Here is a 48336-nt window from a genome sequence, read left to right as displayed (position 1 = left end):
AACCCACGGCGAAGACACTAACCTATCGAAACCCCATCGAAAACCCGTGTGGCGTCACGCCGCGAGCTAAATCCGCACCCGTAAGTCCATACTCCGCGCCCACCTCAAGCCTGCGAAACGATAGAGTAAGACTATGGCTGATTCCCTCTTTGATCTTGAGCTGCCCGATGACGGGGACCGCGTGAGCCTGATTGGCGCGCCCGCCGAGGAGCCCACCTCCTCGCGCGCCTCTGCGCCGCGTGCGCGCTCGGCCCGTTCGGCGTCCCGCGCACCCCTGGCTGTGCGTATGCGTCCGCGCACTATTGATGAGGTTCTCGGCCAGGAGCATCTGCTGACTCCGGGTGCGCCTTTGCGCGTGTTGGCGGGGGAAAACGCCGGCCCGGCTGGTCCCTCCTCGGTGATTCTGTACGGCCCGCCGGGTACGGGTAAGACCACCCTGGCGCATGTGATTGCGCGCGCGCCGGGTCGCAAGTTCGTGGAACTTTCGGCGATTACCGCGGGCGTGAAGGACGTTCGCGCGGTCATGGATCAGGCGCTGCTCGACCGCGACATGTACGGCACGACCACCGTGCTATTCCTGGATGAGATTCACCGTTTCACGAAGGCTCAGCAGGATGCGCTCCTGCCCGGCGTGGAGAACCGCTGGGTGATTCTGGTGGCGGCTACGACGGAGAACCCGTCGTTCAGCATTATTTCGCCGCTGCTCTCGCGCTCGCTGCTGTTGCGGGTTCATTCGCTGGAGCAGTCCGATATTGAGCATCTGATTGATCGTGCGCTGGCTGATCCGCGCGGTTTTGGTGGTGCGGCGGTCATTGATGCGGATGCGCGCGCCCACCTCGCGGCGGTTTCCGGAGGCGACGCTCGCCGCTCCCTGACCTCCCTGGAGGCGGCGGCTGCGATTGCGTTTAGTGAGGCTGAAGCTGCGGGAAATACCACAGCAGAAACCAGCCCCGCAGAAACTGATGTAGCAGAACCCACCTCTGAAGAGGCTGACCTCGCTGACCCCGATACCGCCAACTCGTCCGAGGATTCAGTGCGCTCAGCAGACCCGGCGGGGGAGAAGTCCCTGGAACCCGCCGCCCCTGTCCGCATCACCTTGGCGCATGCTACGGAGGCGGTGGACCGCGCCGCGATTCGTTACGACCGTTCGGGTGACCAGCATTATGACGTGGTGAGCGCGTTCATTAAGTCCATGCGCGGCTCTGACGCGGACGCCGCGGTGCACTATCTGGCGCGCATGTTGGAGGGCGGCGAGGATCCGCGTTTCGTGGCTCGCCGCATCATGATTTTGGCGAGCGAGGACATTGGTTTGGCTGATCCGCAGGCGTTGCAGGTGGCGACGGCTGCGGCGCAGTCGGTGGCGCTGGTGGGCATGCCGGAGGCTCGTATTATCCTGTCGCAGGCGGTGATTTATTGTGCGCTCGCGCCGAAGTCGAATGCCGCATATAACGCGATTAACCGCGCGATTGCGGATGTGCGTGCGGGCGCGTCGGGTCAGGTTCCGGTGCATCTGCGTGACGCCCACTATGCGGGGGCTAAGCAGTGTGGTCACGGCGACGGCTACATTTATGCGCATGATGCGCCGGGTCATGTGGCGGCTCAACAGTACCTGCCGAATACCCTGCGCGGCACGGTCTACTATGAGCCGACTCAGCATGGTTTTGAGCGTACGTTGACGGAGCGTCGTGAGCGTATCCGCAGGATTCTTGACGGCGGCAACTAGCCGCGCTGGCTCATCCCCCAAACCAGCCGCGCAGATTCATCGCCCAAACCAGCCCGCGCGCGGATTCATCATGCAAGCTAGCCACCAAACTAGCCGCGCGTGAGGGCTCGCCGGGCAGTTTACCCGCCCCGCCTAAAAGAGGGTAAACAGAAAGCGGTGCGTAGTACCTCGGTAGTACTGCGCACCGCGTCAGAGTTTTGAGTTGTGATAGACGTCTTGGCTGTCGGCCTTCCCGGAAGGGCGGACGCCAAGCTTGTTATGGTTTCTAGTCTAGGCGATATGGGGGTCTGATTCAAGCTATTCCCATAAAGACACAGGTTAAAAATAACGAAATGATTACAATCCAACATCTTAGCGCCGCAATTTTTCGGGGAAGTCGCACCTAAATAGCTCTGACGGGCATAAATGATTCCTGTGGGGTCGTGTGGGTAAGTATTAAAAACCCACACGCACAGTGATTTAAACCAAAGATTTCCCAAAAGGCTGGTAAAGCCCGGGCGCATCCGGTAAGCTTGACGGGTCTGGCAATTACTATGCCCGCATTTGTGCGGGCGTCAGTAATGTAGCTGCGGGGTACTCTGCCCCGAGCTCTCCGCCCCACCGCCGTACAGCAACGACCGAACCGGTCGCGTACGGACTCCGGCGGGGTCAACCGAGGAGGCCAGTATTCAACAGACCGAGGCCCCACCCGCAAGGGTGCAGGAGCCTCACATAGAAAGGTAGATTGTGGCTAAGCACAACCGCACCCGCCGTACCGTGCGTCAGTCCCGTGCCCTGGGCATTGCACTGACCCCGAAGGCAGAAAAGTACCTCGAGCGTCGTCCTTACGGCCCCGGCCAGCACGGCCGTGCCCGCAAGAAGGCTGACTCCAACTACGCTACCCAGCTGAAGGAAAAGCAGCGTCTGCGCGCTCAGTACAACATCCGCGAGGCACAGATGCGCCGCGCATACCTCGAGGCAAAGCGTACCGAGGGCCAGACCGGTAAGAACATGGTCGAGCTGCTCGAGACCCGCCTCGACGCTCTGGTTCTGCGTGCAGGCTTCGCCCGCACCATTGCACAGGCACGTCAGATGGTTGTTCACCGTCACATCATGGTTGACGGCGTTCGCGTGGACCGCCCCTCGTTCCACGTCAAGCCCGGCCAGCTGATCCACGTTCACCCCAAGGCTGAGAAGACCACCCCCTTCCAGGCTGCGGCTGCAGGTGAGAACCAGGCAGTTCTGCCCGAGGTTCCCGCATACCTGAACGTTGAGATCGAGAAGCTGCACGCAAAGCTTGAGCGCAAGCCCAAGCGCGAAGAGATCCCCGTGATCTGCGACGAGCAGCTGGTCGTTGAGTACTACTCGCGTCTGGCATAATCTCGATTTTTCGAGAAGCAACCCGTCCTGCACCGTTCGGTGGGGGCGGGTTGTTCCCGTTTAACGCGCGGGTTTTTGGGGCTTATACACTACAGGGCTGTGGCGCTGCGGAACCTGTGAATCTTCCGTCGCTGGGAGTTTCATGAGAGTTTAGGGGGCGCTTGAAGGATTTTTCGACTAAAATAGGGGATTGAGCTGTGTATACAGTCCTGAACTGTACGCACAATCCGGCTGCGCGCCACGGTGGCGTTCAGCCTTGTACGACTATTGATAAGCATCATGCATTGAGCGGAATGGGGTTATAGATGACCGGCGGAGATATTGCGGGCCTGATTGCAGCAGGAGTTTTTGCGATTCTGGTGGCTCTGCTTGCGCTACCCATTATTCGCCTGACCAAGGTGTTTGATGAGCTTATCGTGACGATTCGTTCGCTGAACCAGAGCACCGGTCCCCTCATCGAAGAGGTGACCCGCACTGTGGTGACCACCAATGAGCAGCTGGAGAAGGTTGACGACATCACCTCGAACGTTTCGGATGCGTCCGCTAACGTTTCTGCACTGTCCTCGCTGGTGACCTCGACTGTGGGTCAGCCGCTGATTAAGGTTGCCTCCTTCTCGTACGGTGTGCGTCAGGCATTCCGCGGCGGTAAGTCCGGCGATGCACACGGCACCGCCAACACTGGTAGCACTGGCGGCCAGTACGGTTCGGCACAGTCCTCTTACTCTGCAGGCGGTGAGAACTAATGGGTCTGCTTCGTTCAGCTCTTCTGCTCGGCGCCGGCGCGGCGGTTGGTTACTTCGCTTCCAGGCGTTCCGCCTCTGAACCTGCTCAGCGTACCCCCGGCAGCGCCCTGCTCATGCGTGAGCACGGTGAGCTTGCCCTCAACCCGGAGTCTCAGATGGGAAAGTTCTTCGATTCGCCGATTGGCAAGCCCCTGCAGCCGTATGCGTTGCGTGCTGTTGAGTTCGCCGCCCGCGTGCGTGAGGGCATGCAGGAGAAGGAGATGGAGCTCAATGCTAAGGTGGAGCGCCAGAAGCAGGATCTGCGTCCTGGCTCCCTGGATACGTGGGACCGTCAGATGAGCTCGGCTGAGATTGAGTCCACGAACCGCCGTCTGGCTGAGCGTGAACTCATTGAGGTGGAGGCTGAGATCGCCTCCTTGGAAGAGGCTCAGAAGCGAGCGCGTGAGCAGCGTATTGCGCGTGACCGTCAGCTCGGTGACGGCTTCTTCAACTAGGTTTTAAAAGATGGTGTTTTCGCCCGTAAACCACGGTACGAGGGTGGCTCGATTAGCCATTTTGCTCTCGGGCAGGCACCATAGGTCAGTAGACTAATTTAGAATTTCGCACAGATTACTCTAAGGAACGAGATGCTCTCACAGGAGATTTCTAAGCGTTGGATCGATTTCTTCGCTTCCCGCGGCCATACTGTGGTGCCTTCGGCATCGCTGATTTCGAACGAGCCCGGCGCTATGTTCACCATCGCCGGTATGGTGCCGTTCATTCCCTACTTCCTGGGCCGTGAGACCCCTCCGTTCTCCCGCGCGACCAGCGTGCAGAAGTGCATCCGCACCCTGGACATTGAAGAGGTCGGTAAGACTGCGCGTCACGGTACCTTCTTCCAGATGGCTGGTAACTTCTCGTTCGGTGATTACTTCAAGGAGCAGGCGATTCCGTTTGCTTACGAGCTGCTGACCACCCCTCAGGATAAGGGTGGTTTCGGCCTGGATCCGGAGCGCCTGTGGGTCACCATTTATGAGGGTGACGATGAGGCCTTCGACATTTGGCACAACAAGGTGGGCTTCCCGGCTGAGCGTATTCAGCGTATGGGCATGAAGGAAAACTACTGGTCCACCGGTCAGCCCGGCCCCGCAGGCCCCGACTCGGAGATCTTCTACGACCGTGGCCCCGCGTACGGTAAGGAAGGCGGCCCGGCGGCTGACGACGACCGTTACATTGAGATTTGGAACCTCGTGTTCATGCAGTACCAGCGTGGCGAGGGCATCGGTAAGGATGACTTCGAGATTCTGGGTGATCTGCCGAAGAAGAACATCGATACCGGTCTGGGCGTTGAGCGTCTTGCCATGCTGCTGCAGGGTGTTGAGAACTTCTACGAGACCGACCAGGTCCGCCCGGTTCTGGATGCTGCTTCTGAGCTGTCCGGTAAGAAGTACCACGGCTCTGAGTCTGCTGAGGATGAGGGCTACGAGGATGACGTGCGTATGCGCGTGGTGGCTGACCACATCCGTTCCTCGCTGATGCTGATTGCTGACGGCGTGACCCCCTCGAACGAGGGTCGCGGCTACATTCTGCGCCGTCTGATGCGCCGTGCGATTCGTGCGATGCGTCTGCTGGGTGTGACTGAGCCCTGCCTGCCCGTGCTGTTCCCGGCTTCGCGTGATGCGATGAAGGGTGCTTTCCCATACGTTGCTGACGACTTCGAGCGTATTTCCCGTATTGCGTACGCTGAGGAGAAGGCGTTCCTACACACCATTGAGACCGGTACTGAGCGTCTGGAAGAGGCTGTTGCTGCCGCTAAGAAGGACGGCTCTAACGCTGTTTCTGGTGCTGAGGCGTTTGCTCTGCACGACACCTACGGCTTCCCGATTGACCTTACCCTGGAGATGGCTGCTGAGGCTGGCGTGAAGGTGGATGAAAAGTCCTTCCGCGAGTTGATGGCTGAGCAGCGTCACCGTGCGCAGGCTGACGCTAAGGCGAAGAAGGGTGCGTTTGCTGACCTGTCCGAGCTGCGTAAGCTCGTGGATGAGCGTGGCTCCATCTTCACCGGTTACACCGAGCTGCGTACTGAGACTAAGCTGCGCGCAATCCTGGTGGACGGCGTGTCGGTTCCCGCCGCTAAGGCTGGCGACAAGATTGAGGTTGTCCTGGATGAGACTCCGTTCTACGCGGAGGCTGGTGGCCAGGCAGCTGATACCGGTGTCATTACCGGCAACGGCTTCGTCATTGACGTTCAGGACGTTCAGCAGCCCGTGAAGGGCCTGAGCGTTCACCGCGCCGTTGTGCGTGAGGGCGAGGTTCACACCGGTGCCGATGTTGTGGCACAGGTTGATGTTCAGCGCCGCCGCGACGGTGAGAAGGCACACTCCGGTACCCACATCATTCACGCTGCCCTGCACCAGGTGCTCGGCAACGAGGCTACTCAGCGTGGCTCCTTCAACAAGGAAGGCTACCTGCGCTTCGACTTCGCGTGGGGCGAGGGCCTGTCTGAGTCCGCTAAGCGTGAGGTGGAAGAGGTCGCTAACCTCGCAATCCGCGATAACCACGAGGTGATTACCCGTGAGATGCCGCTGGCTGAGGCTAAGGCTCTGGGCGCTATGAGCCTCTTCGGTGAGAAGTACGGCGACGTGGTGCGTGTTGTTGAAATCGGCGGCGAGTTCTCCCGCGAGCTGTGCGGTGGTACCCACGTTGGTTCGTCCGCTGAGATTGGTTCGCTGACCCTGCTGACCGAGAGCTCTGTTGGCTCCGGTAACCGCCGTGTTGAGGCTCTGGTGGGTCTGGACTCCTTCAACCACCTGGCTGCTGAGCGTACCCTGGTGAACCAGCTGACCGGCCTGATGAAGGTTCAGTCTTCCGCCGATCTGCCGGAGAAGATTAACCAGACTCTGGCCAAGCTGAAGGCTGCTGAGAAGGAACTGGCTCAGCTGCGACGCGAGAAGCTGCAGGCTGAGGCGGGCAAGCTGCTGGAGAACGCACAGACCATCGGTTCTGTTCGCGTTCTGGCGCATGACGCTGGCGAACTGGACGCTAACGGCGTTCGTGACCTGGCTCTGGATCTGCGTTCGCGCTTCGGCTCCGAGGCCGCTGTTGTCGCCGTGGTGGGTGTGGCTAATGGCCGCCCCGTCGTCCTGGTGGCAACCAATGAGGGTGCTCGCGAGGCTGGCGTGAAGGCTGGCGCTCTGGTCCGCGTCGCTGCCGGTGTTCTCGGCGGCGGTGGCGGCGGTAAGGACGACGTCGCTCAGGGTGGTGGCCAGGACGCATCCAAGATTGGTGCTGCACTGGACGCTGTCCGCGACGCTATCGCACAGGCTCAGGCCTAAACATGGCAGAATTCCAGCGCGGAGTGCGGATGGGTGTCGATGTGGGTAATGCCCGCGTCGGCACCGCCCTCAGCGACCCCGACGGTATTCTCGCCACCCCGCTCAAGACGCTGCGCCGCGACGCGAAGAAGAACTCTGACCGCCGTGTTTTGCGCAAGCTGATTGAGGTGAACGAGGTGGTGGAGGTTTTCGTCGGGCTTCCGAAGACCATGCGTGGTGGGGATTCTCCCTCCACGGAAATGGCTCGGGAGTACGCTCAGGCTCTGCGCTCCGAGCTGGATGCCGAAGACAAAACACACATTAACATTTGGCTGGTGGATGAGCGACTCACCACCGTGAGCGCTCACCGTGCACTGCACGAGGCTGGGGTTTCCAGCCGAGATTTCAAGACTATGGTTGACCAGGTGGCGGCTGTGAACATTTTGCAGTACAGCCTGGATGCCCTCAAGGCGGGGCAGTCCGTAGCCGGGTACAAGGTGAGCGATCCGGCCCACGAAGAAAACCGACCGTCCGAGTCAGAAGGGACTACGGTCGGTGCCGTCAACGAAACGGAGAACCTTCAGTGACCGAACAGAATAAACAGCCCGAAGAGAGCGGGCTCGACCTCTTTAGGCCGACAGCCGAGGATGAACGTAAGGGCATCACCGGCATCACGATGGAACAGGAAATCGTGTCGGTGGCTACGTTGCGTGCGCGTAAGCGCCGCCGCCGCGCCATCATGCTGAGCGCTATTTCCTTGTTTGTCGTGGCTCTGGTCATCATTTCGGGTGCCCTGATTACTCGCTACGACCCGTTCAAGACTCGTGACTACTCGGGTGGCGGCAATGGTACGACCGTGACCTTCACGATTCGTTCCGGCCAGTCCACCGCGCAGGTGGCGCAGGAGCTTGAGGCGGCGGGCGTTATTGCTGATGCTGATAAGTTCATTGAGGTGTACACCAAGGAGAGCAAGGGTAAGTACTTGCAGCCTGGCACCTATGAACTGCAGCAGCACATGAGCAGCTCGAGCGCGATTACGACCATTATTGATGCGAACAGCAACGTACTGTACCTGGCGATTCCGCAGGGTAAGCGCGTGAGCGAGACCATCGATCTGATTGTTTCTGGCTCCGATGGTGCGTTCACCCGTAAGCAGGTTGAGGACGCGGTCAGCAACTACACCCAGTACGGTGTGCCGAGCAACTTCCCCTCGATTGAGGGTTGGCTGCACCCGGGTGAGTACCGCTTCCCGAAGGGCACCGACATCAAGAAGGTCATCCAGACCATGGTTGATAAGACCAAGGCTGACCTGAAGGAAGCCGGCGTGAGCGGCGACCAGAAGATCTTTGAGGTTCTGACCATCGCCTCCATCGTGGAGCTTGAGGCTCAGCCGAAGGACTACGTGGCGGTTGCAGGCATCATTGAGAACCGCCTGAACAACCCCGATGGTGAGACCTCGGGTCTGATTCAGTCGGATGCGACCGTGACCTACGGTCTGGGTGTCCGCTCGTACCACCTGACTGAAGAGCAGAAGGCCGATAAGAGCAATAAGTACAACACTTATGCGAATAAGGGTCTTCCGAAGGGTCCGATTGGTTCCCCGCAGCTGGCTTCGATTAAGGCTGCCGCGGCTCCTGAGAAAAACCCGTACTACTACTGGGTGACTGTGGACCTGGACTCCGGTGAGACTAAGTACTCCCGTACTTACGCTGAGCACCAGCGTTATGTTGAAGAGTACAACCAGTGGTGTTCTAAGCACCCGAACCGTTGTAGCTAATCGGTTTAGCCGGTAGCTATGATTCGGTAGCTTTGGACTGAAGGTTCCTTGCTGAGGCGGGTACCGCCTCCACGAGAGTGGGGGAGGTGCCCGCCTTTGCTGTACCCGCTAAAATGGGAGGTGGCCCCCGCGGCCGTCCCTGTACCCAACGTTGAGAACGACCCCCAGCGTGAGAGCGAAAGAGAGCCGATGAAGACTGAACCGTACCGCGAGGCCCCGTATCATCGCCGTGCCTACGTGCTGGGGCACCCTATTGCGCATTCGCTCTCGCCTGCGTTGCATCGTGCGGCGTATGACTTTTTGGGTGAGGCGAATCTTGAGTATGATCGCCGCGATACTCTGCCCGATGATTTGCCGGAGATTATGCGCGGCGTGCGTCACCCGAAGGGTACGGAGGACGCCCCGTATATTGCGGGTCTGTCGGTGACGATGCCGTTGAAGACCGCGGTCATTCAATATTGCGATGAGCTGAGTGAGACTGCCCGCGTGACCGGTGCGGTGAATACGGTGTATCCGCGCGGTGAGAAGGTGCTGGGCGATAACACGGACGTGATCGGCATTGTGAACGCGCTGCGCCACGCCGGTTTGGAGCCGGAACCGCTTAAGGATTCTGCCGCGATTGTGGGTGGGGGAGCGACCGCTATTTCCGCCCTGACCGCACTGCATCAGCTGGGGTATTCCCGTGTGAGCGTGTACGCCCGTTCGCTGCATAAGCTCGGTAGCGTGCAGGAGGCGGCGGACCGCCTGGGCGTTCAGCTGGAGCAGGTTTCCCTGGCTGATTTGCCGCAGAATCTTGCGGAGCGCGGTCATCACCCGGTGGTGTCTACTCTTCCAGCGCATGCGGCGGATGAGTGGGCGAGCCAGCTGAGCGGGCTGAAGGGCGCCTCCGCGACGCACCGGCCGGTACTGCTCGATGTTGCGTATAACCCGTGGCCTTCGGTGCTGGCGAGCGCTTGGGAGGCTAACGGCGGCACGGTGGTTTCTGGCCTGGAGATGCTGCTGTATCAGGCGGTGGAGCAGGTGCTGCTGTTTACCGGCCGTGAACTGCAGCCCGCCGAACTGCTGGGTCTAATCAATGCGATGTGCGCGGCGGTTGATCTTGCGCCTCGTGCTTCCGTTTCGTGAAAAAAGCGTGCTTTCACTCGCTCAGTAAACGGGCATTTTATACACTATTTATACACGTGAAGAATTATTATTCCTTCCTCCTGCGCTGCGGTGCGGGTGCGATGAAAAGAGGTTAACCTATGGCTCTGCGTTGGCTCACTGCCGGAGAATCCCACGGCGAGGCGCTCGTCGGCATTATTGAGGGCGTACCCGCCGGTGTGGAACTCACCAGCGACATGGTGCGTGACGCCCTGGCTCGTCGCCGCCTTGGCTACGGCCGCGGTGCCCGCATGAAGTTCGAGGAGGACCGCGTGCGCATCCTGGGCGGTGTGCGTCACGGCCTGACTCAGGGCGGCCCGGTCGCGATTGAGATTGCGAACACCGAGTGGCCCAAGTGGACTGACGTGATGAGCTCCGATCCGGTGGATCCGAAGCTGATTGAGGGTCGTGCGCGTAATGCTGCGCTGACCCGTCCGCGCCCCGGTCACGCCGATTTTGCGGGTATGCAGAAGTACAACTTCTCTGAGGCTCGCCCGGTGCTGGAGCGCGCCTCCGCACGTGAGACTGCGACCCGCGTGGCTCTTGGCGTGGTTGCCGCACAGATTTTGAAGGCTCTGGGTGTTGAGCTGGTTTCTCACACCGTGGCTGTGGGTGGCGTGCACGCTCCCGAGGGCGCCCCGGTGCCTTCGCCTCGCAACGTTGATCAGCTGGACGCTGACCCGCTGCGCTGCTTCGACAAGGCGACCTCCGACGCGATGGTTCAGCGCGTGGATGAGGCGCACAAGGACGGCGAGACTCTCGGCGGCGTGGTTGAGGTGCTCGCGTACGGTATGCCTCCCGGACTGGGTTCGTACGTGCACTGGGACCGCCGCCTGGACGCGCGCCTTGCCGCAGCGCTGATGGGTATTCAGGCGATTAAGGGCGTTGAGGTTGGCGACGGTTTCGCGACCGCTGACCGCCCGGGCACTGCCGCTCACGACGAGATTTCCATTGGCGAGCACGGCGTTACCCGCGATACCAACCGTGCAGGTGGTATTGAGGGCGGCATGAGCATTGGTGACCTGCTGCGTGTGCGCGCGGCAATGAAGCCCATTGCGACCGTGCCGAAGGCTCTGAAGACCATTGACACTTCCACCGGTGAAGAGGCTCGCGCCCACCACCAGCGTTCGGACGTGTGTGCTGTTCCCGCCGCCGGCGTGGTGGCGGAGGCTATGGTCGCCCTGGTGCTCGCTGAGGCTGCACTGGAGAAGTTTGGTGGCGACTCGATTGGTGAGACTCGCCGCAACATGGATTCCTACCTGGACGCTATTCCGGCGTCTCTGGCGTGGGAGTCTAACGTGGCTGGTTGGGACGCGTAGTGCCCCTTCCGGCGGAGTCTGAGGGCCGCGACACGAAGGGTCACGGTTCCGGGGAGGTTTCTGTGGAGCAGGGTGTTCGCCCGGTCGCTTCGAGCCCCCTTGCGCGTATTGCTGCGGCAACGCAGCGTGCGCGAGGGGGCGCTTCGCCGCGCCCGGAACCCGGCGCAGAATCCAGCGCGGAACCCGGTGTACCTGCTGCGGCTGAGCAGAGTGTTGAGGCTGCGGGCGCTGAGGCTGTTGAGGCTACGGGCGCTGAGGTTCGTGAGACTGTTGCACGTGAGGCTACCGCATCGGTTTCTTCCGCGTCAGTTTCTTCTGCGCGCCCGGCTTCTCGCGTTCCCACCCCCGCTGACCTGATGCGTTCTGGCGCCCGCCCCCTGCCCGCCGCCGCTACGGCGAGCACGCAGGGTGTGCGCCTGTACGCCTCCTCGGTGTCTGAGGACGCCGACCCGGCGCTCGGCCTGGACGAGGACCTGCGCCTGAAGCTACTCAGCGCCCTGCAGGGTATGGGCACCGCTGAAGAGGAACCCCGCAAGGAACCCGCGAAGGCGGAAGCGCCCAAGCCAGCAGCTCCAAAACCGGCCGCGCCGTCGGTAGTCGCTGCGCCCAAGCCGACTGCGCCTAAGCCTGCCGCGCCCAAGCCGGCACCTCCGAAGCAGGCTCAGCCTGCAGAGGCGGCGGGGGAGAGCGCTTCTGCTCCCGTGCAGAAGGCTGAACCCAAGCCTGTACCGGTCACGCCCGCAGCCCCCGTAGCTGTGCCCGAAACTTCCGTAGGTGTGCCCGCGGCTGAACCCGCCAAGCCGGTCCGTCCGACCCCGGCGCTGTTTGGCAAGGTCCAGGTTGCCGCGCCCGCAGTACCCGCTGCGCCCCCCGCGGAAGAAGAGAACCAGGCGGGGGAGAAGCCCCTCGAAGCTTCCGAGCTACCCGCAACCCCGGCTGAATCTGTGGCACCCGCAGAGCTCACTGTCCCCACAGAGCTTGCTGTCCCCGCAGAGGCGCTCGCAGAAGACGAGTCCGCCTGCGGCGCTCGCATCCACCCGCAGCAGGTGCGTGAAATGCACGAGAACTTCGCGGAACGCTCCCGACCCATCGTGCTCATCGGCCCCATGGCGGCAGGTAAGACCTACATTGGTACGCACCTGGCGCGTTTCTACGGCTACGAGTTCCTCGACGCCGACCAGCTCATCGTGGAACGCTACGGCGAAGTCTCCGAAATCTTCGAAATTTTCGGTGAGGCGTACTTCCGCGAGCTCGAACGCAAAACCATCGAAGAGGTCCTCACCTCGCCCGTGTACCGCAACACGGTGTTCTCCCTGGGCGGCGGCGCGCCCATGACCGACTCGGTCGCGGAGCTGCTCAAGGACGAATGCGTGGTGTACATCCTCGTTGATGCTGACACCGTCACCCCGCGCATTACCGGCAACAAGACCCGCCCGCTGCTGCAGCCGAACCCGGTCGAGCGGTGGACCGAAATTTTTGAGCGCCGCCGCAGCCGATACGAAGAGCTGGCACACTTCACCCTGGACGCACGAGGCGGCCGCCCCATCACCGAGATGACCGCCGAGATTCAGGCGTACGTGACCGCAACCCGCGCCTCCCGCGCGCAGCGTCCCCAAGCTTAACCCCTCACCTGTGAAAGGACACATGATGAGCACTCAGCCTACCCCCACTTTCGGTGCCTCCGGCGTGGAAGATATTACCCGCATCCCGGTGACCGGCAGCTCCCCGCGTGAGAACTATGAGGTTCTCATCGGCCACAACCTGCTCGGTAAAATCCCCGAAATTCTGGGCAACCGCACCAAGAAGGTGCTCGTGATTCACCCGCGTGCCCTGCGTTCCACCGGTGAGCTGGTCATGGAAGACCTGCGCGCCATGGGCTACGAATCGTTCAGCGCCGAAATTCCGGACGCTGAAGAGGCAAAGCACTACCAGGTGGCGGCGTTCTGCTGGCAGGTACTCGGTCAGAACGACTTCACCCGCACCGACGCGGTCATCTCCGTTGGCGGCGGCGCCATTACCGACGTTGCCGGCTTTGTCGCGGCAACTTGGTTGCGCGGCGTGCGCGTTATTCACATCCCGACCACCCTGCTCGGCATGGTGGACGCTGCCGTGGGCGGTAAGACCGGCATCAACACCGCCGAAGGTAAGAACCTGGTCGGCGCGTTCTGGCCGCCCGCCGCGGTGCTCTGCGAGATCGGCACCCTGCGCACCCTGCCTGAACATGAGCTGCTGACCGGCATGGGTGAGGTCGTCAAGTGCGGCTTCATCGCAGACCCCGAAATCCTTGACCTGATCGAGGCGAACCCGAACGCCGTACGCGACTCGCAGTCCGCCGTGATGCGTGAGCTCATTGAACGCAGCGTGCGCGTGAAGGCGGAGGTTGTCTCCGAGGACCTGCGCGAGTCCGGCCGCCGCGAAATCCTGAACTACGGCCACACCCTCGCACACGCCATCGAGCGTAACGAGCGTTACCAGTGGCGTCACGGCGCGGCAGTGTCCGTCGGCATGGTCTACGCCGCCGAACTGGCGCTAGCAACCGGCCACGCCGACGAAGAACTCGTGGCACGCACCCGCCGCATCCTCGAATCCCTGGGCCTGCCCACCTCCTACAAGGCAGACGCATGGCCCCAGCTGCTCGAAGCAATGCGCCGCGACAAGAAGGCACGCGGCAACCTGCTGCGCTTCATCATTCTTGACGGTTTGGCTCGCCCGCGCGTCTACGAGGTGCCGGACGATTCGATCCTGTACATGACCTACCAGGAGATTATCTCCGAGTAGGTGATGAGTCCCGTACATTCACCGGAAGCACACGCCACGCGACCGCCAGCATACGGCAGCCAGCATGCGCCAGCCGGGTGGGGTGCCACAGAAACTGTGGCGCACCTGCTAGGCAAATTCGTGCACATCCTGTAGAATGTACGGGACATAATTTTGCTCATTGAAAACTTAGCGCCGCGCCGGGTACCACTACGGCGTGGGCGTCGATGACACGAAGGAGAGCCCCATGGCATCCACTACCGATATTAAGAACGGCGCCGTCCTGAAGATTGACGGCAACCTCTGGTCCGTTGTAGAGTTCCAGCACGTTAAGCCCGGTAAGGGTGGCGCGTTCGTCCGCACCAAGCTGCGCAACGTTACCTCCGGCAAGGTCGTCGACCGTACCTTCAACGCTGGCGCTAAGATCGAAACCGCAACCGTTGACCGCTCCGACTACCAGTACCTGTACCAGGACGGCGACGACTACGTCTTCATGGACATGAAGACCTACGACCAGATCAACGTTCCCGCAACCGTTGTCGGCGACGCAGCAAACTACATGCTCGAGTCCCAGACCGCAACCATCGCAATGCACGAGGGTAGCCCCCTGTACATCGAGCTGCCCGCATCCGTGGTCCTCGAAATCACCTACACCGAGCCCGGCCTGCAGGGTGACCGCTCCACCGGCGGCACCAAGCCCGCAACCGTTGAGACCGGCTACGAGATCCAGGTTCCCCTGTTCCTGGAGACCGGCACCAAGGTCAAGGTTGACACCCGCACCGGTGAGTACCTCGGTCGTGTGAACGACTAATGAATTCGCGTACGAAAGCCCGATTGCGCGCCCTCGAAGTGCTCTTCGAGGCGGATCAGCGCAACGAAGATTATATTGAGGTACTCCGCCGCCGCCGACTGTACACGGTAGCGCAGATTTCTGCTTACTCTGAGGAAATCATTCGTGGTGTTCGCGACCACGACGAAGAGATCCGCGAGTTTGTGGAGACTTACGCCCGTGACTGGTCCTTCGAGCGTATGCCCGCCGTGGACCGTGCCGTGCTGCGTATTGGCACTTGGGAGCTTCTGTACAATGACGAAGTTCCGGATGCTGTCGCAATTTCTGAGGCTGTCGGTCTGGCGCGTGTGCTGTCCACGAATGAATCTCCGAAGTTTGTGAACGGTCTGCTGGATAAGCTCCGTCAGGTGAAGCCGACCCTGCTCGCGTAACACGTCTCGCCGCGGCCTGCTCGCCAGCTTTTATGACTGGTTGGTTTGCCGCCGTTGAGGATGCACCCGCAGGGGAGCGTACGTGAAACCCCCGCCGTACTGTAGTTCGCTACAGGACGGCGGGGGTTTTCTGTGTCTAGGTTGCGTTTGGTTGGTGCAGTTCTGCATGGGGTTCCGTATTGGGTGCGGATGCGCTCGCAGGGTTTGTTGGTAGCAGCGGTGGAGGCTTCACCGGAGCCCGTGGGTAGGGGTAACGTTCGAGGCTTCACCGGACAACGGGGGCGGGGGAGTGCCCCCTCTGCGGCGCTGAGCGCCTTGAGGACGGAGCCCCCGCCCCGCGTGCCCGGTATGCGCCTCGTGCAGTATCAGCTACTCGCTTTGAGCGGATGCGGTCGCCTCGCTCGTAGCGTCTGCTTCGCCTCCGCAACCCTCATGAAGGGTCTCAGACTTGATAACAACGAACGCGTTATCTTCAGAACGGCGAACAACAAAGACCCGTCGCGTTAGCTGCGGGTCCTTAAATTTCTTACCCTCAGCAGAGCGAACGTTGCTCCAGTCTTCACAGAACGTGATGGTTGCGCCGGTGTTGTATGAGACAGAACCATCGTCGTTCATGGTTCCATAGGTGACTGGATCGATGTTATTGAAGGCAATTTCGCCCTTGATAGGACCGTGGTTTTCTTCTGTGAACTTTTGAATATTCTCCACTTCTTCCTTTGTGTCTTCCAGGAAGTTTTTATGCACGTATCGGAGCAGCTCTTCATCGCTCGTGTGCTCCAGGCTCCCATGCATCCATGCATTCCAAACGCGTCGGTACTGTTCCAACGCATCGTATGAAGCCTTGAGGGTCGCATCTGCTGCTTCCTTCGACGGGTTATCCAGATCAACGTTCGCACGAATCAGCACAGGCTCATAACCCGTCGGTGTGGGCGAAGGAGTGGGGGTTGCAGAAGCTTCAGTGCTTGCCGATTCAGCGCTCGCGGAGGTGGAAGCGCTCGATTCTGCGCTGACCTGCGCGCCGCCGGAACATGCGGACAGGGTGAGCATCATTGCCGCAGAAAGTGCGGCAATAGAAGTACGGTTAAACATCATTGTTAATTCTTTTCTGGTGTGTGGTTGTGTAAACCGCAGAATTATCCACGCAACAACGTGTGGAATTCAGCGGAATGTTATCGGTTGATGTCATTACCCTAACATACATCTGCAGAGCGCACACCCCGGTTTAGTTTTTGTCCATGTTGTCGAGATCCTGCTTATTGCAGCGCAGATAAGGGATGCGGTACGTGCCTCATCGCTGTCTCCCTCTCACCGTGAGCGGTCTCTCGCCGAACCTGAACGTAGCCTGTGAACTGTGGTACCCTACTAGAAGCACAAAACCTTTAAATCCGTCCCGTGAGGCGGGGAAGGAGACGGCTATGCCTGGGTCAGCTGTACCCACATCCGGCGCGAATCAGGGGCGAAATCTAACCGCAGCCCCCCATTCGGCAACCCCTCAAAGCACCTCCGAGGACGCGACCACCGTCGGCCGCACCATCCTCAGCGAGGACGAAATCCGCCGCGCCCTCACCCGCATCGCCTACGAAATCATCGAAACCAATAAAGGCGTAGAAAACCTCGTACTCATCGGCATCCGCTCCCGCGGCGTGCCCCTTGCCGTACGACTCGCAGCCCGCATCCAAGCCATCGAGCCGAACTTCAACGCAGAAACACGAATCGGCGCCCTGGACATCACCGCCTACCGCGACGACCAGCGAACCGGCACCACCACCTCCCCAGACACCGCAGGGGAAAGCATCATGCCCACCATCGGCATTGAAGGCAAAACCGTAGTCCTCGTTGACGACGTCCTCTACTCCGGCCGCACCGTACGCGCCGCCCTCGACGCGCTCAACGCCCACGGACGGCCCGCCCTCGTACGCCTGGCGGTCCTCGTAGACCGCGGACACCGGCAACTACCCATCCGCGCCGACCACGTGGGCAAAAACCTGCCCACCAGCGCCAGCGAAACCGTGCGCGTCGTACTGACTGAAACCGACAACGCAACAGACCGAGTTGACATTATCCAGCTGGGAGGGCTCTCATGAAGCATCTGCTCGACACCCGCGAACTAACCCGCGAAGAAGCCATCGAAATCCTTGACGTCGCCGACTACATGGCGCAGGTCAAAGCCGAAAACCGCACCCTCAACGTGCTCAACGGCAAGACCGTCGTCAACCTCTTCTTCGAGGACTCCACCCGAACCCGCCTCTCCTTCGAAGCCGCGGAGAAGCGCCTGGGCGCCGCCGTCACCAACTTCTCCGCATCTGGCTCCTCCCTGTCTAAGGGCGAGTCGCTCAAGGACACCGCGCAGACCCTCAAGGCGATTGCCGCGGATGCGTTCGTGATCCGCCACTCGGCATCCGGCGCACCGCAGCGCCTCGCCGAGGCAGGATGGACCGACATCCCCGTACTCAACGCGGGCGACGGCACCCACGCACACCCCACCCAGGCACTGCTCGACGCCGTCTCCCTGCGCCAGTACAAGGCAGAACGCGACGGCCTCGACAGCCCCCGCGGCACCGACCTGTCCGGTATGCGCGTGCTCATCGTCGGCGACATCCTGCACTCGCGCGTGGCACGCTCCAACCTCTGGCTGCTGACCACCCTCGGCGTGCAGGTCGTCTTCGTCGCACCGCCGACCCTGCTGCCGCTGAACACCGCCTCCTGGGTTGAAGAAGCCGGCGTAGAAATCTTCCACGACTTCGACGAAGCCATCGCCACCAACCCCGACGCCGTCATGCTGTTGCGTATCCAGAAGGAACGCATGAACGCCGCGTACTTCCCCTCCGCAGAGGAGTACACCGAGCTGTGGGGCCTGACTGCCGAACGCTTCGCAACCCTGCAGGCGCAGCCGCAGCCAGTCGCAATCCTGCACCCGGGCCCCATGAACCGCGGCCTGGAAATCTGCACCGAAGCCGCCGACGCCACCAACTCCTGGGTCCTACGCCAGGTCAGCAACGGTGTGGCGCTACGCATGGCGGTGCTCTACCTGCTTCTGACCGACGGCTCCAGCGCCAAGCTCTACGCCGGCGACGAATCCTAAACGACCTTCCTAACGAGAGGAACCAACACCATGAGCAAGTACCTGATTAAGGGCGCAAGCCTCTACGGCGAAAAGGTCGCCGACATCCTCATCGAGGACGGCGTGATTAGCCGCATCGCAGAGAACATTGACGCCGCAGATGCACAGGTCGTCGAGGCGGCAGGCCAGGTGGCGCTGCCCGGCCTGGTCGACATCCACACCCACCTGCGTCAGCCCGGCTACGAGGCATCCGAAACCGTCGAGACCGGCACCCGCGCAGCAGCCCTGGGCGGCTACACTGCAGTGTTCGCCATGGCAAACTCCATGCCCGTGGCAGACACCGCCGCAGTCGTTGAGCAGGTTGACCGCCTCGGCAAGGAATCCGGCTGGTGCCGCGTGCAGCCCATCGGCGCAGTGACCGTGGGCCTGAAGGGCGAGCGCCTCTCCGACATTGGCGGCATGGCGAACTCCACCGCGAACGTGCGCGTGTTCTCTGACGACGGCATGTGCGTGTACGACCCCGCAGTGATGCGTCGCGCCCTCGAATACGTCAAGACCTTCGACGGCGTTATTGCGCAGCACGCGCAGGAGCCGCGCCTGACCGAAGGCGCCCAGATGAACGAAGGTAAGGTGTCCGCTGACCTGGGTCTGACCGGTTGGCCCGCCGTCGCTGAAGAGGCAATCATTGCCCGCGACGTGCTGCTGGCTGAGCACCTGGACTCCAAGCTGCACATCTGCCACCTGTCCACCAAGGGCTCCATTGAGGTTGTGCGCTGGGCTAAGTCCCGCGGCGTGAAGGTGACCGCGGAGGCAACCCCGCACCACCTGCTGCTCACCGACGAGACCGCACGCACCTACGACCCGATTTTCAAGGTGAACCCGCCGCTGCGCACCGAAGAGGACGTCATGGCACTGCGTCAGGCAGTTGCTGACGGCATCATCGACGTAATCGGTACCGACCACGCACCGCACCCGGCAGAGACCAAGGAATGCGAGTGGGCGTGCGCCGCGAACGGCATGACCGGCCTGGAGCAGGCACTGTCCATCATCCAGATGACCCTGGTTGACACCGGCATGATTACCTGGCGCGATGTGGCGCGCATCCTCTCCGAGGAGCCCGCGAAGATTGGTCGCCTGGACCACGAGCAGGGCCGCCCGCTTGCCGAAGGTGAACCGGCAAACATTGTGCTGGTCGACCCGAAGGCAACCCGCGTCATCAAGCCGGAGGAGCAGGCAACCAAGGGTAAGAACAACCCCTACCGCGACATGGAGGTGCCCGGCTCGATCCGTGCAACCTTCTACGCTGGCCACCCGACCGTGCTGAACGGCGAGCTGGCAACCCCGCGTCGCTAAACCCGCGAGGCGAACGTACGTGGTGACCGTGCCTGGCGGTGGTAGGTTCACGCCTGCCACCGCCTCGCCGGGAGCACCGCCCCCAACCTCACCAACCCAGGTCGAGATTATCGACCGAGACCCCAACCGAAAGAGAGAACCTTCGTGGGAAAGTTCCTGACCGCCGTCATCTGCATCGCCCTGGTCGCCCTGTGCATCTACGGCATGTGGCACGGATGGCGCTCGCGCCTGGCACGCCAGGCGAACATGTTCGGCTCCCTCAAGGAAGTTCCCGAACGCTACGAGGGCATGACCGCTGACGCCGCTTTTGAGGGCGAGTACGTCAGCACCACGATCTTCGGTAACTGGCTGGACCGTGTGGGTTTCGATTCGCTCGGATTTAAGAGCAAGTCCACCCTGCTGATTTACCCGGACAGCATCATCTTCACCCGTAACGGCGCGAAGGACCTGTGGATTCCGGCGAAGAAGCTCGCAGTCATCACCACCGACCGCGGTATGGCGGGTAAGGTTGTGGAGAAGAACGGCCTGGTCGTGATTGGTTGGACCCTGGACGGTCACCGCGTGCAGACCGGCTTCCGCACCCGCTACGCCGAGGACAAGCAGGCGGTACTGCGGGAGCTGCGCCGCATCGCCCCGAACGCGGTGGATGCGCCCGAGAAGTGGGCGGCAGAACCGGAAGCCTAAATCCCGGTGTAATATCCCGGCGCAATATCCCTGCGCACCCACACCCATAGATTTTGCCCCACGGCAGGCGAAAACCCCGCCGAAGGCACCATAGACTACCCCGGAACTTGCACGGTAGAGGCCGTACAGGAAGCGGGGGAGAACACCAGAGAAAAGGAAGAAGAGCATGACTGACATGACACGATCCGGCGCCCTGCGTACGGACCGCGCGCTGCTCGTCCTGGAGGACGGCACCGTCTACCGCGGCTACGGCTACGGCGCAACCGGCGCGTCCCTGGGCGAGGCGGTTTTCTCGACCGGTATGACCGGCTACCAGGAAACCCTGACCGACCCCTCCTACGCGGGTCAGATTGTGGTTCAGACCGCTCCCCATATCGGCAACACCGGCGTGAACACCACCGACGCTGAGTCCCGCAAGATTTGGGTTGCCGGCTACGTGGTTCGCGACGCAGCACGCGTGGCATCCAACTGGCGTTCCGAGCGTACCCTCGACGAAGAGCTCATCGAGCAGGGCATCGTCGGTATTCAGGGCATTGACACTCGCGCCCTGACCCGCCGCCTGCGTTCGAGCGGTTCGATGCGTGCGGGCGTGTTCTCCGGTGAGCACGCAGAACGCCCCGAAGCTGAACTGCTGGAGGAGGTGCGCGCCTCCGAGCCGATGGCTGGCCGTAAGCTCGCTGACTCCGTTTCGGTTGACACCGCCTACACCGTTGAGCCGCACCAGTTCAACTGGTTCGCACCCCCGGTCGCAACCGTTGTCGCCCTGGACCTGGGCATTAAGTCGATGACCCCGCAGCGTTTCGCTGAGCGTGGCGTGCGCGTGCACGTGCTGCCCGCAAGCGCAACCCTCGAGGACATCTACTCCCACAACCCCGACGGCGTGTTCTTCTCCAACGGCCCCGGTGACCCGGCAACCGCTGACGAGCAGGTTGAGCTGCTGCAGGGCGTGCTGCGTAAGGGCACCCCGTTCTTCGGCATCTGCTTCGGTAACCAGCTGCTCGGCCGCGCCCTGGGCTTCGGCACCTACAAGCTGCCCTTCGGCCACCGCGGCATCAACCAGCCGGTCATGGACAAGACCACCGGCAAGGTTGAAATCACCGCACAGAACCACGGCTTCGCTGTGGACGCGCCGATTGGCGACTACGTGACTGCACCGAACGCCGAGTTCGGTCAGGTCATGGTCTCCCACGTGGGTCTGAACGACAACGTGGTTGAGGGCCTGACCTGTAAGGACATCCCCGCGTTCTCCGTGCAGTACCACCCCGAGGCTGCTGCGGGCCCGCACGATTCCGCCTACCTCTTTGACCGTTTCATCGACCTGATGGTCGCAACCAAGACTGCAAAGGAAGCATAAATGCCTCGTCGTACTGACCTTAATAGCGTCCTCGTCATCGGTTCCGGCCCCATCGTCATCGGTCAGGCAGCGGAATTCGACTACTCCGGCACTCAGGCGCTGCGCGTGCTGAAGGAGGAGGGCGTGCGCGTCATCCTCGTGAACTCGAACCCGGCAACCATCATGACCGACCCCGAGTTCGCGGACGCCACCTACATTGAACCCATCACCCCCGAGGTGATTGAGAAGATTATCGAGAAGGAAAAGCCGGACGCAATCCTGCCGACCCTGGGTGGTCAGACCGCACTGAACGCGGCAATCTCCCTGGATGAGCGCGGCGTGCTCTCCAAGTACAATGTTGAGCTGATCGGCGCGAACATTGAGGCGATTAACCTTGGTGAGGACCGTGAGGCATTCAAGGGCGTGGTGGAGCGCGCCGGCGGCGAGTCTGCACGCTCGGTGATTGTTCACTCCATGCCGGAGGCGCTGGAAGCCGCTAAGGAGCTGGGCTACCCGATGGTGGTCCGCCCCTCCTTCACCATGGGTGGTCTCGGCTCGGGTATGGCGTACAACGAGGAAGACCTCTACCGTATTGCCGGTGCGGGTATTCAGTACTCGCCGACCAGCGAGGTCCTGCTGGAGGAGTCCATCCTCGGCTGGAAGGAATACGAGCTGGAGATGATGCGTGATACCAACGACAACGTCGTGGTCGTCTGCTCCATCGAAAACTTCGACCCCGTGGGCGTGCACACCGGTGACTCCATCACCGTGGCACCCGCGCTGACCCTGACCGACCGTGAGTTCCAGAAGCTGCGCGACATCGCGATCAACGTGATTCGTGAGGTTGGCGTGGACACCGGTGGTTGTAACATCCAGTTCGCGATTGACCCGAAGACCGGCCGCATCATCGTCATTGAGATGAACCCGCGCGTGTCTCGTTCCTCGGCGCTCGCGTCGAAGGCTACCGGCTTCCCGATTGCGAAGATTGCGACCAAGCTGTCCTTGGGTTACACCCTGGATGAGATTCCGAACGATATCACCCAGAAGACCCCGGCGTCCTTCGAACCGACCCTCGACTACGTGGTTGTGAAGGTTCCGCGCTTCGCGTTTGAGAAGTTCCCGGCTGCTGACCCGACCCTGACCACCACCATGAAGAGTGTTGGCGAGGCTATGGCTCTGGGCCGTAACTTCACTGAGGCTCTGCAGAAGGCGATGCGTTCGCTGGAGCAGAAGGGCGCGTCCTTCTCGTTCAAGCCGCTGTCCCTGTCTGAGGCTGAGCTGGCTGAGCTGATTGAGAAGACTAAGGTTCCGACCACTCAGCGTATTTACCAGGTTCAGCAGGCTCTGCTGGCCGGTGCTACCGTGGAGCAGCTGCACGAGGCTACCAAGATTGACCCGTGGTTCCTGGATCAGCTGGTGCTGCTGAATGAGGTTGCCGGCGTGGTTCACGCTAAGCGTGACAACCTTGACCCGGAGACTTTGAAGCTGGCTAAGCGTCACGGTTTCTCGGACGCTCAGATTGCTGAGATTATCGGCTCTTCTGAGGATGTCGTGCGCGGTGTTCGCCACGCTCTGGGTATCCGCCCGGTCTTCAAGACTGTTGACACCTGTGCAGCCGAGTTTGAGGCGTTCACTCCGTACCACTACTCCTCCTACGACCTGGAGGATGAGGTTGCTCACCACGAGAAGCCCTCGATTATGATTCTGGGTTCGGGCCCGAACCGCATCGGTCAGGGTATCGAGTTCGACTACTCGTGCGTGCACGCTTCGCTGGTGCTGCGTTCGCTGGGTTACGAGACCGTCATGGTCAACTGCAACCCCGAGACCGTTTCGACTGACTACGATATTTCGACTCGCCTGTACTTTGAGCCGCTCACCCTTGAGGATGTGCTTGAGATTGTTGAGTCGGAGCGTCGTACCGGCGGTCTGATGGGTGTGTTCGTGCAGCTGGGCGGTCAGACTCCGCTGAAGCTGGCTCGTGCCCTGAAGGATGCTGGCGTGCCGATTCTGGGCACCACCCCCGAGGCTATTGACCTGGCTGAGGACCGCGGCGAGTTCTCCCGCGTGCTGGAGGAGGGCGGCCTGATTTCGCCCAAGAACGGTACCGCGTTCACTTTCGAGGGTGCTAAGCGCATCGCTGATGAGATTGGTTATCCGGTTCTGGTTCGTCCTTCATACGTGCTGGGCGGCCGTGGCATGGAGATCGTCTACGATGAGGCGAACCTGGCACGCTACCTGGAGAACGCTACCGAGGTTTCGCCCTCGCAGCCTGCTCTGATTGATAAGTTCCTTGAGGACGCTATCGAGATTGACGTTGACGCCCTGTTCGACGGCGAGGAGCTGTACTTGGGCGGCGTCATGGAGCACATTGAGGAAGCCGGTATTCACTCGGGTGACTCTTCTTGTACTCTGCCTCCGATTACTCTCGGCCCGGACATCATCGCGAAGGTAAAGGACGCTACCGAGAAGATTGCTCGCGGCACCGGTGTGCGCGGCCTGATTAACATTCAGTTCGCGTACGTGTCTGAGAACCTGTACGTGATTGAGGCGAACCCGCGTGCGTCTCGTACTGTTCCGTTCGTGTCGAAGGCTACCGGCGTGCAGATGGCTAAGGCTGCCGTGCTGATTGGTCTGGGTAAGAGCATTGCTGAGCTGAAGGCTGAGGGCTACCTGCCGTCGAACATGGATGGCGCGTCCCTGCCTGAGGAAACTGCGATTGCTGTGAAGGCTGCGGTTCTGCCGTTCGCTCGTTTCCGCACCCCCGAGGGTGTTGTGGTGGATTCGCTGCTGAGCCCGGAGATGCGTTCGACCGGTGAGGTCATGGGTCTGGATAAGCACTATGACACCGCGTTCGCGAAGGCTCAGGCTGGTGCTGGTTCGCCGCTACCGACCTCCGGTAAGGTGTTCATTTCGGTGGCTAACCACGATAAGCGTAACGTCATTATTTACGCGAAGATGCTGGAGTCGCTGGGCTTTGAGATCGTTTCGACCGGTGGTACCGCTGAGATTCTGCGCCGTAACGGCCTGAACTCGGTGATTGTGGCTTCGAAGTTCGCTGAGGCGAATGGCGACCACTCGATTGTGGACATGGTCCGCAACGGTGACATTGACCTGATTCTGAACACCCCTGCTGGTGGTGCTGCTCGTAGCGATGGTTACGAGATTCGTGCTGCTGCGGTTTCGGTGGGATGCCCGGTCATGACTACCATTTCTGAGTTCGCTGCGGCTGTTCAGGCGATTAATGCTCTGCGTGAGCACAGCTGGGACATCATGAGCCTGCAGGAGCACGGCGTTCAGCTGGCTGCCGCTGTGGATGCTCGTTCCGAGGGTGGCGAGGCGTAATGTCCGTTGCTTTTGGTGATCGTCTGGCGAAGGCGATGGCGGAGCGCGGCCCGCTGTGTGTGGGTATTGACCCGCATCCGAACCTGCTGGAGCAGTGGGGTCTTGAGGATTCCGCTGCCGGTCTGGCTGCTTTTACTGAGGCGGTCTATGAGGGTTGCGCCCCGTTTGCGGCGGCGTTGAAGCCTCAGGTGGCGCTGTTTGAGCGTCACGGCTCTGCCGGTCTTGCCGTGCTGGAGGCGCTGTTCGCCCGCGCTGCCGCTGATGGCGTGCTGATTGTTGCTGACGCTAAGCGCGGCGATATCGGTTCGACCATGAAGGCGTACGCGGATGCGTGGCTCGGCTCTTCGTCGCCGCTGGGTACCGATTCGGTGACTTTGAGCCCGTACTTGGGTTTTGAGTCGCTGCGTCCGGCGCTGGATTTGGCTGATCAGAATGACCGCGGCACTTTCGTGCTGGCGCTGACCTCGAACCCCGAGGGCAAGAGCGTTCAGCACGTGGGCGCTTCGGAGTCTGGTCAGTCCGGCGAGTCCGAGGGCGCTGTGGCCAAGCGTATTATTGCCGCGGCTACCGCCGAGAATGCTTCCCGCGAGTGGGAGCAGATGGGCCCGTGCGGCCTGGTGGTTGGCGCGACCGTTGGTCAGGCGCTGGTTGATTTGGGTATTGACCTGAGCGTGTTCAACGGCCCGATTCTGTCGCCGGGTTACGGTGCGCAGGGTGCTTCGGCGGCTGACCTGTACCGCGTGTTTGCGGGCGTTGAGTCGCAGGTGCTGGTGAATTCCAGCCGTGGCGTGCTGGCTGCTGGTCCCTCGGTTGAGGGCCTGGCGCAGGCTGCGCAGGCGGCTCGTGATGACCTGTTGGCGGCTCGCGGCGCATAGTCCGCGTGTTGTGTGAGGGGCGTGTGCTCTGGGTGGGTTCCGTAAGGGATCTGCTCGGGGTGCGCGCCCCTTTTGCGCGCCCAGGTTCTGATATCCAGTTTCCGGTACCCGATTTCTGCCCCGGTAGCGCCACGGTTTTGGCCGTTTTTGCCCCCATTTTCGGGTACATTCTGATGCATTTTTTGCAGCCGCGCACCCGCGCCGATGGGAGTTTGCTCACCTCTGTAGCGGGGGAGTGGGCGTCCGTCAAGACTCGTACCCGCGGTTCCGCTTTTGATAGGGCGAATACTCCGCTATGCTATAGGGGTACTCCCTGATATTTACGTGCTGACGTGCGTAGACGCATTGTTGGTGCGAGGGTGAGTGCCGCGGGTGGAACGAGGATTCTCGTGCTATCCGTGTTACATTAGTTGATAAGTAAAATTCTATAACTCGCAGAAATGGGGGACCCAACCATGCCGCTGACTCCGCTAACTGAGGATGCGCGCGCCTCCGCCCGCGAGAAGGCAGTACTTGCCCGAGCACACCGCCAGGAAATTAAGCGTGCACTGAGTGACCGTGAACTTTCCGTGCGTCAGGTGCTCGATATGGTCGATTCCGACCCTGCACTGGCTAAAATGCCGGTGGGGCAGATGCTGCGCGCACTTCCGGGCATTGGTGCCGTTCGAGCTGAACGCATCATTGAAGAACTTCATATTGCACCGACTCGCCGCCTTGGCGGCCTTGGTGTACACCAGCGTCGCAAGATGGTGGAGTACTTCAACCGTAATTCGCGGTATTTGAACCGTGCACGTCGTAAGACTGCTGGTCAGTCTTCCGAGTCTTCTCAGTCCTAATACCTCGTGCCTTCAGCCGATGAAGGCGCAGTAAGGAAGCTATGTCTCAGCCGACTCTCACCGTACTGGCTGGCCCCACTGCTGTTGGCAAGGGTACGGTGTGCCAGTACATTCGTGAGAACTACCCGAACGTGTGGTTCTCTGTTTCCGCTACCACTCGTGATCCTCGCCCCGGTGAGGTTGACGGTACTCACTACTATTTCGTTTCGATGGAAGAGTTTGACCAGATGATTGCTGACGGTCAGATGCTTGAGTACGCTGTGGTGCACGGTAAGAACAAGTACGGTACTCCGCGCGCTAAGGTCCAGGAAGCTCTGGACGCTGGCCGCCCGGTGATCCTTGAGATTGACCTGCAGGGTGCTCGCCAGATTCGCGAGACCATGCCGGATGCCCGCCTGATTTTCTTGGCTCCTCCGAGCTGGGATGAGCTGGTGTCGCGTCTGGTGGGTCGAGGTACCGAGAGTGAGCAGGAGCAAGCTCGTCGCCTTGAAACCGCGAAGGTTGAGTTGGCTGCTGAGAAGGAATTTGACGTCACGGTCGTCAACGACACTGTTGAGCGTGCAGCGAAGGAGATTGCTGAGCTGATTGGCGCCGCCTAATCTGCATGCTTTGCGTTTGCGGTGGGGCTAGAGTTTCTTCCGACCTGTAGTTCTGCCGTGAGGCGTTGTGAAGGGTGGGGGTTTCGAAGAGTTTTCTTCGGGCCCCCACCTTTTGTCTGGGCTGGTACGTGCGTTTTAGCCGTTGAGAGGGTAGAATAGTTCTTTAGTTTTGACCGTGCCCTCAGTGTGCCCGGTTTGCGCCATAGCGCGAACGGTGTGCGGGGGTGTTCGGTACGTACATTCCATCAAGCTATTTGGAGTTTTTAGTGGCAAACGAAATCAAGGAACACGAGGACTACAACTTCGTTGACGGTGTCGCTCCCGAGGGCATCGTGAGCCCCAGCGCAGACTCGCTGATCGAGAAGGCAGAGTCCAAGTACGGCCTGGTGATTTTCGGTGCCCGCCGCGCCCGCCAGATCAACGCGTACTACGCTAACCTGCAGGACAATACTGCTGCGCACGTTGGCCCGCTGGTTGACGCTGAGTCGAATGAGAAGTCCCTGTCGGTGGCAATGCGTGAAATCATTGCTGACCGTGTTGTGGCGGAGCACCACCCGGACGCTAAGTTCGATGAGGACGGCTACCCCGTTCCCGAGGATCTGTCCGCTGTGATTGATTTCAGCGCGGCTGAGTTCTCTGGCGCTATCGAGGAGGAGTACATCCCCGCAGGTAGCGAAGAGGTTATTGCTATCGAAGAGGTTATCCTCGACGAGTCCGCTGAGTAATCTGCTTCTACAAGGATTCTTTGACGTACCATGCGCATTATCGTTGGTATTGGAGGGGGCATTGCTGCGTATAAGGCGGCGATGCTCCTTCGTCTTTTTGCGAAGAATGGCGACGAGGTGATCGCCATGCCCACCCCGAACGCGACGAAGTTCGTGGGTGTTCCCACTCTGGAGGCGCTGAGCGGCAACCCCGTCTCAACGGACGTGTTTGACCGCGTGCCGGAGGTGAACCACGTGCGTCAGGCCGAACAGGCTGACGCTGTGGTGATTGCCCCGGCGACCGCTGATTTGCTAGCTCGTTTGGCGGCTGGTCGTGCGGATGATCTGCTGTCCTCTACCGTGTTGACGACGCACGCGCCCGTGATTCTGGCGCCTGCGATGCACACCCAGATGTGGGAGCATCCGGCGACTCAGGCGAATGTGCAGACTCTGCGCTCGTGGGGTTATCACGTGATTGAGCCTGCGATTGGGCGTTTGACGGGCCCGGATTCTGGTCCCGGTCGCATGCCTGAGCCGGAGGATATTTTCGCGGTCGCACTGGACGTGATTGCTCGCTTCCCGAAGGGTCAGGTGCACCCGGTGTACACGCCCGGTTACGCACCGACTGAGCCCCTGTACACGGGTACGGAACAGGAGCGTATGGCGGCGGCGCGGCAGGCGACGCTGACCTCGGCACTGCTTGGTCAGGTTGAACCCAGCCAGGCTGGTGCATCCAGTTCGCTGGGTAGTCCGCTGTCCGGCCGCCTCGTGGTCATTACCGCTGGCGGTACCCGTGAGGCGCTGGACCCTGTACGCTTCCTCGGCAACCGTTCGACCGGCAAGCAGGGTGTGGCGCTCGCGGAGGCTGCACGCGACTTGGGCGCGACCGTGCACCTGATTGGTGCGAACCTTGAGGTTCCCGCGCCGGAGGGTGTGCAGGTGACCCGCGTGGTCAGTGCCCTGGAGCTGCGTGAGGCAACCCTTGAGGCGAGCGCGGCGGCGGATGTGCTGATCATGTCTGCGGCGGTGGCTGATTTTAGGCCTGCCGAGTTTGCCGAGTTCAAGATTAAGAAGAGCGCCGATTCTGAGGATGCGCCGGTGATTCAGCTGGTGCGTAACCCGGATATTCTGCGTGAGGTCGTGGTGCGCCGCCAGCAGGCTCGCGAGGCGGGGGATAGCGTCCTCGGTCCGAAGCTCATTGTTGGTTTTGCGGCGGAGACCGGCTCGGCGGAGAAGACGCCGTTGGAGCTGGGCCGTGAAAAGCTGCTGCGTAAGGGCACGGATTTCTTGGCGGTCAATGCGGTTGGCGTGAACCGTGGCTTCGGCACGGACGACAACACGATTACGCTGCTGTCGACTCTTGTTGATGAGGCGCCAGTGTTCTCCGGTTCGAAGAAGGAGCTGTCGGTGCGCCTGCTGGAGCATGTGGCGGCGTTCCTGCCTGAGCTTTCTGCCTAAGAGTCCTGGCGCGAGAATCCCGGCGCGTCCGCGTAGCTACCCAGCTAGTGCGCGCTCGCTTACGTATCTTCAAAGCCCGTGCGGTGCCTCCTGTGGGAGGTGCCGTGCGGGCTTTGCTGTACCCTGCGTGACCCTGCCGCCCGCCTCCTTCTGTAGACCCCTTGGAGAGGATTATCCGCAGGGATATGTGACCCCGCTTTCTTTCTCTCCGGCTTCCGCCGGGGGAGCGGTTTTTATTTCTGTCATAGTGGTGAAATTTCTGACCGTACCCCTGAACCGTCAGATAAAGGTCTTGTATCATGGCATAGAGAGTATTTCGCGTCGAAGGGGAAGAAGCACCATGCCCGAGAATCAGAGCAAGCCCGCCACGGTACAGCCCGCCCAGAGTGAGGAGCGTCCTCAGATTCTGGTGATCACCGGTATTTCCGGTGCAGGCCGCAGCACTGTCGCAAACGTGCTGGAGGATGAGGGCTGGTACGTTATCGATAACATCCCGCCGCAGATGCTCGGTTCCCTGGCTGAGCTGGTGACCCGCGACGGTGCACGAGTTCCGAAGGTGGCGCTCGGCATTGACGTTCGCGCCCGCGCACTGTTCTCCGATCTTCCCGCTGCGATTGAGACTCTGCGCAAGTCCGATATTGACTTCTCCATGCTCTTCCTTGACGCCAAGGACGAAACCATTATTGCCCGCTACGAGGCTCAGCGCCGCCCGCACCCGCTGCAGGGTGAGGGTCGCGTCCTCGACGGTATCCGCGCTGAACGCACTCTCTTCGAAGGTCTGCGCCTCGCTTCTGACCGCACCATTGACACCACCGGCATGAACGTTCACGAGCTGGCTCGTACCGTGCGTGAAATGTTCGCTGAGGGTGCGGATAAGAAGCTGAACCTGACCGTGATGAGCTTCGGCTTCAAGTACGGTGCGCCTTCGGACGCTAACTACATGGCTGATATGCGTTTCATCCCGAACCCGCACTGGGTTCCGGAGCTGCGCCCCCTGACTGGTCAGGACGCCCCGGTGCGCGACTACGTGCTGGAGCACGCAGGTACCGAGGAGTTCATCAGCAACTACCTTGCGGCTCTTCGCCCCGTGCTTGAGGGCTACCGCCGTGAGGGCAAGTACTACGCCACCATCGCAATTGGCTGCACCGGTGGTAAGCACCGTTCCGTGGCTGTGACGGAAGAACTGGCTCGTCGTCTCTCTGCTTTCGGTGAGCTGAACGTGAATGTTCAGCACCGCGACAAGGGCCGCGAGTAAGTTCCGCCCGGCGCGTCCCAACCACCGCGTCGTGTTTCATTAGCCGCCGTCCGGCCCCGCACCCGTGGGGCCGGCATACCATTCCTTCCGGGTATGTGAGGTATTACTATGTCCACCCATTCGACCAGTTATGACACTCAGGGTATTCCGCGCCTGCCGGCTCTGCCGACTCAGGCTTTGCGCCTGTTGAAGACCACGCACCGTTCGCCGAAGGTTACGGCGATGGGCGGCGGCCACGGGCTGTACGGTTCCCTGTCTGCGCTTCGCCACGTCACGCCTGATTTGACGGCTGTTGTGACGGTTGCTGACGATGGCGGTTCGTCGGGTCGTTTGCGTGAGGAGATGGGTATTCTCCCTCCGGGTGATTTGCGTATGGCGCTTTCTGCGCTGTGTGATGACACCGATTGGGGTCGCACGTGGCGTGATGTGATGCAGCATCGTTTTAGCGCGCCCGAGGGTTACGAGGGTGAGTTCCCGCTGGATTACCATGCTCTCGGTAACCTGCTGATTGCGACTCTCTGGCAGCTGCTGGATGACCCGGTCGCCGGTTTGGACTGGGCGGGTGCCCTGCTGAATGCGCGCGGCCGCGTGCTGCCGATGGCGCTGGATCCGATGGTCATTTACGGCACCGTGCTGCGTGAGCATAACGGTGGCGGTATTGAGCGTGTGAAGGTGGTCGGTCAGGTGAACCTCTCGAAGGAGGAACGGGTTCACGATATTGGTCTATCTCCCGCAAATGCGCGTCCTTGCCCGGAGGCGCTCTCCGCTATTGAAGAATCCGACTGGATTGTTTTGGGTCCGGGTTCGTGGCGTACGTCGGTTCTGCCGCATCTGCTGCTGGACGCTCAGCGTGAGGCAATTATCCGTACGGAGGCGCGCCGCTGCGTGGTCATGAACCTCTCTGACGATAAGGAGACGGTCGGCTTCACCCCGGCAACGCACCTGGATTTGTTGCGCCAGTACGCCCCGAAGCTTCACCTTGACGCGGTGATTGCTGACGCTGACATGCAGGCTGATCACCGTTCCGAGCTGGAGCGTGAGGCTTCTGCGATGGGTGCGAAGGTTGTGTGGGCGCATCTGCGTTCGAGCTCCCAGCCGAATGTGCACGACCCGCTGAAGCTTGCGGCTGCGTATAACGAAGCGTTTGAGCTGAGCTCCTAGGTTTACTGGCTTGGGTTTGCTGCTCAAGTGTGTTGCTTGAGCTGGCTGTTATGTGCGCCCCTTTTCCTGATTTTTAGACTTAAACACTACGCCTAGAAGGACCTGTTCATGGCATTAACCACGCTCGTCAAGGACGAACTCGCCAACTACGAGGCAACGAAAGTCTCTGCTCGTAAGGCAGAAATCTCTACGATTCTGCGTTTTACCGGAGGCCTGCACATTGTCTCGGGACGAATCGTGGTGGAGTCTGAGGTCGACCACGAGGCAACCGCCCACCGCATGCGCCGCACCATCGCGGAGATTTACGGCCACGACTCTGAGCTGACCAGCGTCAGCGGTGGTGGCCTGCGTCGAGGCGGCCGCTACATTGTGCGCGTGGATCACGGCGGTGAGGCGCTGGCTCGCCAGACCGGTCTGCTGGATTTGCGTGGCCGTCCGGTGCGTGGCCTGCCGCCGGCTGTGGTGAACGGTTCCCTGCAGGACGCCGAAGCGGTCATGCGCGGTGCGTTCCTGGCGCACGGTTCGCTGACTGAGCCGGGTCGCTCCTCCTCCCTGGAGATTACCTGCCCCGGCCCGGAGGCGGCGCTCGCGCTGGTGGGTGCGGCTCGTCGCCTGGACATTATCGCTAAGGCACGCGAGGTGCGCGGCACCGACCGCGTGGTGGTCCGTGACGGCGAGACGATTTCGCAGTTGCTGGAGCGTATGGGCGCGACCGGCACCCTGACCACCTGGCGTGAGGCGCGCACCCGCAAGGAGGTTCGTGCGACCGCTAACCGCCTGGCAAATTTTGATGACGCGAACCTGCGCCGTAGCGCGCAGGCGGCTGTTGCGGCGAGCGCCCGCGTGGAGCGTGCCCTGCAGATTCTGGGTCATGAGGCGCCGGATCATCTGCGCTATGCCGGTGAGCTGCGTGTACTGCATAAGCATGCGTCGTTGGATGAGCTGGGTCGCCTGGCTGATCCGCCGATGACGAAGGACGCGATTGCGGGCCGTATTCGCCGCCTGCTGGTGATGGCTGATAAGCGTGCTTCGGAGCTGGGCGTTCCGGGTACTGAGCTGCCGCGTGAGGACTAGGCGAGGACTAGATTCTGGTCTTGCGCGGGGCTGACTGCGCGTGTGGTGAGGCATGTGTCTAGGTGTTTGTCTAGGCGTGTGGCTGAGGTGTTTGTGACGGTTTTGTGACAAACCCAAACCCGCCGTTTTTGAACAAAAACCGCATATTTTTCAAAAATGAGCCTGTGGATAGCTTCTTTCTCGTTGCGAGAGGGGAGTTATCCACAGGTTCTTTGTTCGCGCTCGTGCGTTCGCGCGCGTGAGCCTAGGGTAGGGGTATGACGAGCATGACCCCCAACCACGAGCAGGACCACCTGCAGAACCCGAGCGCTGTACAGGACAACGTACCCCAGCAGGGCGGCGCGCAGCGTAGCGCCCGCTCCCTGATGAACAGCCTCTATCGCAGCCCACGCGCCCGCAAGAACGGTGCGCCGGATGCCGAGGACACCGTGCCGCTGGCTATTTCCACTGAGGTAACGCCGGTGGAGGTGCCTTCCGGTGAGGTAGCTTCGGTGGAGACAGATACCGAGGCACAGCAGGGTGAAACCTCTCAACCCAAGGCTAACCAGCCCGCACCTACCAGCCAGTCCGGCACTAGCCAGCCCGCGGCATCCCGCCCGGAGTCGAACGGCTGGGCTGATTGGGATCAGCAGCCCGACTGGAACGAGGTGGACGACTGGGCGGAGTGGGAGCAGGCCGATCAGCCCGGCACCACCCGTAGCACCCGTTGGGGTCTTTCGCCGCGCGTGCTGCTTCTGGTGGCGGTGTTGGCGCTGGTTGCCGTGGTGTGGGGTGTGACCCAGTTTTCGGCGGCGCCGCGTGCCGAGCAGGTCGCCTCCCCGGGCGCATCCGCTGAGTCGGTGCAGGCGGTGGGTGCCCAGCAGAGCCCCGGCACGCAAGCTAGTGCTCAGCCGAGTGCTCATCCGAGTGAATCCGCGCAGGGTGGCGCCTCCGGTGAGGCTACCGTGCGGGTGCACGTGGCGGGTGCCGTGAACAATCCCGGCGTGTACACTCTGCCCGCGCAGGGTCGTGCCGTGGATGCGATTGCTGCCGCCTCCGGTGCCGCTGCGGATGCTGACCTGGACCGCGTGAACCTTGCCGGTGCGCTCAGTGACGGGGTGCAGATTTATGTGCCGCATCGCGGTGAGACGGCTGCTCCGGCGCAGATTCAGCCCAATGGTGGCACGGCGAATGCGGGTCAGGGTAACGCGGCGAATGGTGCAGCGCAGAATAATGCCGCTCAGCCTCAGCCTGCGCGCACGCTGACCGCTTCGGGGAGCGCACAGAAGGGCTCAACTCCGGTGAACATTAACACCGCCACCGCTGAGGAGTTGCAGAGCCTGCCGCGTATTGGCCCGGCGATGGCTCAGCGCATTATTGCTTGGCGTGAGGCGCACGGCGGTTTCCGCAGCGTGGATGAGCTGGATGCGGTGCCCGGTATCGGCCCGTCGATGCTGGAGAACCTGCGTCCGCTGGTGACGGTCTAATGCTTGCATGGAACCGCCGGGAGCCTACGCCGCAGGGGCGCCCTTCGCGAGGCAAGCAGGCATCTGCGCGAAAGCCTGCTGCACTGCAAAAACCCAGCGCACCGCAAAAGCGCGCGTGGCAGACAGGGGAGCTCTTTCCCGGCTCCTCGCGCCTCACCCGGTCGCTGGCTATGGCGTATGACCGTGCCCGCTACCGTTGGAGCATCGGTGCTGAACGGTGGCGTACCCGCCGCGACGAGCAGGAGCTGCGCGCCCAGGGAAGCCTCATTCACCTGGACCTTCGCTTGACGTTCACGGTGCTGATGCTGTGGGTGTTTACCGCGGCAGCGCTGACCGTGGGCACGTGGCGGGTGATGCATCCGCTGGCGTGCGTGCTCATTGCCCTACTGGGGTGCCTGGCGATTCTGCTGTTCTTTCCGCCGCGTGCGGTGATGCCCTATAGCCTGCTCTTTCGCACGACCGGTCAGCTGGTTTTCCTGGCGTGTATCGTGACGGTTCAGGCGGTGCTTCTGTGCGCTACGGGGGTGGATGCATCCCGCGCCACCCTGCAGCAGGCGCAGGGTGCCTCGCTTCGTTTGAATGGCACGGTGGAGCAGGTACGCCGCGTGGATCCGCGCACTACTCTGGTGGTCATTAAGCTGGAGGAAATTCAGGGGCGGAGCGTGCGTGCGCTCGTGAATGAGCGGGTGCGCGTGTACCGGCGTGACGGTTCGGCAAAGAGCGCTGCACAGCGTCCGGAGGTACGTTCGGAGGCGAGCTCGGCTGGTAGCGTTTCTGCGGCTAAGCATCAGGGGAGCGGCGCCGCGCGCTCGCGGGCGATTTATCCGGGGATGAAGGTGACCGCTCTCGGCACGGTGGAGTTCAACGGCTCCACGGCAAAGCTGAGCGGCGCAACTATTTTCCCGATGCCCGCACCCGCCTACGGCGCCGGGTCGAACACTATTACTCGCGCCGCGGAGGAGCCGTACCTGTCCACGCTCAAGGAGCATCTGCGCACCCGCGCCCTGGACACCCTCGGCACGGAGTCGGCGGCACTGGTTTTGGGCACCGCCTACGGGGATGATTCGCTGATGAGTTCGACCGCTCGTGAGGACTATAAGCTCAGCGGGCTCAGCCATATTACGGCGGTGTCCGGGGCGAATATTGCCATTGTGTTTTTGGGCGCGTACCGGCTGGTGTTGGCGATTCGCCCGTACCGCCTCGCCAGCGCATACCTGCTGCTTCGTTCCTGGATGCAGCGGTTGCGGGGGAGAGGCACGGGTCGTTCTCGCCGCCCCGCCCACCCCCATCAACTTGCCCAGTTTCAACAACCTACCCCGCCAAACGCCCACACCCTGCCGCCGCTCGTGCACCGGCTGAGCACCCTCGCCATTCCGCACCGCGTCATGGTGCTGTGCGGGGTTGCGGCGGTGCTCGCCTACGCCATGCTGCTGGACTCTGAGGGTTCCGTGATTCGTTCCCTCGCCATGGGTCTGCTCGGTGCTTACGCGATGCTGCGCGGTTCGGGTCGCCAGTCGCTTGCGGCTCTTCAAACCACGGTGCTGATGTGTCTGCTTGCCGCCCCGCACCTCGCCGTGGATATGGGGTTCGCCCTGTCGGTGACGGCAACCTCCGCGCTGATTCTGCTGGGCCCGCCGCTGATTCGTCTGCTCATGCGCGTCATGCCGGTGTTCTGCGCGGAAATGCTCGCCGCACCGATTGTGGCGTCCCTGTGGTGCACTCCGCTGATTTTGGCGATGAGCGGTAAGGTACCGCTCTATTCGGTTCCGGCGAACCTGGTTGCGGCTCCTTTGGCGCCGCTGAGTATGCTCGCCGGGCTGGCGGCGCTCGGATTCATGCTCCTGGGTCTGCCCACTGCGGCGGATCTGTGCCTGCGTGCCGGTGGTCTTGCCGCGCAGGGCATCGAGTGGGCGGCACACACTGCCGCGCACGCGCCGGGTAACCCGTGGGAGCCCGGTTCGAACGTGCCGGCGGTGGTGTGTAGCGCCCTCTGCGTGCTGGCGTTGAGCGTTGCCCTCTGGTGGGTGGATGCGCGCCGCTACCGTGCGGTCACGCACCGGCAGTATTTGCGGGTGGTACCGCAAACCGCGCCCTCCTATCAGCGCCCCAATCAGCCCGCCCGGTCTTAACCGACTAACCCTGACCGACTACCCCTAACCACCGCTAGGAGGCATCTGAGAAGAAAACGCTATGATGGATACTCGAGACTCTACCCGCGCAGCACCCCGTGCGCAGCGGGGCCGAGTTCAGCCCGTACCCTGCAGATAAAGGCGAGTGATAAGCGTGTCCGAGCGTAAGCGTTCAACCCAGCGTGGCGGTTCCCGAGGCTACGCCCGCCGAGGCGGCCCCGCCCTCGACACCGCGTGGCGTACCGTCACCCCGGCACCCGCCGTCATGCTCTACGGCCCGGAGGAGTACTTCGCCTCCCGCGCTGCGGCACGCCTGCGTGAGCTGTTCCGCAGCATCCACCCGGAGGTGGACCGCGTTCAGATTAACGCCGCCACCTACACGGCGGGGGAGCTGATTCTGCACGCTTCGCCCTCTCTGTTTGGTTCGGCGAAGATCATTGAGGTTGAGAACGTAGCCTCCATGAGTGACGAGTTTTTGACCGATACGCTCGCTTACCTGAACGCCCCCGAGCCGGACATCATGCTCATTCTGAACCACTCGGGCGGTAACCGCGGCAAGAAGCTCATCGACATGGTGCGCTCCCAGTTCGTGCTCATTAACTGCAAGGCGCTCAAGACCGACCGTGAGAAGAGCGAGTTCTTGGCGGGGGAGTTCGCAGCAGCTCAGCGCCCGATTACCGGCGGCGCCCTGGCGTTGCTGACGGCCGCCGCATCCGACACTGCGGAGCTTGCCGCCGCATGCCAGCAGCTGCTCTCTGACGTGCCCGGCGACATCACCGAAGAGGCGGTGAACCGCTACTACGGCGGCCGTACCGAAGTCACTGCATTCCGCGTGAGTGACGCCGCGATTTCCGGTAACGCCCCGGAGGCACTGCGCCTGCTCCGCCACTCCCTTGCCACCGGCACAGAGCCGATCCCGATGCTCGGCGCGCTCGCCATGCGCATCCGCAATATTGCGCGCGTGCACCACGTGCGCATGAGCGCTAACGAGCTGGCGCGTGAGGTGGGTATGGCGCCGTGGCAGGTGGAGCAGGCTCAGCGTGACGGCCGTCGTTTTACCGGCGCACAGTTGGCGCATATTGTGCAGCTTCTGGCTGATGCTGACGCCCAGCTGAAGGGCGAGTCGCAGGACGCCGTGTATGCGGTGGAGCAGGCTGTTTTGGCGATTGCTCTACCGCCGCGCCTGTAGTGCATAATAGAGCCCATGCTCGAAATTCTGAAGAAAATTTTCTTTGCCCTGCTGCCCTTCCTGCAGAAGGCGGCAGAGGATGCCCTCAACGACGCTACTGCGTCTAAGGGCGGCTCCGAGTCCTCCCAGAAGAGTGAATCCCGCAAGGATGATTCTCGTCAGGGTGAGGCTCGTACCTCCGGCTCTTCGGCGCCTAAGCCGAGCGCCCCGAAGCCTTCCGCGTCGACTCGTTCGGCAAGCACCGCCTCCGCTTCTGCGGGTTCGGATTACCCGGGCGATTACCGCGACATGATTGACTTTGAGTACTCGCCCTCCATGGATGGCGACGCTGACCCGGGTGAAATCGTGTGGACGTGGGTTCCCTTCGAGGAGGACCACTCGCAGGGTAAGGACCGCCCGGTGCTTCTGGTGGGTCGTGACGGTGAGTACCTGCTGGCACTGATGATGACCAGCAAGGATCACAATAACCGTGAGCACGCTGACCCGAACTACCTTGATATTGGTTCGGGTCCGTGGGATCCGCAGGGCCGCGCTTCTGAGGTGAAGCTGAACCGTGTGATTCGTGTTCGCCCGGATTCGATGCGCCGTGAGGGTGCGATTATGCCGGAGGATACGTTCCGCCTGATTGAGCGTGCGTGGACTCGCCATAACGGCTAACGCCCTGTGCCGGTAGTTTCACCGGCGGCCGGTGCGGATTATCTGCGCCGTATGTGGAGGCTGCGTGTAGTGGTTTTCACAGTATTTTTCTCTCCGCGGGGGTCTGTCGTGGAGGCTGTTCATCTGGTATTATGTGTGGTTGAGTGTCCGATGGTCATCGGGCACTGCTGGCCGGTTGCCATAGGCATCCCCACGCCGCTCAGTCGATGATCGGCCAGCGTCGCCCTCACCGACCAATAAGACAAAACAGAAAGTTTAATTGTGGCTAACATTAAGTCTCAGAAGAAGCGTATCCTCACCAACGAGAAGGCTCGCCTGCGCAACAACATTGTGAAGTCCGAGCTGAAGACCGCGACCCGCAAGGTCAAGGCTGCTGTTGAGGCACAGAACAAGGAAGCTGCTGTTGAGGCTCTGCGTTTTGTGAACCGTAAGCTGGACAAGGCTGTTTCCAAGGGTGTTCTGCACAAGAAGACCGCTGCAAACAAGAAGTCCGGTCTTGCTACGCTGGTAAACAAGGCTTTCTAAAACTTGCGGGGTACCTAAGTACCTCTCTGGTTTAAGGGCAGAGACCCCCTGTGTTCCCCCTCCTCTAAGGGGAACGCAGGGGGTTTCTTTATACCCGAATCGTTTATTGTGGGTGCTTCCTTGCTTCAAAATCGTGAGTAAATCGTGACCAAAATTAGCTGCGTCCCAGACCTCCTCAGAGCCCTAACGAGCCAGATATACGTTTAAGCAGATACCGTCTCTATTGCGGTTATATGCAATTACTGGCTTTAACCTGCTTAGCTGGATTTACGCAGGAATCTGAACGTGGATAGGTTCATCCCGACCCGCGACCTGAAGAATTAAATTTGAAGGTAAGGGAATCTCCCACGCACCACCTAGAAGAATGTCGAGTGATTCGCCTGGATTAAACTGCTGGTTGATATCATCGCACCGGAAAAATTCATTCTGGTTTACAACTTTAAGCACATCTAAAGAATGCTCGCTGATGTTTTGTAGTTTGTACCGCATTTCTCGGACATGAGTCAGCTGAAATTCAGGGCGCCATAGGTTAGCCGCAATCTTGGACTGTGACTGGGACTGGCTCTGCTGTTCAGTGACAATCTGCTGCATCTGTTCGAGTAACTTCTCAGCCTGTCGGACTCGTTCCTCTGCAGCTTTACGCGCCAGCTCAGCCTGGTTAGCCTGTTCTTCTGCAGCCTTTGCAGAACGCTGAGCCGCATCACGCATATCTAGAGCTGCCTTGTGTGATTCCTCTGCTTTTGCCTTCGCTTCCTTAGAACCAATAGCCTGCCGCCTTGTATAAATAGCCGCAACGACGGTAGCAAGTGCTGATATGCCAGAAATAAGATTTGCTATAAATTGTGAGTCCATACTAGCCATCATAACCAGTCACACTTCACCCTGACAGGGCACACGGCAACAGGTGAAAGCCTAAACGCAACTGCGGGTGAGTGATGTGTTCGCATCTGGTGACTCGTTACTGAATTTTTACACCCAGATTCGGGGAGGCGCCCGCCCGGTGACGAAACCGCTTGCGGGTCGCGTGGAAGCCCGTATAGTGGGAATTATCGGCGGTACCGCACACCGCCCGCGCCTATCATGAGCGCCCTAAGCGGCGTTGCACGCAGCGCCGGGGAAAACGCGAGAGCATCGCCGATACACACTACACAACCACCGACAGTTCACCGGCAACTTTCCATACACCCCCCATGTACCCGGTGAACCGACCACGAGCTAAGGACAACGATGAGCCAGCCGAACTTCCCTCCCGCCCGACTCTTTGACGCTTTCGCCAAGCCCGCCTCCACCGAACAGCCCGCGAAGAAGGGACTGCTCGGCAAGCTGGGCCTGGGCGAGTCCTCCGAGGAGGACAACTACACGACCGTCATGCTGGTCGGTTTCAACTCCGCGAAGGAACCCCCGGGCAACGGTGAGGACGCCCTCGACGTGATTCACCGCGCGTTCGACCCGTGCGATGAGAGCCCCGGCTTCGACATGGACGACTTCTACGACTATGGTTCCGTCGCCCCGCAGCTGCAGAACAGCGACGACTCCGATTCCACGGTTCTGGTGTGGCCCAAGATGTTCTACAACATGGTCACTATCCCGGAGCGTCGCCTGCGCCTGCTCGTGGTGACCGGCCCCGCTCCCAGCCTGTGCCTGCGGCGGTTCATGACCCGCTTCTTCAAGTACGTGAAGAAACTCCACGTGGACCACGCGATCTTCGTTGAGACCTTCGAGGATGAGGTGGCGCACACCCGCCCGTACCCGTACACGCTGACCACTCACGACGAGAAGCTGGCGGCAATCCCCGGTATTCTGCACGAGTATTTCACCGGTTCTACCTCGGTGACGATGGCGATGTCTGCGCTCGCCGCTGAGCACGGCCTGTCCTCCTCTGTCATGCTGCGTATGAGCATCCCGGGGTATCTGAGTTTTGACCAGCAGAACCCGCGCGCGGTCGTGAGCCTGATCGAGGCGCTGGAGGTCATCCTCGGCATTAAGGTTGAGTCGGAGGAGTACGACCGCCTGCGCGCCCACGCTGATGAGTGGGAGGCGGAGCTCGCCGAAGAAATGGCGAAGGACTACGAGAAGGTTGAGCTGGTGCGTGAGATTGAGCAGAAGATGGATTCGACTCTGCGCACTGTCTCCGGCGAGGTGATTGCCGAGGATATTGAGGGCTACCTGGATTCCCTCAGCGGCGCCTCCGAGGGCGTAAACCCTGCCGATGATGGTGCGGATTCCGCGGAGGATTCTTCGGAACGTTAGGTCCGTTCGCACATATGGCGCGGGTATGGGAAAATGATAGGTAACTATGCCCATACCCGCAGCCAGCATCTCGAAAGGATGATGTGATTGGCACCCATGTCGAAGAACCCGCCCGTTCCGGCGGCGACCGACCCCGCGATTATTCGCAACTTCTGCATTATCGCCCACATTGACCACGGTAAGTCCACCCTCGCGGACCGCATGCTGCAGGCCACCGGCGTGGTTGCCCCGCGCGATATGAAGGCGCAGTACCTGGACCGCATGGACATTGAACGTGAGCGCGGTATCACCATTAAGTCTCAGGCTGTGCGCATGCCCTGGGATGTTGACGGCACCTCCTACGCGCTGAACATGATTGACACCCCCGGCCACGTGGACTTCACCTATGAGGTGTCCCGCTCCCTGGCCGCGTGCGAGGGTGCGCTTCTGCTCGTGGACGCCGCCCAGGGTATTGAGGCTCAGACTCTGGCTAACCTGTACTTGGCGATGGAGAACGACCTGACCATCATCCCGGTGCTGAACAAGATTGACCTGCCCGCGGCTCAGCCGGATAAGTACGCTGAGGAGCTGGCGAACCTGATTGGTTGCGAGCCTGACGAGGTTCTGCGCGTATCGGGTAAGACCGGTGAGGGCGTTGAGGCTCTGCTGGACCGCATTGTGGAGGCGATTCCCGCCCCGCAGGGTGACGCATCCGCCCCGGCGCGTGCCATGATTTTTGACTCGGTGTACGACTCGTACCGCGGCGTGGTCACCTATGTGCGTGTTGTGGACGGTAGCTTGCAGCCGCGTCAGAAGATTAAGATGATGTCCACCGGCGCTGAGCATGACCTGCTCGAAATCGGCGTGATTTCCCCTGAACCTGTCCCGTCGAAGGGTCTGGGCGTGGGCGAGGTAGGTTACCTCATTACCGGTGTGAAGGACGTCCGTCAGTCCCGTGTGGGTGATACCGTCACCTCCGCCGCGAAGCCTGCACAGGAGTCCCTGGGCGGTTACGAGGACCCCAAGCCGATGGTGTTCTCTGGCCTGTTCCCGATTGATGGTTCGGACTACCCGGCGCTGCGTGACGCGCTGGATAAGCTGAAGCTTAACGACGCCGCGCTGATTTACGAGCCGGAAACTTCTGCCGCTCTGGGTTTCGGTTTCCGCTGTGGCTTCCTGGGTCTGCTGCACCTGGAGATTGTGCGTGAGCGCCTGGAACGCGAGTTCAACCTGGACCTGATTTCGACCGCGCCGAACGTTATTTACGACGTGGTGGATGAGGCCGGCAACGCTAAGCGCGTGACCAACCCGAGCGAATTCCCCGAGGGTAAGGTTGCGACGATTCGCGAGCCCATGGTGGCGTGTACGATTATTGCCCCGAGCGAGTACATTGGCGCGATTATGGAGCTGTGCCAGGCTCGCCGCGGCCAGATTGGCGGCATGGATTACCTGTCCGAGGATCGTGTGGAGATGCGTTACCGCCTGCCCCTGGCAGAGATTGTGTTCGACTTCTTCGATCAGTTGAAGTCCCGTACCCGCGGTTATGCGTCGCTGGACTGGAAGTTCGACGGTGAGGAAGAGGCCGACCTGGTGAAGGTCGACATCCTGCTGCAGGGTGAGAAGGTGGATGCGTTCAGCGCCATTACGCACCGCGATAAGGCGTACTCGTACGGCCTGATGATGACTTCTAAGCTGCGTGAGCTGATTCCTCGTCAGCAGTTTGAGGTGCCGATTCAGGCGGCTATCGGTTCGCGTATTATTGCCCGCGAGAATATTCGTGCGATGCGTAAGGACGTTCTTTCGAAGTGTTACGGTGGCGATATTTCGCGTAAGCGTAAGCTGCTGGAGAAGCAGAAGGAAGGCAAGAAGCGCATGAAGATGGTCGGTCGTGTGGAGGTTCCTCAGGAAGCCTTCATTGCGGCACTGTCTTCGAGCGAGGAGAAGGAAAAGAAGAAGTAGCCTTTCGCTGCTTTGTAGCTTTTCCGGCTGTGTGCTGACCTGTTGATTGTGGAGAACCCGGCTGGTGCCTCGTGTACCGCCGGGTTCTCTGCACGCTGTCTGTTGATGCCGCCCGCCATATTATTGATTCACGACCCGTACACCTAGTTCCAGGAGGCAGAATGCCCGCCCAGCCCACCGGCGCCCCCGCACCCCGCGACGGGCGCATCCCCGCCACCAGCGCGGCAGGATGCGAAACCCGCGACTTCAGCCTCTACGTACACATCCCCTTCTGCTCCGTACGCTGCGGCTACTGCGACTTCAACACCTACGCCACCGAAGACTTCGGCGACGGCATCGGCCTCGGCACCTACGCCGCCGACGCCATCGCAGAAATCCTCTTCGCCGCCCGCACCCTCGAAACCTCCGGTGTCGCAAAACGCCCCATGCACACCGTCTTCTTCGGAGGCGGCACCCCCACCAAACTGCCCGCCCGCGACCTCGTACGCATCCTGCAGGCAGCCATCGACGTATTCGGCCTCGTCGAAGGTGCAGAAGTCACTACTGAAGCGAACCCCGACTCCGTCACCCGCGAAGACCTGCAAACCCTCAAGGACGGCGGCTTCACCCGCGTATCCTTCGGCATGCAGTCCGTCGTCCCCGAGGTGCTACAGGTACTCGACCGCACCCACACGCCCTCCAACGTGCCGAAGGTCGTCGCCTGGGCTAAGGAGGTCGGCCTGCAGGTGTCTGTGGACTTGATTTACGGTTCGCCGGGGGAGAGCCTGCAGCAGTGGGAGCGCAGTGTTCGCGCCGCGATCTCCTACGAGCCGGACCATATTTCCGCGTACTCGCTGATTGTGGAGGACGGCACCAAGCTTGCCGCGCAGATCCGCCGCGGCGAATACACCATGCCCGACGAGGACCTCATGGCGGACATGTACCTGCTCGCCGAGGAGCTGCTCACCGAAGCCGGCTACAACTGGTACGAGGTCTCCAACTACTCGCGCAGCGAGGACACCCGCAGCGACCACAACCTCGCCTACTGGCGCAACCAGGACTGGTGGGGCATCGGCCCCGGCGCGCACTCGCACGTGAACGGTACCCGCTGGTGGAACGTGAAGCACCCGGTGCCGTATGCGCAGAAGGTGCGTGCGGGGGAGTCCCCGGCGGCGGCACGTGAGGTGCTGGACACCGCCACTCGTGCTTTTGAGACGGTTATGCTCATGATCCGTGTGCGTGAGGGCTTGGCGATGCGCGAGCTGCTCGCCGTGCACGATGAGGCGCAGCTGGGTGCCTCCCTGCGCTGGCTGGTTTCTCAAGCTCTGATTGAGCCTGATGCTTTGAATTCTCAAGCTGAACCTGACCCTGAAGCCCACGTGCGACTAACCCTCAAGGGCCGCCTGCTGGGCGATGCGGTCACCCGCGAGCTGCTCCCGGAGGTCTCTGAAGAGCACTAGAAATACCTGCTTGATTAGGGGCTTTTCAGCTGGAGCTGTGTCTTGGCTCAGATCTGGTTCAACTTCATTTGCCCCTTGTCTCTGCCGCCGCCTGCACGCGGCGTGCACCCCGGTATTGCCGTAATATTTCGGTGATTTCGGGGTGTTTTTGTGGGTTCAGAAAAACTTTTAAAAAATTTTTTCGGGTCTGTTTGGAGGGACTTTGGGGGAGCATCACACCTTACACCGGTGTGCTAATTGTTCGCATTTGTGCTGGACTAGCCGAAAGAATTTTCCACTCCTTCATGCCGCTTTTGGGATGCGTATTTTTCGATTACTTTCCTTAGAAAAAATTCTCCAAAACACCCAATTTCAAGTTGTGGTTGAAGGTTACGCTGTGCCATAATAGGTCATGGCAGGACGGTATATGTCTAACAGCGTGTTCTCGTCTTTGCTGAAGTTGAGTGAATACGGTTGTGGGCTCCTGGTAACAGGGGCCCACGATCGTTTAACAACGATTATCTACAGCACCATTCGGTAGAGTTTGCAGCAATTCACGCGCACTAGGCAAAGAAGCCCCACTTAAACGTAGAACGCCCCGCACACAACGTGCGGGGCGTTCATCGTAAAAGTTATCAGCGCGGTTCTGAGACAGCGCGGTTTAGGACCGTCAGTTCTTAGGACTCTGCGGATTCTGCGTTCTCGGTGGAGTAGAAGCGGTCCAGCAGGCGCGGGTTCAAACGGTAGCTGTACGGCTCACCGCGGTTCACCTCAATGCCGGCGCGCAGCGACGCAATAGCCATGAACAGCCACACGAGCGCACCCAGAACCATGGCAATGTTGCCCATGCCGGGCAGGAACGACACAACCCACAGCGCCACTAGAGCAATGGAGGGCAAGAGGGTGAAGTTCATCGCCTCGCGAGCTTCCTGCTCAGCGAAGGGCGCGTTATTGCGGCTGACGTAGAAAACCGCAGCGGAAGGGATGATGCCGAGAATACCGCCGAAATGCGCGAGAGTCGCACGGTTGCGGTCCTGAATCACGCTAATCTTACGGGTTTTCTGAGGCCCGGTTGCCGGGCGAACATCGTTAGTCACGAAAATCCTGGTTCGATAGAAGTTTCTTGTGGTGATCACCTAAGCCGGTGGATCTGCCCTCCGAGGAGGTGAATCGTTTGAGCGGTGGTGACCTAGAGTGTAGTGATGGTGCAACATAAACCCACAGGGGCAATGCCACACGCTCAACTATTGTACCGCTTTAGCGGGCAAAACCCACAGGATAATGCCCGCGAGGGAAAGGTTCTGAGCAAACTCACACCTACGCCCGCAGACGGGGGTGGAATAACGGGTTTCGCGTGCGGTTAGGCACCCGGCTCGGTGAGAAAATCGATGAGCGATTCGACCGGGGCGAGCAGCGTCGGGTCCAGGTCAGCGTAGGAGTCAACGCGGGAGAGGATGTGCTTCCATGCCTGCGCCACATCCGCTTGCGTTTCGTGCGGCTGACCCAGACGACGTAGCGTGCCCTTCTTGAAGTCCTCACCGCGCGGCACCTGCGGCCACGCCTTCAAACCCAGCACCGAGGGCTTAACCGCCTGCCAAATATCGATGAACGGGTGACCCACGATCTTCACGTGCCCGGCGGCACCCGGAACAGCCATCGCCTCGGCAACAATGCGCTGCTCCTTCGTGCCCTCAATCAGGTGGTCGACCAGAATACCCAGGCGGCGGCCCGTGCCCGGCGCGAACTCACGAATAGCACCGGCGAGATCATCCACGCCGTGCAGCGGCTCCACAACAATGCCCTCAACGCGCAGATCGTGGCCCCAGACCTTCTCCACGAGCTCGGCGTCGTGCAGACCCTCAACCCAGATGCGGGAGGCGCGCGCCACCCGAGCCGGGGCGTTCTTCACCGCAATAGAACCGGAACGAGAAATCGTGCGCTTCGGCTCCTTCGCCGCCACCGGGGCGACAATCTCAACGGGCTCACCCTCAATCAGGTAGCCCGGACCCAACGGGAAATTCTTCACGCGGCCCTTCGCGTCCTCGAGTCCGAAGAAGAGAGCACCGCCGATGCGTTCAGCCTTCACGACCTCACCCACCCAGCCGTTAATATCCTCAATCAGCAGGCCGCGGCGCAGCGGCACCTTACGTGGGGCCGGCGCCTGGCGGCTCATGCGGGCGGCGTTTAGATCCTGGGCACCCCAGCCGTAGGGGGAGTGGTGGGTACTCAACGTATTCTCCTTTGGGGCGGTAGGGACAGCAGAGCCAGTAGGGGCGGTGACCGTGCCGGAACCATAAGACAGAACAATCAGACGGAACCGTGAGACAGAACCGGCGGGGGAACTAAAACGGGGTTCGGGGCGCACCGCAGATTAAGCGGATAGCGGGAGCGACCCCCATTCAGCCTAGCCATTGTATCGGGTCGGGGGTAGTATCCCCTAGAATTGATACGACCATTGTTGGCGGTGCACTCATCGAGCACCGCCATCGTCTCGAGAGGAAGGAAACGCATGAGCCACTACGATACTCTCGGCGTATCGAACGACGCCAGCCCCGAAGAGATCAAGAAGGCGTACCGAAAGAAGGCACGCCAACTGCACCCCGACGTGAACCCCTCCGAGGACGCAGCCGAAGAATTCAAGCGCGTCACCCTCGCCTACGAGGTGCTCTCCGACCCTGAAAAGCGCCGCAACTATGACACCACCGGCGACGAACAGGGCCGCGCAGGCTACCCCGGAGGCGGCGGCTACCCGGGCGGCGGATTCAGCGGCTTCGGCGGTTTCGAGGACCTGCTGAACATGTTCACCGGCGGCGCGGCAGGTGCCCGCGGCCCCGCATCCCGCATGCGTCAGGGCCAGGACGACCTGATTACGGTCTCCATCAGCCTGCAGGACGCCGTGTTCGGTGTTGAGAAGACCATTGAGCGTCGCTCCGCCGTGACCTGTAAATCCTGTAACGGCGAAGGCACCGCAGAGGGTACCCAGCCCGAAACCTGCACCACCTGCTCCGGTCACGGTTTCATGCAGCGCCGCGTGCAGTCCATCCTCGGTACCGTCATGCAGCAGGTTGAATGCCCCGACTGCCACGGCTACGGCACCGTCATCAAGACCCCCTGCCCTGAATGTCACGGTCAGGGCCGAGTACGTGAAGACGTGCCGCTGACCTTCAACGTTCCCGCCGGCGTGCACGACCAGGCGCGTATCCGCCTGCGCGGCAAGGGCGAGGCAGGCCTGTACGGTGGCCCCAACGGCGACCTGTACATTGACCTGAACGTTAAGCGTGACAAGTACTTCAGCCGCGAGGGCGACAACCTGGTCACCACCGTGAATATCCCCATGGTCGCGGCGGCGCTGGGCACCACCATCCCGCTGAAGACCTTCGACGGCGACCAAGAAGTTGCAATCCCCGCAGGCACTCAGAGCGGTGACGTGATCACCCTCAACGGCCTGGGCGCAACCGTGCTCGGCACCGAGCGTCGCGGCGACCTGCTGGTGCGTATCCAGGTGGTTACCCCCACCGACATGACCGAAGAACAGCGTGAACTGCTGCGCCAGTTCGCCGCCCTGCGCGGTGAATCCCTCACCGAAGGTTCGCAGGTCAAGCACCGCGGCGGTCTCTTCTCCCGCCTGAAGGACCAGTTTAAGTAGGATTCCTACACCAAGCTGAGGATGCGGCGGGTGCGGTACTCAACCCGC

40 protein-coding genes are annotated in these 48336 nt (G+C 61.1%); 36 read left to right on the top strand and 4 right to left on the bottom strand.

Annotation, left to right across the window (positions count from 1 at the left end; translation table 11 throughout):
- Positions 1-133: 133 nt before the first annotated feature.
- The 13 genes from HMPREF2605_RS07750 to nusB all read left to right on the top strand — a co-directional run bounded on the left by HMPREF2605_RS07750 (position 134) and on the right by nusB (position 15335).
- Complete coding sequence (locus HMPREF2605_RS07750; protein ID WP_070847753.1) at positions 134-1723, top strand: replication-associated recombination protein A; 1590 nt, start codon at positions 134-136, stop codon at positions 1721-1723.
- 726 nt (positions 1724-2449) lie between these two features.
- Complete coding sequence (gene rpsD, locus HMPREF2605_RS07745) at positions 2450-3082, top strand: 30S ribosomal protein S4 (protein ID WP_005508739.1); 633 nt, start codon at positions 2450-2452, stop codon at positions 3080-3082.
- A 305-nt stretch (positions 3083-3387) separates the two neighbouring features.
- Entirely contained in the window at positions 3388-3825 is a 438-nt protein-coding gene (locus HMPREF2605_RS07740; protein WP_049327226.1) for a DUF948 domain-containing protein, read from the top strand.
- A complete protein-coding gene (locus HMPREF2605_RS07735; RefSeq protein WP_049341923.1) occupies positions 3825-4319 on the top strand; it encodes a hypothetical protein in 495 nt (164 codons plus the stop codon). Before HMPREF2605_RS07740 ends, HMPREF2605_RS07735 begins: the two co-directional genes overlap by 1 nt.
- A gap of 132 nt (positions 4320-4451) precedes the next feature.
- Positions 4452-7139, top strand: coding sequence for an alanine--tRNA ligase (gene alaS, locus HMPREF2605_RS07730; RefSeq protein WP_070847750.1), 2688 nt, complete (start codon positions 4452-4454; stop codon positions 7137-7139).
- Positions 7140-7141: 2 nt separating this feature from the next.
- Complete coding sequence (ruvX, locus tag HMPREF2605_RS07725) at positions 7142-7705, top strand: Holliday junction resolvase RuvX (RefSeq protein ID WP_070543592.1); 564 nt, start codon at positions 7142-7144, stop codon at positions 7703-7705.
- Positions 7702-8895, top strand: coding sequence for an endolytic transglycosylase MltG (mltG, locus tag HMPREF2605_RS07720; protein ID WP_070819592.1), 1194 nt, complete (start codon positions 7702-7704; stop codon positions 8893-8895). Before ruvX ends, mltG begins: the two co-directional genes overlap by 4 nt.
- A gap of 189 nt (positions 8896-9084) precedes the next feature.
- Positions 9085-10020, top strand: a complete 936-nt coding sequence (locus tag HMPREF2605_RS07715) for a shikimate dehydrogenase (RefSeq protein ID WP_070847748.1) — start codon at positions 9085-9087, stop codon at positions 10018-10020.
- Positions 10021-10139: 119 nt separating this feature from the next.
- A complete protein-coding gene (gene aroC / locus HMPREF2605_RS07710) occupies positions 10140-11357 on the top strand; it encodes a chorismate synthase (protein ID WP_005508730.1) in 1218 nt (405 codons plus the stop codon).
- Entirely contained in the window at positions 11357-12979 is a 1623-nt protein-coding gene (locus tag HMPREF2605_RS07705) for a shikimate kinase (RefSeq protein ID WP_070847745.1), read from the top strand. Before aroC ends, HMPREF2605_RS07705 begins: the two co-directional genes overlap by 1 nt.
- Positions 12980-13004: 25 nt before the next feature.
- Positions 13005-14135: a 3-dehydroquinate synthase gene (gene aroB, locus HMPREF2605_RS07700; protein ID WP_070847742.1), complete on the top strand. Its 1131-nt coding sequence runs from the start codon at positions 13005-13007 to the stop codon at positions 14133-14135.
- Positions 14136-14361: 226 nt separating this feature from the next.
- Positions 14362-14925 (top strand): elongation factor P, encoded by a 564-nt coding sequence (gene efp / locus HMPREF2605_RS07695; protein WP_005505932.1) that lies wholly within the window; start codon positions 14362-14364, stop codon positions 14923-14925.
- Positions 14925-15335, top strand: coding sequence for a transcription antitermination factor NusB (gene nusB, locus HMPREF2605_RS07690; RefSeq protein ID WP_005505934.1), 411 nt, complete (start codon positions 14925-14927; stop codon positions 15333-15335). Before efp ends, nusB begins: the two co-directional genes overlap by 1 nt.
- A gap of 369 nt (positions 15336-15704) precedes the next feature.
- Here the strand turns inward: nusB and HMPREF2605_RS09590 are convergent, their stop codons facing one another.
- Positions 15705-16427 carry a hypothetical protein gene (locus HMPREF2605_RS09590; RefSeq protein ID WP_070847739.1) on the bottom strand — a complete coding sequence of 241 codons (723 nt, stop codon included), beginning with the start codon at positions 16425-16427 and terminating at the stop codon, positions 15705-15707.
- A 323-nt stretch (positions 16428-16750) separates the two neighbouring features.
- On the opposite strand from HMPREF2605_RS09590, the gene pyrR reads away from it, so the two are divergent.
- The 19 genes from pyrR to rpsT all read left to right on the top strand — a co-directional run bounded on the left by pyrR (position 16751) and on the right by rpsT (position 39036).
- Positions 16751-17419, top strand: a complete 669-nt coding sequence (pyrR, locus tag HMPREF2605_RS07680; RefSeq protein WP_070847737.1) for a bifunctional pyr operon transcriptional regulator/uracil phosphoribosyltransferase PyrR — start codon at positions 16751-16753, stop codon at positions 17417-17419.
- Positions 17416-18417, top strand: coding sequence for an aspartate carbamoyltransferase catalytic subunit (locus HMPREF2605_RS07675; RefSeq protein WP_070847734.1), 1002 nt, complete (start codon positions 17416-17418; stop codon positions 18415-18417). Before pyrR ends, HMPREF2605_RS07675 begins: the two co-directional genes overlap by 4 nt.
- Before the next feature lie 30 nt (positions 18418-18447).
- Positions 18448-19749 carry a dihydroorotase gene (locus tag HMPREF2605_RS07670; RefSeq protein ID WP_070847731.1) on the top strand — a complete coding sequence of 434 codons (1302 nt, stop codon included), beginning with the start codon at positions 18448-18450 and terminating at the stop codon, positions 19747-19749.
- 144 nt (positions 19750-19893) lie between these two features.
- Positions 19894-20433 (top strand): PH-like domain-containing protein, encoded by a 540-nt coding sequence (locus tag HMPREF2605_RS07665; RefSeq protein WP_005508722.1) that lies wholly within the window; start codon positions 19894-19896, stop codon positions 20431-20433.
- Positions 20434-20599: 166 nt separating this feature from the next.
- Positions 20600-21787, top strand: a complete 1188-nt coding sequence (gene carA / locus HMPREF2605_RS07660; protein WP_070847729.1) for a glutamine-hydrolyzing carbamoyl-phosphate synthase small subunit — start codon at positions 20600-20602, stop codon at positions 21785-21787.
- Complete coding sequence (carB, locus tag HMPREF2605_RS07655) at positions 21788-25108, top strand: carbamoyl-phosphate synthase large subunit (protein WP_005505946.1); 3321 nt, start codon at positions 21788-21790, stop codon at positions 25106-25108.
- Positions 25108-25983, top strand: a complete 876-nt coding sequence (gene pyrF, locus HMPREF2605_RS07650) for an orotidine-5'-phosphate decarboxylase (protein ID WP_070847726.1) — start codon at positions 25108-25110, stop codon at positions 25981-25983. Before carB ends, pyrF begins: the two co-directional genes overlap by 1 nt.
- Before the next feature lie 455 nt (positions 25984-26438).
- Entirely contained in the window at positions 26439-26819 is a 381-nt protein-coding gene (gene mihF / locus HMPREF2605_RS07645; RefSeq protein WP_070847723.1) for an integration host factor, actinobacterial type, read from the top strand.
- A 41-nt stretch (positions 26820-26860) separates the two neighbouring features.
- The gene (gene gmk / locus HMPREF2605_RS07640; protein ID WP_012903499.1) at positions 26861-27418 is read left to right on the top strand and encodes a guanylate kinase; all 558 of its coding nucleotides are present in this window, start codon (positions 26861-26863) and stop codon (positions 27416-27418) included.
- A gap of 266 nt (positions 27419-27684) precedes the next feature.
- Positions 27685-28143, top strand: a complete 459-nt coding sequence (gene rpoZ, locus HMPREF2605_RS07635; protein WP_070847720.1) for a DNA-directed RNA polymerase subunit omega — start codon at positions 27685-27687, stop codon at positions 28141-28143.
- A gap of 30 nt (positions 28144-28173) precedes the next feature.
- Positions 28174-29580 carry a bifunctional phosphopantothenoylcysteine decarboxylase/phosphopantothenate synthase gene (locus HMPREF2605_RS07630; RefSeq protein ID WP_070847717.1) on the top strand — a complete coding sequence of 469 codons (1407 nt, stop codon included), beginning with the start codon at positions 28174-28176 and terminating at the stop codon, positions 29578-29580.
- 340 nt (positions 29581-29920) lie between these two features.
- A complete protein-coding gene (gene rapZ, locus HMPREF2605_RS07625) occupies positions 29921-30835 on the top strand; it encodes an RNase adapter RapZ (RefSeq protein WP_049362661.1) in 915 nt (304 codons plus the stop codon).
- 108 nt (positions 30836-30943) lie between these two features.
- On the top strand, positions 30944-31996 hold the full coding sequence (gene yvcK / locus HMPREF2605_RS07620) for a gluconeogenesis factor YvcK family protein (RefSeq protein ID WP_049345462.1): 1053 nt from the start codon (positions 30944-30946) through the stop codon (positions 31994-31996).
- Between the two features lie 108 nt (positions 31997-32104).
- The gene (gene whiA, locus HMPREF2605_RS07615) at positions 32105-33070 is read left to right on the top strand and encodes a DNA-binding protein WhiA (RefSeq protein WP_005505961.1); all 966 of its coding nucleotides are present in this window, start codon (positions 32105-32107) and stop codon (positions 33068-33070) included.
- A 257-nt stretch (positions 33071-33327) separates the two neighbouring features.
- The gene (locus HMPREF2605_RS07610; protein ID WP_070847714.1) at positions 33328-34536 is read left to right on the top strand and encodes a ComEA family DNA-binding protein; all 1209 of its coding nucleotides are present in this window, start codon (positions 33328-33330) and stop codon (positions 34534-34536) included.
- Positions 34537-34706: 170 nt separating this feature from the next.
- Positions 34707-36665 carry a ComEC/Rec2 family competence protein gene (locus HMPREF2605_RS07605; protein WP_246826903.1) on the top strand — a complete coding sequence of 653 codons (1959 nt, stop codon included), beginning with the start codon at positions 34707-34709 and terminating at the stop codon, positions 36663-36665.
- A gap of 154 nt (positions 36666-36819) precedes the next feature.
- Positions 36820-37854, top strand: a complete 1035-nt coding sequence (holA, locus tag HMPREF2605_RS07600) for a DNA polymerase III subunit delta (RefSeq protein ID WP_070738463.1) — start codon at positions 36820-36822, stop codon at positions 37852-37854.
- A gap of 15 nt (positions 37855-37869) precedes the next feature.
- On the top strand, positions 37870-38511 hold the full coding sequence (locus tag HMPREF2605_RS07595; protein WP_070738461.1) for a type II toxin-antitoxin system PemK/MazF family toxin: 642 nt from the start codon (positions 37870-37872) through the stop codon (positions 38509-38511).
- A 261-nt stretch (positions 38512-38772) separates the two neighbouring features.
- Positions 38773-39036, top strand: coding sequence for a 30S ribosomal protein S20 (gene rpsT, locus HMPREF2605_RS07590; RefSeq protein ID WP_049360830.1), 264 nt, complete (start codon positions 38773-38775; stop codon positions 39034-39036).
- A gap of 267 nt (positions 39037-39303) precedes the next feature.
- On the opposite strand, the gene HMPREF2605_RS07585 is transcribed toward rpsT, so the two are convergent.
- On the bottom strand, positions 39304-39888 hold the full coding sequence (locus HMPREF2605_RS07585; RefSeq protein ID WP_141762289.1) for a hypothetical protein: 585 nt from the start codon (positions 39886-39888) through the stop codon (positions 39304-39306).
- Between the two features lie 375 nt (positions 39889-40263).
- On the opposite strand from HMPREF2605_RS07585, the gene HMPREF2605_RS07580 reads away from it, so the two are divergent.
- From HMPREF2605_RS07580 to hemW, 3 genes are all read left to right on the top strand, one after another.
- Positions 40264-41286 carry a PAC2 family protein gene (locus HMPREF2605_RS07580; protein WP_070847708.1) on the top strand — a complete coding sequence of 341 codons (1023 nt, stop codon included), beginning with the start codon at positions 40264-40266 and terminating at the stop codon, positions 41284-41286.
- A 96-nt stretch (positions 41287-41382) separates the two neighbouring features.
- Positions 41383-43224 carry a translation elongation factor 4 gene (gene lepA / locus HMPREF2605_RS07575; protein WP_371260001.1) on the top strand — a complete coding sequence of 614 codons (1842 nt, stop codon included), beginning with the start codon at positions 41383-41385 and terminating at the stop codon, positions 43222-43224.
- Between the two features lie 161 nt (positions 43225-43385).
- Positions 43386-44663, top strand: coding sequence for a radical SAM family heme chaperone HemW (gene hemW, locus HMPREF2605_RS07570; RefSeq protein ID WP_070847705.1), 1278 nt, complete (start codon positions 43386-43388; stop codon positions 44661-44663).
- Between the two features lie 656 nt (positions 44664-45319).
- On the opposite strand, the gene HMPREF2605_RS07565 is transcribed toward hemW, so the two are convergent.
- Together HMPREF2605_RS07565 and HMPREF2605_RS07560 are read right to left on the bottom strand one after the other, a co-directional pair.
- Entirely contained in the window at positions 45320-45739 is a 420-nt protein-coding gene (locus HMPREF2605_RS07565; protein WP_070688205.1) for a DUF4870 domain-containing protein, read from the bottom strand.
- A gap of 263 nt (positions 45740-46002) precedes the next feature.
- Positions 46003-46872 (bottom strand): DUF3097 domain-containing protein, encoded by an 870-nt coding sequence (locus tag HMPREF2605_RS07560; RefSeq protein ID WP_070847702.1) that lies wholly within the window; start codon positions 46870-46872, stop codon positions 46003-46005.
- Positions 46873-47151: 279 nt separating this feature from the next.
- Here HMPREF2605_RS07560 and dnaJ point away from each other — a divergent pair, with 279 nt between their 5' ends.
- A complete protein-coding gene (dnaJ, locus tag HMPREF2605_RS07555; RefSeq protein ID WP_049337409.1) occupies positions 47152-48288 on the top strand; it encodes a molecular chaperone DnaJ in 1137 nt (378 codons plus the stop codon).
- The last annotated feature ends 48 nt before the right edge of the window (positions 48289-48336 follow it).

Origin of the sequence: Rothia sp. HMSC065C03 (assembly GCF_001837295.1) — a bacterium.
Lineage (GTDB): Bacteria > Actinomycetota > Actinomycetes > Actinomycetales > Micrococcaceae > Rothia.
The sequence above is the reverse complement of the archived record's forward strand: the minus strand, read 5'-3'. Positions and strand labels throughout refer to the sequence as shown.

Bases quoted from the DNA above. Each gene is read 5' to 3' on its own strand.
- HMPREF2605_RS07750 (WP_070847753.1), top strand. From the start codon at position 134: ATGGCTGATTCCCTCTTTGATCTTGAGCTGCCCGATGACGGGGACCGC.
- HMPREF2605_RS07740 (WP_049327226.1), top strand. From the start codon at position 3,388: ATGACCGGCGGAGATATTGCGGGCCTGATTGCAGCAGGAGTTTTTGCG.
- HMPREF2605_RS07735 (WP_049341923.1), top strand. From the start codon at position 3,825: ATGGGTCTGCTTCGTTCAGCTCTTCTGCTCGGCGCCGGCGCGGCGGTT.
- alaS (WP_070847750.1), top strand. From the start codon at position 4,452: ATGCTCTCACAGGAGATTTCTAAGCGTTGGATCGATTTCTTCGCTTCC.
- ruvX (WP_070543592.1), top strand. From the start codon at position 7,142: ATGGCAGAATTCCAGCGCGGAGTGCGGATGGGTGTCGATGTGGGTAAT.
- HMPREF2605_RS07715 (WP_070847748.1), top strand. From the start codon at position 9,085: ATGAAGACTGAACCGTACCGCGAGGCCCCGTATCATCGCCGTGCCTAC.
- aroC (WP_005508730.1), top strand. From the start codon at position 10,140: ATGGCTCTGCGTTGGCTCACTGCCGGAGAATCCCACGGCGAGGCGCTC.
- aroB (WP_070847742.1), top strand. From the start codon at position 13,005: ATGAGCACTCAGCCTACCCCCACTTTCGGTGCCTCCGGCGTGGAAGAT.
- efp (WP_005505932.1), top strand. From the start codon at position 14,362: ATGGCATCCACTACCGATATTAAGAACGGCGCCGTCCTGAAGATTGAC.
- nusB (WP_005505934.1), top strand. From the start codon at position 14,925: ATGAATTCGCGTACGAAAGCCCGATTGCGCGCCCTCGAAGTGCTCTTC.
- HMPREF2605_RS09590 (WP_070847739.1), bottom strand. From the start codon at position 16,427: ATGATGTTTAACCGTACTTCTATTGCCGCACTTTCTGCGGCAATGATG.
- pyrR (WP_070847737.1), top strand. From the start codon at position 16,751: ATGCCTGGGTCAGCTGTACCCACATCCGGCGCGAATCAGGGGCGAAAT.
- HMPREF2605_RS07675 (WP_070847734.1), top strand. From the start codon at position 17,416: ATGAAGCATCTGCTCGACACCCGCGAACTAACCCGCGAAGAAGCCATC.
- HMPREF2605_RS07670 (WP_070847731.1), top strand. From the start codon at position 18,448: ATGAGCAAGTACCTGATTAAGGGCGCAAGCCTCTACGGCGAAAAGGTC.
- carA (WP_070847729.1), top strand. From the start codon at position 20,600: ATGACTGACATGACACGATCCGGCGCCCTGCGTACGGACCGCGCGCTG.
- carB (WP_005505946.1), top strand. From the start codon at position 21,788: ATGCCTCGTCGTACTGACCTTAATAGCGTCCTCGTCATCGGTTCCGGC.
- pyrF (WP_070847726.1), top strand. From the start codon at position 25,108: ATGTCCGTTGCTTTTGGTGATCGTCTGGCGAAGGCGATGGCGGAGCGC.
- mihF (WP_070847723.1), top strand. From the start codon at position 26,439: ATGCCGCTGACTCCGCTAACTGAGGATGCGCGCGCCTCCGCCCGCGAG.
- gmk (WP_012903499.1), top strand. From the start codon at position 26,861: ATGTCTCAGCCGACTCTCACCGTACTGGCTGGCCCCACTGCTGTTGGC.
- HMPREF2605_RS07630 (WP_070847717.1), top strand. From the start codon at position 28,174: ATGCGCATTATCGTTGGTATTGGAGGGGGCATTGCTGCGTATAAGGCG.
- rapZ (WP_049362661.1), top strand. From the start codon at position 29,921: ATGCCCGAGAATCAGAGCAAGCCCGCCACGGTACAGCCCGCCCAGAGT.
- yvcK (WP_049345462.1), top strand. From the start codon at position 30,944: ATGTCCACCCATTCGACCAGTTATGACACTCAGGGTATTCCGCGCCTG.
- whiA (WP_005505961.1), top strand. From the start codon at position 32,105: ATGGCATTAACCACGCTCGTCAAGGACGAACTCGCCAACTACGAGGCA.
- HMPREF2605_RS07610 (WP_070847714.1), top strand. From the start codon at position 33,328: ATGACGAGCATGACCCCCAACCACGAGCAGGACCACCTGCAGAACCCG.
- HMPREF2605_RS07605 (WP_246826903.1), top strand. From the start codon at position 34,707: ATGGCGTATGACCGTGCCCGCTACCGTTGGAGCATCGGTGCTGAACGG.
- HMPREF2605_RS07595 (WP_070738461.1), top strand. From the start codon at position 37,870: ATGCTCGAAATTCTGAAGAAAATTTTCTTTGCCCTGCTGCCCTTCCTG.
- HMPREF2605_RS07585 (WP_141762289.1), bottom strand. From the start codon at position 39,888: ATGGACTCACAATTTATAGCAAATCTTATTTCTGGCATATCAGCACTT.
- HMPREF2605_RS07580 (WP_070847708.1), top strand. From the start codon at position 40,264: ATGAGCCAGCCGAACTTCCCTCCCGCCCGACTCTTTGACGCTTTCGCC.
- lepA (WP_371260001.1), top strand. From the start codon at position 41,383: ATGTCGAAGAACCCGCCCGTTCCGGCGGCGACCGACCCCGCGATTATT.
- hemW (WP_070847705.1), top strand. From the start codon at position 43,386: ATGCCCGCCCAGCCCACCGGCGCCCCCGCACCCCGCGACGGGCGCATC.
- dnaJ (WP_049337409.1), top strand. From the start codon at position 47,152: ATGAGCCACTACGATACTCTCGGCGTATCGAACGACGCCAGCCCCGAA.